At 50.8% G+C, this 57,671-nt stretch carries 51 protein-coding genes, 2 rRNA genes, 1 pseudogene and 1 riboswitch (1 of these 55 only partly in view); of the genes and pseudogenes, 10 read left to right on the top strand and 44 right to left on the bottom strand.

Going from position 1 to position 57,671, the window contains the following annotated elements; translation table 11 throughout:
• Positions 1–82 precede the first annotated feature (82 nt).
• Together NST99_RS03385 and NST99_RS03380 are read left to right on the top strand one after the other, a co-directional pair.
• Positions 83–769: an ABC transporter ATP-binding protein gene (locus tag NST99_RS03385; RefSeq protein ID WP_341089719.1), complete on the top strand. Its 687-nt coding sequence runs from the start codon at positions 83–85 to the stop codon at positions 767–769.
• A gap of 89 nt (positions 770–858) precedes the next feature.
• A complete protein-coding gene (locus NST99_RS03380; RefSeq protein WP_341089717.1) occupies positions 859–3,351 on the top strand; it encodes an ABC transporter permease in 2,493 nt (830 codons plus the stop codon).
• A 100-nt stretch (positions 3,352–3,451) separates the two neighbouring features.
• Here the strand turns inward: NST99_RS03380 and NST99_RS03375 are convergent.
• Both NST99_RS03375 and NST99_RS03370 read right to left on the bottom strand, forming a co-directional pair.
• Positions 3,452–3,556: pseudogene (locus tag NST99_RS03375) on the bottom strand (IS3 family transposase); the annotation flags it as partial.
• 383 nt (positions 3,557–3,939) lie between these two features.
• A complete protein-coding gene (locus NST99_RS03370) occupies positions 3,940–4,719 on the bottom strand; it encodes a hypothetical protein (protein WP_341089716.1) in 780 nt (259 codons plus the stop codon).
• 558 nt (positions 4,720–5,277) lie between these two features.
• Here NST99_RS03370 and NST99_RS03365 point away from each other — a divergent pair.
• Positions 5,278–6,255: a phosphotransferase enzyme family protein gene (locus NST99_RS03365; RefSeq protein ID WP_341089715.1), complete on the top strand. Its 978-nt coding sequence runs from the start codon at positions 5,278–5,280 to the stop codon at positions 6,253–6,255.
• Between the two features lie 94 nt (positions 6,256–6,349).
• A complete protein-coding gene (locus NST99_RS33625) occupies positions 6,350–6,607 on the top strand; it encodes a hypothetical protein (RefSeq protein ID WP_445744943.1) in 258 nt (85 codons plus the stop codon).
• A 368-nt stretch (positions 6,608–6,975) separates the two neighbouring features.
• On the opposite strand, the gene NST99_RS03355 is transcribed toward NST99_RS33625, so the two are convergent.
• Positions 6,976–7,566, bottom strand: coding sequence for a TetR/AcrR family transcriptional regulator (locus NST99_RS03355; RefSeq protein WP_038585744.1), 591 nt, complete (start codon positions 7,564–7,566; stop codon positions 6,976–6,978).
• A 149-nt stretch (positions 7,567–7,715) separates the two neighbouring features.
• On the opposite strand from NST99_RS03355, the gene NST99_RS03350 reads away from it, so the two are divergent.
• Complete coding sequence (locus tag NST99_RS03350; protein ID WP_341089711.1) at positions 7,716–8,660, top strand: ketopantoate reductase family protein; 945 nt, start codon at positions 7,716–7,718, stop codon at positions 8,658–8,660.
• Between the two features lie 49 nt (positions 8,661–8,709).
• Here the strand turns inward: NST99_RS03350 and NST99_RS03345 are convergent, their stop codons facing one another.
• The 5 genes from NST99_RS03345 to NST99_RS03325 all read right to left on the bottom strand — a co-directional run bounded on the left by NST99_RS03345 (position 8,710) and on the right by NST99_RS03325 (position 12,945).
• Positions 8,710–9,042, bottom strand: coding sequence for a hypothetical protein (locus tag NST99_RS03345; RefSeq protein WP_341089710.1), 333 nt, complete (start codon positions 9,040–9,042; stop codon positions 8,710–8,712).
• Between the two features lie 24 nt (positions 9,043–9,066).
• A complete protein-coding gene (gene rlmD, locus NST99_RS03340) occupies positions 9,067–10,668 on the bottom strand; it encodes a 23S rRNA (uracil(1939)-C(5))-methyltransferase RlmD (protein WP_341089708.1) in 1,602 nt (533 codons plus the stop codon).
• A gap of 93 nt (positions 10,669–10,761) precedes the next feature.
• Complete coding sequence (locus tag NST99_RS03335) at positions 10,762–11,655, bottom strand: diacylglycerol kinase (protein WP_038585736.1); 894 nt, start codon at positions 11,653–11,655, stop codon at positions 10,762–10,764.
• Between the two features lie 222 nt (positions 11,656–11,877).
• Positions 11,878–12,654: a sirohydrochlorin chelatase gene (locus tag NST99_RS03330; protein WP_341089707.1), complete on the bottom strand. Its 777-nt coding sequence runs from the start codon at positions 12,652–12,654 to the stop codon at positions 11,878–11,880.
• Positions 12,655–12,945, bottom strand: a complete 291-nt coding sequence (locus tag NST99_RS03325) for a YerC/YecD family TrpR-related protein (RefSeq protein WP_019913624.1) — start codon at positions 12,943–12,945, stop codon at positions 12,655–12,657. It lies immediately after the preceding gene.
• A 426-nt stretch (positions 12,946–13,371) separates the two neighbouring features.
• On the opposite strand from NST99_RS03325, the gene NST99_RS03320 reads away from it, so the two are divergent.
• Positions 13,372–13,920, top strand: a complete 549-nt coding sequence (locus NST99_RS03320; RefSeq protein WP_341089706.1) for a tyrosine protein kinase — start codon at positions 13,372–13,374, stop codon at positions 13,918–13,920.
• Positions 13,921–13,942: 22 nt separating this feature from the next.
• Here NST99_RS03320 and corA read toward each other — a convergent pair whose 3' ends face one another.
• The 13 genes from corA to NST99_RS03255 all read right to left on the bottom strand — a co-directional run bounded on the left by corA (position 13,943) and on the right by NST99_RS03255 (position 26,827).
• Entirely contained in the window at positions 13,943–14,902 is a 960-nt protein-coding gene (gene corA / locus NST99_RS03315; RefSeq protein ID WP_341089705.1) for a magnesium/cobalt transporter CorA, read from the bottom strand.
• Between the two features lie 190 nt (positions 14,903–15,092).
• Positions 15,093–15,995 (bottom strand): response regulator, encoded by a 903-nt coding sequence (locus NST99_RS03310; RefSeq protein ID WP_341089704.1) that lies wholly within the window; start codon positions 15,993–15,995, stop codon positions 15,093–15,095.
• Positions 15,996–15,998: 3 nt separating this feature from the next.
• Positions 15,999–17,294, bottom strand: a complete 1,296-nt coding sequence (locus NST99_RS03305; RefSeq protein WP_341089703.1) for an ATP-binding protein — start codon at positions 17,292–17,294, stop codon at positions 15,999–16,001.
• Positions 17,295–17,381: 87 nt separating this feature from the next.
• Positions 17,382–18,032: an amino acid ABC transporter permease gene (locus NST99_RS03300; protein ID WP_341089702.1), complete on the bottom strand. Its 651-nt coding sequence runs from the start codon at positions 18,030–18,032 to the stop codon at positions 17,382–17,384.
• 782 nt (positions 18,033–18,814) lie between these two features.
• On the bottom strand, positions 18,815–19,465 hold the full coding sequence (locus NST99_RS03295; RefSeq protein WP_341089700.1) for an amino acid ABC transporter permease: 651 nt from the start codon (positions 19,463–19,465) through the stop codon (positions 18,815–18,817).
• Between the two features lie 166 nt (positions 19,466–19,631).
• The gene (locus NST99_RS03290) at positions 19,632–20,501 is read right to left on the bottom strand and encodes a glutamate ABC transporter substrate-binding protein (RefSeq protein WP_341089699.1); all 870 of its coding nucleotides are present in this window, start codon (positions 20,499–20,501) and stop codon (positions 19,632–19,634) included.
• A gap of 32 nt (positions 20,502–20,533) precedes the next feature.
• Positions 20,534–21,262, bottom strand: coding sequence for an amino acid ABC transporter ATP-binding protein (locus NST99_RS03285; RefSeq protein ID WP_038585714.1), 729 nt, complete (start codon positions 21,260–21,262; stop codon positions 20,534–20,536).
• A 362-nt stretch (positions 21,263–21,624) separates the two neighbouring features.
• Positions 21,625–22,614 (bottom strand): inorganic phosphate transporter, encoded by a 990-nt coding sequence (locus tag NST99_RS03280; protein WP_038585711.1) that lies wholly within the window; start codon positions 22,612–22,614, stop codon positions 21,625–21,627.
• 13 nt (positions 22,615–22,627) lie between these two features.
• Positions 22,628–23,245 (bottom strand): DUF47 domain-containing protein, encoded by a 618-nt coding sequence (locus NST99_RS03275; protein ID WP_038585709.1) that lies wholly within the window; start codon positions 23,243–23,245, stop codon positions 22,628–22,630.
• A gap of 205 nt (positions 23,246–23,450) precedes the next feature.
• Positions 23,451–24,551: a DUF3048 domain-containing protein gene (locus NST99_RS03270; RefSeq protein WP_341089698.1), complete on the bottom strand. Its 1,101-nt coding sequence runs from the start codon at positions 24,549–24,551 to the stop codon at positions 23,451–23,453.
• A gap of 193 nt (positions 24,552–24,744) precedes the next feature.
• Positions 24,745–25,521, bottom strand: a complete 777-nt coding sequence (locus NST99_RS03265; protein WP_341089697.1) for a DODA-type extradiol aromatic ring-opening family dioxygenase — start codon at positions 25,519–25,521, stop codon at positions 24,745–24,747.
• 85 nt (positions 25,522–25,606) lie between these two features.
• Positions 25,607–26,437 carry an alpha/beta hydrolase family protein gene (locus tag NST99_RS03260; protein WP_341089696.1) on the bottom strand — a complete coding sequence of 277 codons (831 nt, stop codon included), beginning with the start codon at positions 26,435–26,437 and terminating at the stop codon, positions 25,607–25,609.
• Positions 26,438–26,626: 189 nt separating this feature from the next.
• Positions 26,627–26,827 (bottom strand): hypothetical protein, encoded by a 201-nt coding sequence (locus NST99_RS03255; protein WP_341089694.1) that lies wholly within the window; start codon positions 26,825–26,827, stop codon positions 26,627–26,629.
• 191 nt (positions 26,828–27,018) lie between these two features.
• Between NST99_RS03255 and NST99_RS03250 the strand changes: the two genes are divergently transcribed.
• Positions 27,019–27,681, top strand: a complete 663-nt coding sequence (locus NST99_RS03250) for a DUF1129 family protein (RefSeq protein ID WP_341089692.1) — start codon at positions 27,019–27,021, stop codon at positions 27,679–27,681.
• A 39-nt stretch (positions 27,682–27,720) separates the two neighbouring features.
• The gene (locus NST99_RS03245) at positions 27,721–28,665 is read left to right on the top strand and encodes a hypothetical protein (RefSeq protein WP_341089691.1); all 945 of its coding nucleotides are present in this window, start codon (positions 27,721–27,723) and stop codon (positions 28,663–28,665) included.
• A 79-nt stretch (positions 28,666–28,744) separates the two neighbouring features.
• On the opposite strand, the gene ilvA is transcribed toward NST99_RS03245, so the two are convergent.
• From ilvA to NST99_RS03145, 20 genes are all read right to left on the bottom strand, one after another.
• The gene (ilvA, locus tag NST99_RS03240) at positions 28,745–30,007 is read right to left on the bottom strand and encodes a threonine ammonia-lyase IlvA (RefSeq protein WP_341089689.1); all 1,263 of its coding nucleotides are present in this window, start codon (positions 30,005–30,007) and stop codon (positions 28,745–28,747) included.
• A 666-nt stretch (positions 30,008–30,673) separates the two neighbouring features.
• On the bottom strand, positions 30,674–30,919 hold the full coding sequence (locus NST99_RS03235; protein WP_341089688.1) for an aspartyl-phosphate phosphatase Spo0E family protein: 246 nt from the start codon (positions 30,917–30,919) through the stop codon (positions 30,674–30,676).
• A gap of 132 nt (positions 30,920–31,051) precedes the next feature.
• The gene (locus tag NST99_RS03230) at positions 31,052–32,365 is read right to left on the bottom strand and encodes an SEC-C metal-binding domain-containing protein (protein ID WP_341089686.1); all 1,314 of its coding nucleotides are present in this window, start codon (positions 32,363–32,365) and stop codon (positions 31,052–31,054) included.
• Positions 32,366–32,653: 288 nt separating this feature from the next.
• Entirely contained in the window at positions 32,654–33,919 is a 1,266-nt protein-coding gene (gene purD, locus NST99_RS03225) for a phosphoribosylamine--glycine ligase (protein ID WP_341089684.1), read from the bottom strand.
• Between the two features lie 24 nt (positions 33,920–33,943).
• Positions 33,944–35,491 (bottom strand): bifunctional phosphoribosylaminoimidazolecarboxamide formyltransferase/IMP cyclohydrolase, encoded by a 1,548-nt coding sequence (gene purH, locus NST99_RS03220; RefSeq protein WP_341089681.1) that lies wholly within the window; start codon positions 35,489–35,491, stop codon positions 33,944–33,946.
• 386 nt (positions 35,492–35,877) lie between these two features.
• Positions 35,878–36,492, bottom strand: a complete 615-nt coding sequence (gene purN / locus NST99_RS03215; RefSeq protein WP_341097537.1) for a phosphoribosylglycinamide formyltransferase — start codon at positions 36,490–36,492, stop codon at positions 35,878–35,880.
• Positions 36,492–37,532 carry a phosphoribosylformylglycinamidine cyclo-ligase gene (purM, locus tag NST99_RS03210; RefSeq protein WP_341089679.1) on the bottom strand — a complete coding sequence of 347 codons (1,041 nt, stop codon included), beginning with the start codon at positions 37,530–37,532 and terminating at the stop codon, positions 36,492–36,494. The genes purN and purM overlap by 1 nt, the downstream gene beginning before the upstream one ends.
• 204 nt (positions 37,533–37,736) lie before the next feature.
• On the bottom strand, positions 37,737–37,913 hold the full coding sequence (locus NST99_RS03205) for a hypothetical protein (protein ID WP_341089677.1): 177 nt from the start codon (positions 37,911–37,913) through the stop codon (positions 37,737–37,739).
• A gap of 583 nt (positions 37,914–38,496) precedes the next feature.
• Positions 38,497–39,993 carry an amidophosphoribosyltransferase gene (gene purF / locus NST99_RS03200; protein WP_341089675.1) on the bottom strand — a complete coding sequence of 499 codons (1,497 nt, stop codon included), beginning with the start codon at positions 39,991–39,993 and terminating at the stop codon, positions 38,497–38,499.
• Positions 39,978–42,224 carry a phosphoribosylformylglycinamidine synthase subunit PurL gene (purL, locus tag NST99_RS03195; RefSeq protein WP_341089674.1) on the bottom strand — a complete coding sequence of 749 codons (2,247 nt, stop codon included), beginning with the start codon at positions 42,222–42,224 and terminating at the stop codon, positions 39,978–39,980. The genes purF and purL overlap by 16 nt, the downstream gene beginning before the upstream one ends.
• Entirely contained in the window at positions 42,202–42,891 is a 690-nt protein-coding gene (purQ, locus tag NST99_RS03190) for a phosphoribosylformylglycinamidine synthase subunit PurQ (protein ID WP_341089673.1), read from the bottom strand. The genes purL and purQ overlap by 23 nt, the downstream gene beginning before the upstream one ends.
• 5 nt (positions 42,892–42,896) lie before the next feature.
• Positions 42,897–43,142 (bottom strand): phosphoribosylformylglycinamidine synthase subunit PurS, encoded by a 246-nt coding sequence (gene purS / locus NST99_RS03185; RefSeq protein ID WP_019913657.1) that lies wholly within the window; start codon positions 43,140–43,142, stop codon positions 42,897–42,899.
• Positions 43,143–43,452: 310 nt separating this feature from the next.
• Positions 43,453–44,343, bottom strand: a complete 891-nt coding sequence (locus NST99_RS03180) for a phosphoribosylaminoimidazolesuccinocarboxamide synthase (protein WP_341089672.1) — start codon at positions 44,341–44,343, stop codon at positions 43,453–43,455.
• A gap of 36 nt (positions 44,344–44,379) precedes the next feature.
• Positions 44,380–45,675, bottom strand: coding sequence for an adenylosuccinate lyase (purB, locus tag NST99_RS03175; RefSeq protein ID WP_038585664.1), 1,296 nt, complete (start codon positions 45,673–45,675; stop codon positions 44,380–44,382).
• Positions 45,676–45,681: 6 nt separating this feature from the next.
• Positions 45,682–46,848: a 5-(carboxyamino)imidazole ribonucleotide synthase gene (gene purK, locus NST99_RS03170; protein ID WP_445745014.1), complete on the bottom strand. Its 1,167-nt coding sequence runs from the start codon at positions 46,846–46,848 to the stop codon at positions 45,682–45,684.
• Between the two features lie 368 nt (positions 46,849–47,216).
• Positions 47,217–47,702: a 5-(carboxyamino)imidazole ribonucleotide mutase gene (gene purE / locus NST99_RS03165; protein WP_341089667.1), complete on the bottom strand. Its 486-nt coding sequence runs from the start codon at positions 47,700–47,702 to the stop codon at positions 47,217–47,219.
• A gap of 245 nt (positions 47,703–47,947) precedes the next feature.
• Positions 47,948–48,049, bottom strand: a riboswitch (purine riboswitch).
• A 165-nt stretch (positions 48,050–48,214) separates the two neighbouring features.
• Positions 48,215–48,649 (bottom strand): universal stress protein, encoded by a 435-nt coding sequence (locus tag NST99_RS03160; protein WP_038585655.1) that lies wholly within the window; start codon positions 48,647–48,649, stop codon positions 48,215–48,217.
• 52 nt (positions 48,650–48,701) lie between these two features.
• Complete coding sequence (locus NST99_RS03155; protein WP_038585652.1) at positions 48,702–48,965, bottom strand: DUF1294 domain-containing protein; 264 nt, start codon at positions 48,963–48,965, stop codon at positions 48,702–48,704.
• 80 nt (positions 48,966–49,045) lie between these two features.
• Positions 49,046–50,290, bottom strand: a complete 1,245-nt coding sequence (locus tag NST99_RS03150; RefSeq protein ID WP_341089666.1) for an MFS transporter — start codon at positions 50,288–50,290, stop codon at positions 49,046–49,048.
• Between the two features lie 259 nt (positions 50,291–50,549).
• Entirely contained in the window at positions 50,550–52,688 is a 2,139-nt protein-coding gene (locus NST99_RS03145) for a DNA topoisomerase III (RefSeq protein WP_340894976.1), read from the bottom strand.
• A gap of 128 nt (positions 52,689–52,816) precedes the next feature.
• Here NST99_RS03145 and tsaA point away from each other — a divergent pair, with 128 nt between their 5' ends.
• Both tsaA and NST99_RS03135 read left to right on the top strand, forming a co-directional pair.
• Complete coding sequence (gene tsaA / locus NST99_RS03140) at positions 52,817–53,260, top strand: tRNA (N6-threonylcarbamoyladenosine(37)-N6)-methyltransferase TrmO (protein ID WP_341089665.1); 444 nt, start codon at positions 52,817–52,819, stop codon at positions 53,258–53,260.
• Between the two features lie 66 nt (positions 53,261–53,326).
• Positions 53,327–54,262, top strand: coding sequence for an AraC family transcriptional regulator (locus tag NST99_RS03135; protein WP_341089664.1), 936 nt, complete (start codon positions 53,327–53,329; stop codon positions 54,260–54,262).
• 100 nt (positions 54,263–54,362) lie between these two features.
• On the opposite strand, the gene NST99_RS03130 is transcribed toward NST99_RS03135, so the two are convergent.
• From NST99_RS03130 to NST99_RS03120, 3 genes are all read right to left on the bottom strand, one after another.
• Positions 54,363–55,118 carry an acyl-[acyl-carrier-protein] thioesterase gene (locus NST99_RS03130; protein WP_341089663.1) on the bottom strand — a complete coding sequence of 252 codons (756 nt, stop codon included), beginning with the start codon at positions 55,116–55,118 and terminating at the stop codon, positions 54,363–54,365.
• 262 nt (positions 55,119–55,380) lie between these two features.
• Positions 55,381–55,497: ribosomal RNA gene (gene rrf, locus NST99_RS03125) — 5S ribosomal RNA — on the bottom strand.
• Between the two features lie 78 nt (positions 55,498–55,575).
• Positions 55,576–57,671: ribosomal RNA gene (locus tag NST99_RS03120) — 23S ribosomal RNA — on the bottom strand; it runs 831 nt beyond the window's last position.

Here is a 57,671-nt window from a genome sequence, read left to right as displayed (position 1 = left end):
CGAATCTCTCACCTGAAAGTCACAGTGATGTAAGTTGAAGCTGCTACTATATGGGTAAACCATGAGATAGGAGACTTACATAATGGAGTTTTTAAAAATCGAAAATTTATGCAAGGTCTACGGCAAGGGCGAAAACCAAGTTACTGCGCTTGACCATGTTTCACTTACCATTGAAAAGAGGGAGTTTACCGCAATTATCGGCTCCTCCGGCTCCGGCAAATCCACATTGCTTCACATCATCGGCGGCGTGGATGTGCCGACAGGCGGAAAGGTGTATTTGGACGGGCAGGATGTATATGCCAAAAACAATGAAAAACTCGCCATCTTCCGCAGGCGGCAGGTCGGACTGATTTACCAGTTTCACAACCTCATTCCCACCCTGAATGTGGTGGAAAACATCACCTTGCCTATCCTGATGGACAAGCGCAAGGTCAACGAGGAACGGCTGAATGACCTACTCGAAATGCTTGGGCTAAAAGACCGCAAAACGCATTTACCCAATCAGCTTTCGGGCGGTCAGCAACAGCGTGTTTCCATAGGACGCGCTTTGATGAACGCCCCGGCGGTCATGCTTGCTGACGAACCCACGGGCAGTCTGGACAGCCGAAATGGACATGAAATCATCAAACTGCTGAAAGAAAGCAATAAAAAATATGGACAGACCCTGCTCCTCGTCACCCATGACGAAAATATCGCCCTGCAAGCAGACCGCATTATCGGCATATCAGACGGCAAAGTAACGCGGGATGAGAGAATGGTGCGGCCATGAATATTTTTAACAAAGTCACCCTGCAAAGCATGAAAAAAAGCCGGACCCGAACGATTGTCACGATTATCGGAGTTGTTCTGTCCGCTGCTATGATCACGGGCGTACTCACCTTTGGCATTTCCCTGCTGAACTATATGACAAACGGCGCGGCCCAGAAATACGGCGATTGGCACGTTGAGTTCTTGGACGTTGATTCTTCTTTCGTACAGGAACGAACCCACGACAAGGGGGTCGCTAACACCGCTGCATTTGAAAATATCGGCTACGCAGCACTTAAGGACGGGCAAAGCCCCAACAAGCCGTATCTTTTTATAGCCGGATTTAGCAAGAGAACCTTTGATACCTTGCCCATCAACCTGATGTCCGGCAGGCTGCCTGAAAACAGCGGAGAGATTCTTGTTCCGATGAGCGTCGAAGTAAAGGGCGGCGTTAAATTTGCGGTGGGTGACAAGCTTTCACTTGGTGTTGGAAGCCGCATGAATGGCGACAAGAAACTCGGTCAACACACCCCTTACATTTCGGGGCAAGAAACTCTTGTGCCAAAAGCCAAGAGAACTTACACGGTTGTCGGTATCTACCAAAAAGCCTACTTTGAGGAATCTTCCGCGCCGGGCTATACCTTGATAACGAAAGCAGATGCTGGAGATAAAGCGGACAGTTTCAGCCTATTTGTCACGCTTAAAAACCCGCGTGGTGTTCACGCTTACTCAAGCAGCACAGCCGGAAGCCAAGCTTACGTCTTTAACGATAATGTGTTGCGCTTCATGGGTCTTTCAGACGATAATATTTTCAACACGCTTCTGTACGCGGTTGGCGGCATTGTGGTCGCCATCATCATGATCGGCTCGATTTTTCTGATTTATAACGCATTCACCATCTCGCTGAACGAACGCACACATCAATTCGGGATTCTCTCGTCGGTGGGAGCCACAGCAAAGCAGCTGCGAAATTCGGTGCTGTTTGAGGGGCTTTGTATCGGTGCGGCCGGTATACCCATTGGCGTTATCGTTGGCATAGGCAGCATCGGGCTTGTGATTTCCGTTGTAGCCAAGAATTTTGAAAGCATTATCTACAGCAACGTCCCTTTTACCTTAACGGTGTCCATCCCCGCCATTGTCGTTGCGGCGGCGGTCAGCATGGTTACGATTCTGATTTCGGCCTATATCCCGGCCAGGAAGGCCGCAAACACTCCCGTAATGGAGAGTATTCGCCAGTCAAACGAGGTCAAAGTTGAATCCAAAGCCGTGAAAACATCAAAACAGGCTCAGCGTATTTACGGTTTGGAGGGAACCCTTGCCCTAAAGAATTTTAAAAGAAACAAGAAACGCTATCGCAGCATTGTGCTATCACTTGTTCTAAGCGTAGTACTGTTTATATCGGCCAGTGCTTTTGTAACGGATCTGAAGCAGGCGTCAGAGCGGGCAGTAGTGGCTACTGACATTGACATCAGTTTGGCCACGCAGGACATGGACGATAGAGAAATCTTGTCGCTTTACGACAAACTAAAAACCGCCGACGGGGTTTACGAAAGCTCTTATCAAGCGCTCATGAAGTATTCAGGCGTTGCCAAAGCAAGCGATCTTTCAGACGCTTACTGGGAGGACGCGGGTTCACATTCGCCAGATGAAACGGTTAATCTGCCAATGGAAGTTCAGTTTCTTGATGACAGCGCCTATCTGAACATTATCAAAGGCTTGGGCTTGCCCGAAGAGGAATATACCGGGCAAAATGCGAAAATCATCGCCGTTGCCAAACTGACAAACCACATGAAAGCCAATCGGGAGCATGAGCTTGACGAGTTTATAGATATGTTCAAGAGTTCTTCCATGAATTTTACCATCGCTCCCGAAACCAATGGCAAGCCGAAGATGGAACAGGGGCGAAACGTAAGTATTAAGTTTGTCAATACCGTGCCGCCTGATGGCCCCCCGATCCCAGGAAACTCCGGGTCGAAGAATCCGTTCATTTTTAAGGTGATGGCCCCCTATTCGCTCAAAGAGAAGTTTGAAACCTCCGATACCCATCTGGCTATTAAGGGCTTGACCTTTCGGTCAAAGCATCCCACACAGTCGATGGCTGAAATGAAAACGATGATTCAGGATGTGGGGATTACATCCAGTTACACCCTGATCAATTTCTCTGAAATGCTTGATCAGAACCGCAATATGATATTCATTGCCAACGTGTTCGCTTATACTTTTATCATTATGATTTCGCTGATTGCGGTTGCCAATGTGTTCAACACGATTTCCACGAATATCAAGCTGCGCCGGCGGGAGCTTGCCATGCTCCGCTCTGTGGGGATGTCTGAACGCGGTTTCCAGAAGATGATGAATTTCGAGTGTGCCTTTTATGGCATGAGGGCGCTAATCTTCGGGCTTCCCATAGGCGCAATCTCTTCTTGGCTGATTTACAAAGGGATGGGCGGCGGGGCGGACAATATCGATTTTGTGTTCCCGTGGGGCAGTATCGGAATCAGCGTGTTCAGTGTGTTCTTTGTGGTGTTCATTACAATGCTGTATGCCATTAGCAAGATCAAAAAGGAAAATATTATTGATGCGCTTCGGGATGATATGACTTGATAGAAAACAGATGTTAAAGTAAAAAGGCTGTTCAAAAAGTAGTGCAAGCCTACTTTGAACTGCACCCCGTCAAATAGACAGCGTAAATAATAAAAGATCCTTAAGCGGCCTTAGTCCTGAATTCATTGGGACTGAGGCCGTTTAGTTTTGCCTGTAACCGTTCGTAATTGTAAAAATGTATGTAATTATCAATGTCTTTTTGGAGCTAGACGGGTATGACAAGCCTTAACATCGGCTCAGAAGCAATAATTTGTTCATCAGGCACTGGGTGGGGGATACTACAAAGGACGACTATCAATAGCCGCCCCAACTAAACTTATGGACAAAAAAAGAAGCGGGATTTCTCCCGCTGCGTTGCTGTATACGCCAATACATCTCAACTATTCGTCTTTCCTGACCAACAGTGAACAGCACTCCACATGTGACGAGTAGACAGGGAGTACAGGCTTTTAATACTAATGGAATGGCATTTACCCACAACTTCTAGGCGCCCTAATACGGCGTCTTTTCTTTTGCGCGGGAGAATACACGAAACGCTATACTGCCAAATTCGGCGTCTGACGGCAAAAAATATATCACGTAATATCTCTATCTTGTTTTTGACGTCACTGTTGATATATTCTCTTGAGAAAATTCATACCACGTTACATCCCTTTTAGCTTCTTCTTCTTTAACAAAAGCATTATATGAATCTATAGTAACTAGTTTATTATTGATGTAGTATGCTATGGCGAATGTGGTGGATGATTCATCAGTAGCACTTGATTCATGATAAGCTAAATCGTCAATTTCACAGAAATTGGTTTGGAATCTTAATTTTCCATATCCGTTGTAAGTTAACCCGCCGCTTAACCATCTAAATGTCCCGTCAGTTTTAAGAAAACGTATCTGGTCGTTTCCAAAAAAGTAGCCATAGACTTCACCGTTCATATAATGCAGGACTTCAACAAAATTTGGATTCTCATCTACTGTTAATCCAAGAACAACTTCAGGTATTCTGTCACCATCCATATCAAGCACGGCAAAGTGATTTATTTTAATTTTAGATGTAGTTCCATAAATCTCGTTATTAGTTAAAAAATCATTCAAATATACCTTTTTCTTAGTTTCTGTGCTGTAAAATTCAATCTTATTTTGCAATACTATCTTATATGCTTCCATTGCTAAACTCTTATTGTTCTCAGGTTTACTTTCAGAAGGAGTAATATGTGCAGAAGAAGTAATTGTTGGAACACTGGTGTCAGAAATTTTATTACTACTTGAGCTACTGTCATTATTCAGGTTTGAGCTGCTTTTATTGGTGGAACACGCAGTTATTGAAATACTTAACAGAAACATAAGAAGCACACACTTAATTTGTGATTTCATTTAATCTCTCCTCAACTATTCGCTTCTAGAATGTTCAAGTCTTCTTTTCCGAAATGTTAAGTAACAAGTATATTCTTCCGAAAGGTTATTTCAGTATAGCGGGAAATGGGCAATATTGGAACCTGACATTTCGGGAAAAGAAAAGACGCCGATCAACTGGAACGTATCAAGCTTGGTGCGGGGTGCACTTCAAACCCGACAGGCGTAATGGGGCGTATATTTGCGGCGGTTACGTTAAGCATACGTCCGCTTTCTGTTCGTCCCACATTATCGAACAGCAGAAGCTTGGTGAAAGGATTAAGATTCACTATAACCTTTCCAATCCTTACGCTACCAACTAAGGTACAGTCTATTCGGCTGCTATCCTTTGTTTTAAGTCTTACTGTAACCTCCACATGGGATGAGTGCTGACGGTAGAATAAACTATGATGTGGCTGTTTTCACCTTTTTAACAAGAAGGAGGTAGTCAAAAACAAATATAATTAACCATTACATTTTTTCCAAAAAATAGATGTGCTATTGTAATTTTATACAATGATAACGAGGAGAGATCTGCGATTGGATAAAAACTTAAGTATAGCAAAGAAAGCATTAAGTAACTACTCCATAACATGTAAATCGATTGATTTCATTGCACAAAGCGGAAATACGATCTACAAAATCACTGACCTGGATAACAACAGTTATAGCCTCCGATTGCATATATCCAAAGGTGACGCTCTTGAAAGTTTTTGGAGTAAGCAGGAAGTGCTCCACTCCGAAATGGTCTGGCTTCACGCCTTAGCCTTAGATACAGATTTAACCCTGCCTTCACCTTACAAGAATACCCGCGGAGAATTCATTACGACCGTAAACAATACAAACTGCACTTTACTACAATGGGTGGAAGGTGAGCAGAAACCTTTTATCCTTACAATAGATGACGCTAAATATATAGGTGAAATGACCGGTAAATTACATAGGCAAGCCTCTAACTGGCAAATCCCAAGTTTATTTGAACGTCCTGCCTTTGATAGTTCCCGTATATTACAATCACTGGGCAAGCTTAAGGAGCGGGCTAATGCAGGTCTGCTTAATACAAGTGATACCGAACTTCTTCAGATTGCAGGTGGGCAGGTAATTACAATGATGAACTCTATTGAGAGAACGTCCGGTAATTGGGGAATGATTCATGCCGATTTGATTCCAAGTAATATTGTGTTTCATGAAAAAGAGGCGCGGCCCATCGATTTTGGCGCTTGCGGGTTTGGTTACTATTTGGTTGATCTGGGCTGGACGTTCTCATATATACATCCTTCATTCAGAGAACAGTTACTGAAATCATATTCTAAGTATCATTCATTACCGGATAACTATATTGAGCTATTGGAAGGTTTTTTCGTTGCAGCACAGCTTGAGACCATGAATTTCTGGCTGGGTCTGCCCGACTCGCAGGAGTGGTTACCAGACCATATCAGTAAATTAGCCAGTAGAGAAATTAATGCCTATGTAAACAATGAATCGTTTCTCTTCACAGGTGTTCCGTATTGGGAATAACAATTTATACCGTCATAAGCAAGAGAAGAAAGGTATATCCTTAAAGGCGTATCCTCGTATAACATTCTCTTTATCACTAGTAGGAGTTGTTGAGATGAACTACAGAATGGAGCATACACCGGATGAAACATTCGAGCAAATCGCCGATGGGCAATATTTGAAATACCCGGCCCCTCTGCCTGCAGCAATGGCAGAGATATGGAGACGGATTTTACCGATTGGTTTCCAGCATCCGGTAATAAACACGCAGAAGCACCAGAAGTGGAGTGGTACTCAAACGGTGACCAGAGCTCGTCTGACTATAGAAGCGAAATATGGATCCCCGTTATTAAGAAATAATGTTCTTTCTTGAATACCAAAGTTGAAATGTTCTCAAACGAAAGCATTAGCATACACAATATCTTTCAACCCTGATGTCAAAAAGGAGCCTAACCGGCTCCTTTTTGACATCAGTTTTTTTGAGTCATCCACGCTACCGACTCCACATGTGCGGGTTTCGTAATTTATTTATTTATTTTGCCGTTTGATTGATAAAATCAACTTCTTACTGCCGCTCACCGTATTTTTTTCATTGTCAGTAATATAGGAGTGTTGTTCGATCATGTGTTCAGTTAAAATCAAGGCCGCATTGCCCTGTATATCAAGAATGCGCCAATGATACCCGCCAAATGGTAAGATGAGCCGATATTAAAGTCCCTCATTCTCTTTCTCCTAGTCCCCTTACTTTTTATTCGAATCAGGGCGCCGCGGATTGACCGTGCCAAAGATATGATATGGTGTTATCCCATTTGCAAATAGGCTATCTACCAACTTGACCAATTCTTCCGACGATAGATCTTTGCCGTTGCGTATCCAAAGGCGAAACATAGATATTAATGTTGATATGTAAAACTCAATTATGTATGGTGCTAAAACATCATTTGTTGGAAAGTCCACAATCAATCTCTCAAAGGGAATTTCTCTTTTCAGGCGTTCAACAAAATGAACAGAACCATAGTCGCCCAAGAGGGCTTTAAGAACTGAAATTTCCTCTGCATTTTCCAAGCATTGAAGTGCATCTTGGAAAGTATGTGTAGAAAACTCTCTGCTTGCCATTTCCTCGTTAATGGATTTAAAGACACGCTCTTCAACGCAGTCCAACAACTCATAGATATCCGTAAAGTATTGATAAAATGTACTGCGATTATATCCTGATTGGTTAGCAATCTCTTGAATGGATATTTTTTCAATTGGTTTTTGGCTATATAAATCACAGAATACATTTATAAATGTTTGCCTAGTTTTGTCAGTAATTTCAGGTTGCTTATTCATTATTTGCCTCCATTTTCTGTTCAATCGATTATACAACAGATATTAAAAATCTGATGGTTGATGACCGTATAGTGAATCTATACAATAACATTATACAACACGTTGTTTGATCATCAACAAGGATTAATATATATTTTCAGGAGGCTAATATGAGAATTTTATTCTTCGGTAGAGGTGTAATATCGACCCAATATGCTTGGGCTTTTGAAAAGGCAGGGCATACAGTTGAGTTTTATGTTAGAAAAGGGAGAAAAGAAACCTTCGGAAGCAACATAGAGCTTGAAATGTGGGACGCACGAAGAGGGAAACAGTTAATAAAAGAAAGCTGGAATGTCAAACTGCATGAGGAGATGAGCCCAAATTATGATCTCATTATTGTGAGTGTCAACACGGAACAACTTCCAGAAGCAGCACAATTACTATCGACTGCTGCTGGAAACACCCCTGTCCTAATATTCAATAACGTTTGGCAAGATTTGAAATCATCGATCTCACCATTGTCTATGAACAATGTTGTCTTTGGGTTCCCAGGAGGAGGCGGCGGCATCGCGGACAATAGGCTTAGAGGTGGCTTTTTAAAAATGCTATTTCTGGAAAAACCACGGGTAGGCACTGAACATATTAACAACAAGGTCAAAGAACTATTTGAAAGTGCCCATTTTAAAATTAGTTGGATAAAGGATATGCAAAACTGGCTATGGAATCACTTTGCCATGAATGCGGCTATAGAGACCGAGGTGTTAAAACTGGGAAGTTTTCCAGCACTCATGAATCATAGTGACTCATTTGCAAATGTTGGTAAGAATATGAGGGGAATTATCCCTGTACTTAAAGCAAGAGGTGCAAAGATTGATACGATTTCTCTACTGTTAACTAAGATTCCACCGGCACTTCTCGGCACGCTTTTTAACAAGGTTATTTTTGCAAAGGGCAGCTTACCACGACTTTTCATCGAATACAACAATAGTAAAGCAGGTTTTGCGGTACTTGAAGTTGTGAGAGAAGCAAAAAAGTTAGGTATACCTTTACCACGTCTTACTTTGGTATTTGAAAACACTGAACAACACAAAGCTATTGAAAATTCCATATCATAAAAATTTCCAGGATTCTCTGTCATCATGCGGATAATTTTGGCCTTAGATTCTATTTTGTTCCAATCCTTTCCTTCATTGAGCTTAGCTTTTGATTATCGTGGTAAGCACCCGCCCGTATCACAGCGTTAATACCATAAAGATTTTGTACTCTTTCTATGGGGCTGGCGTCCAGAAGGACCAAATCGGCGTTTTTGCCGATATCCACGGTCCCCATATCATTCATCCGGTCCAGAAATCCAGCCCCGTTCAGGGTTTCATCTGAAGAACATGAAGCGGCGGGATACCGGCCTTCTCCAACTCGTCTTCGATATCTTAATTTATTTGTAGAATCCGATTGTTCTTCTAAAGCGTAAGCCAAAATTAGTGATACATTAGGACTCATTCAGGTAAATGTGGCTCCAAATCACTACTCCCTCACCAACAACACACAGCATTCCACATGCACCGTATGCGGGAACATATCCACCGGAGTTACCTCCACTGTTCTGTACCCGCCATCCTCCAGCACCCGCAAATCCCTCGCCAGTGTCGATGGATTACAAGACACATACACCACCCGCTCCGGCTTCATCGCCAGAATCGTATCCAACAGGCGCGGGTCGCAGCCCTTCCGCGGCGGATCAACGACGATGACGTCCGGCGTGACACCTTGCTCTTTCCAGTTCGGGATCACGTCCTCGGAGGCACCTACCTCGAACACTACGTTGTTCATATTGTTAAGCCGTGCGTTCGCACGCGCGTCCTCAATAGCTTCAGGCACAATCTCTACGCCGTACACCTTAGACGCGTGCTGCGCCAGAAACAACGAGATTGTCCCGATGCCGCAATAGGCATCAATTACAGTCTCCTTGCCTGTCAGACCGGCATATTCTACGGTTTTACTGTACAGCACCTCAGTCTGCGCCGGATTCACCTGATAGAACGAACGGGCGGAGATGGCGAACTGCACATCGCCGATGTAATCGTAGATGACGTCGGTGCCCCATAAGACACGGGTCTCATCTCCGAAAATGACATTTGTCTTCTGCGTATTGATGTTCTGGCAGATGCTTGCCACAGCCGGCAGCTGTTCGCGGATGCTGCCGAGCCAGGCGTCCAGATGCGGGATGTCACGGCCGTTCGTGACCAGTACCAGCATCATCTGCCCGGTGCGGAAGGCTTTCTTCACAACGACGTGGCGCAGCAGGCCGCGTCCGGTCTCTTCGTTGTAGGCGGAGATGCCCAGCTCTCTGCCTATGCGTTTCACTGCGGCAACGACGTCGTCGTTATGCTCATGCTGGATCAGACAGGTCTCCATGTCTACGATCCGGTGGCTGCCGCGGGCATAGAACCCGCCGACAAGGCCGCCTTCGGTGACGCCGATCGGCACCTGGGCCTTGTTGCGGTAACGCCAAGGCTCGTCCATGCCCAGGGTAGGCCGGACGATTATGCCGTCAGCTTGGGCCCCCACAGCACTTGCATTTGCATTTGCGTTTACACTTGCACTCGCAACGCCATCGCCCTGGCCCTCAGTCGCCCCGCTTTCTGCCCCGGCAGTCAGGTCCGCCGGTTCAACGGCTTCCTTTGCACCAGCGCTCCCAGCACCTGCGCCTCTGCCCTGCGCACCCGCCACCTGCAGCTTCCCGATCCGCTGCAGGTTGTCCACCACCAGCTGGCGTTTCCACGCCAGCTGTGCAGTATAGTCCATATGCTGCAGCTGACAGCCGCCGCATTGGTCATAGATGGCACAGGGCGGCGCGATGCGGTCGCTGCTGGCCTGCACGAGCTCCAGAAGCTTGGCGTAGCCATACTGCTTCTTCGTCTTAAGCACCTTCGCCCGGACCTTCTCACCGGGAAGGGCGCCCTGCACAAATAGGGTAAAGCCTTCTACGCGGCCTACCCCTTCGCCTTCATGGGTCATGCCGATGATATCGAGCATAACCTCGTCATTCTTATTCACTGGCAGTCCGGCGACAGGCGCCGTGCCTTCCCGACGGCTTGCGCTGCGTCCACTGCGGTGTTTACTCATATCTATAGGTTCACTTCTTTCATTATCTTCGCTTTTGCAATAAAAGTGCAGGCTAGCCTTACAGCCACCTGCACTTCCTTTCATCTAACTGTCTCAAGGCTTCTGCGCAAAAATCCGCAAATGCTGCGGCAGGATCTGGAATTTACCTGGCAAAGTGCCGCCGAGTTCACCATCCAGATTGAGCTGGACATATCCCGGGGAAGTGACTTCCATGGCATCAGTACGGAAATAAACGACCTTTTTATCCTGCAAATGCTCGCCACGGATTGCCAAAGTCACGAGACGGATGAACTCTGCAAGGTTGCATTTCTTAACAGCAATGACGTCGAACAGTCCATCGTCAATGCTTGCATCCGGGGCAAGCTTCTCAAAGCCGCCTACCGAATTGGTGTTGGCGATCAGGAACAGCATGAATTCGTCATGAATCAGCTCCTGGCCATTGGCACGGATGTAGAGCTCCTGCGGAGAGAGACTGGCCATTTTCTCAATACCCTTCAGGTAATAAGCAAGCTGGCCCATCATCGTCTTAAGTCTGCTTGGAACCTCGTATGTCAGCTCGGTCAGGCTGCCGCCACCGGCTATATTAATGAAGTATCGGTCATTGGCTTTGCCGAGGTCAATCAGGCGCGACTCCTGGCGAAGAATCAGATCACAGGAATCCTCCCAGTTCTTCGGAATACCCATAGCCCGGGCAAAATCATTGGTTGTACCCAGCGGCAGTACACCAAGCGGGGGAAGATTCGGTCTCTCCGCCATGCCGTTGATTACCTCATTTAATGTGCCGTCACCGCCGGCCGCTATGATCAGATCATAAGTTCCGCGTTCGACCGCATCAATTGTGGCTGCCGTAGCATCGCCCTCACCGGTTGTTGCATGACATGAGGTTTCGATGCCGCCAATATCCAGCCGGTCCAAAATGTCGGCGAGCCGCTTTTTCATTTCTTCCCGTCCAGAAGTGGGATTATAAATCAGTCTCGCAGTTTTCATTACCGGAACGCCACCTGTTTTTATAATAGATAACCTTACTGATTATACCCAATTCTGCACCCCACAAGCAATGCCAGAGCCTAGTAATGTATATATTTTACTTATTGCGATGACATCAAATTAGCAGCAGCAGCAGAAAAGTATAAATATATGTATGCGGCAGCCACCGAAAAAAACACAATGGAAACGCGATCTTTTCAAAGTTGGGAGCTTCACCGGACCTTAGTCAGCTTGCGCCCGCAGCTTCACCAGCATCGTATTTACCTGCTCTTCGATCCAGTGCGGCAGCAGCGGATGAGGTAGCAGTGTCCGTCCCGAATAAGCATACTTTAATCCCTGAAGCCTCTCCGGAATGACTACCTTGGTGAAATAGCCTTCACTTAAAAAGAGCGGAGCCACCAGTACATCATAGCCCTGCTCCTGCCAATATTCCGTCCGGCTTCTGATACTGTCCGGGTTCAACAGGCCGTAATCGGCCGCCGCCACTCCGCTCACAGTGCGCACACGTTCCGCCAGTGAGGAAATGCCCTGCTCCCAGCGCTGGCGGAAGCCGTCATGCTTGCTGCCGTGTCCCACGAGCAGAATCGTCTCCCGCTGCGGATTAGCGGACAGCTCACGGACCTTGTCCCAGATCATGACCGCAATATCCGGATCATCATCGACGGGGTAGCCGAAATGGATACGCGCATTAACCGCAAAACGTTCAAGATCCGTTTCACGTTCAGGGGCAGCTTTGGCGCCGAGCGCATACTCTATTTCATCAATATGCGTACTTCCCGAAGACACAAACAAGGGGATCACAATAATATCTGTGACCCCTGCATGTTCCAATTCATTTATACCATCCTGTATCAGACAGCCCTCTACCAGCTCCAAAAAAGAAACCGTCACAGGCAGCTCCTTCTCCAGTGATAAATGGCCGACGGCTTCTTCAACAATAGAAACCCATATCTTGTCCCGTGAGCCGTGACTAATAATGAGTACGCCCGGCTTCATCAATTATCGTCCCAGACGTTCCAGTGTAAGCTTATACCCGTCATTGCCGTAATTCAGGCAGCGTTTCACACGTGAAATGGTCGCCGTACTTGCGCCAGTCTCTGCTTCAATCTGATTATAAGTAGAGCCTTTGCCCAGCATCCGCGCAACTTCCAGACGCTGTGAGAGCGATTGGATTTCGTTTACTGTGCAAAGATCATCAAAGAAAACATAACATTCTTCCATATTTTTCAATGTTAAAATAGCCTCAAATAATTGGTCAATACTTTTATCGTTTAGCTTCTTAAGCTGCATCGTAGATCATCCCCTAAAAGTTTGGTCAGCATTAGCATCATTGAATAAGCATCGTACAAAACTGACATTAAATACATAATTTAATATGACATCTTGCCTCTACTATATTGTACTGGAGCAGTTTTTTCAAGCATTAACGGTTTCACGCTGTAAAGAACGAAAATCATGGACAAACGTCCACCCCAGACGCACACAATTTATGTATTCGACAGTCTTCCTTCAAAATCCTTAGAGGATTACCGCCATAATTATAGTACTACATAAGCACCGAAAATCAAGCATAGACACGGTTTCTTCACTTCCCGTCCCTCCTTGTAGGCATTCGCCCTTTTCCGCTACTATCCCGGTAACCCGGGCATTCGTCTATACCTTATGTTCGCCCATGACATACAGTATAGCAAACCACTAACGAAGGAATGTGATGTTATGCCTCATCATTACTATAATCATTCCCGCCGGGATGGGCGTTCGCTGGCCGGGCCGTACACGTCTTCCCCCTATCCCGGTATCACTTCATATGCGCCGCCTGTTCCCGTGGAAACCGGATTGCTTCCTGCCCTTGGAGCGGAAGCTGCCGAAACAGCGCTTGCCCTGCCTGCCGCAGAAGCCGCCGCCCCCAAAGCAGGCGGATTGCTGGGCAATCTCGGCGGACTCGGCAATCTCGCGAATATGGAGCAGATCAAAGGTATCGTCGACCGGCTGGGCGGAATTGACGGCATCGTAAACTCCATGGGCAAGGTGCAGAAGGTGATGCAGGGTTTTCAGCAGATGGCCCCTATGGTTAAGCTCGTAATGGGAAGCTTCGGAAAAGGCAAAAAAAGCGGGGCAGGTGCGCTCGCAGCGGAAGAGGATGCCGCTCTGTATAGCCCCAAACGGCGTAAAAAAAGACGCCCCGCGACGCAGCGACGCCATTCCTCACCCAAGAAGAACTGTAAAAAAACGGCTCCCGCCTCCAGTAAACGCCGCCGCACTTAGGCGGTGGCGTTTACGCTTTCCTTTACTTAAACCAGCCGCTCCGCCGGAACCATCTGAACATCCCCACTCCGAGTACCAGCATGAGCAGCAGCACCAAGGGGTACCCGTAGGTCCAGTTGAGCTCCGGCATTACCTGGAAGTTCATCCCGTATATCCCGGCAATCAGGGTCAGCGGCATGAATACGGTAGTGATTACCGTGAGGGTCTTCATGATGGAATTCATCCGGTTGGAGTTAAGCGAAATATAGCTGTCGCGCAGATCAGCGGTCATTTCCCGGTCCACCTCGATCATATCGGTCAGCTTCAACAGATGATCATAGATATCGCCAAAATAAATCCGTTCCTCTCCATTGCTCTGCACATGCTGCGAATTGACGATCCGGTACATCAGGTCCCGCATCGGCACAATCGTCCGGCGCAGCTTAAGCAGCCGTCCGCGCACATTGAAGACCTGGCTCATAAGCTCTTCCACTGACTCGCTGCCGCCGCTGCTTTCCAGATCGGCCAGTTCATCTTCAAGGCTGTACAGGCTAGGAAAATACTTATCGACCAGCTTGTCCATTACGGTGTAAGCTGCCGCAATTGGACCGCCCGACCAACCCTTGCGGCTGTGAATCTCCGATTGCACCGAAGCCCAGGCCTCATCCATCTCCGACTTCTCCTGATGGTGATAGGATACGAGAAAGTTTTTGCTCAGAAACAGGTCGACCTCTTCCGCCGCCAGCGTGCGCTCATTGAGCGCATGCAGTACAAAAAACTGCACATCCTCGTAATAATCCAGCTTCGGCCGCTGCAAGATATGCATACAATCCTCAATGGCCAAGGGATGAAAATGAAAATAGGTGTCCAGCAGCAGGGACTCCGCCGCCGTAGGCATAGCAAAATCCGCCCAAATCCAGGCATAATCAGCGATCACTATATTTTGCAGTGCCAGCCCAGTCAGCACTTCACCCTGATGTGTTATTACTAATGTACGTATCATAATGAATCCTCCGTTTGTTCCTACTTACGCCTTGCAGCAACTTCATGTTACCATTGTACCGCATGAAGCATCTCCACCCCAAATATTGGTGTGAAGCCTACCTCACTTACATATCCGCGAAAAAAATAACCGCCAGCCTGCTGTACAGCAGTTCCGGAGGTCCTATTATCCCTACATCTATAGTTGCACCTTAGCGGCCCATGCCGTCCAGCAGTTCCAGATGCAGCACTTGCAGAAATTTCTTGATGTTCACCTTAACCTTGCCGGAATCCCGGCCCTGCTCGATCTCCCTCATCTTCAGCCGCACCTCCTCAAAATCAAAATAAAGCGGCGCGTAATATTCGAACTTGGGGTTCCCGTAATCCGTCAGTCCAATGGAGGCCAGATTCGTCAGTCCGGCAGACAACGCGCGGCGCAATCGCTGTTCAATTGCTTTAACCTCTTTCGCTGCTTCGGCGGGAACGGTTTTATAGCTGGCTGCAGCCATTTCGTAGAGTTCCTTAAGCGGTGGCAGGCTTCCGCGGTTACTGTGCGTTGCGGCCAGCTCCATCATCGTGATAATATCGCGGCTTCCGCTTTCCGACACCATGCCCATATTCATCAAAATCGGCTGAATGATCTCCCGTACGGAACGTTTGCTGACCTGCACCGGCGGCAGTCCGAGCTGCAGTCCCTCCAGCTTGCCAAGGCTAGATTTGATCTCATCCAGATAGCGGCTAATCGCATAACGCTCGTTCACCTTATACAGCACGGCCTCCACTTCGATCTTATTGATCGGTTTACGGATGAAGAACTCGATTCCGCTGCGGTAAGCGCGGCCTACCATGTCACTGTTTTCAATCTGCGAGATCATCACGAATTTGGAGCGGCAGCCTTGGGCTTGCAGCGAGATGATCGTCTCGATCCCATCCTGATCCGGCATGAGCAGATCCATGAGCACGATGTCCGGACATTCACTTAAGATCAGCCGCACCCCGTCCTGCCCGCATTCCGCCGTACCCGCCACTTCGCCAAGCCCGCTATCCTCAATGATATGCTGCAGCATTCTTCTGGCGGCCGCATCGTCATCCACTATACAGAAAGAAAGCGGCATCCTTTATTCCTCCTTCCGCAGCTTTGCCGTCGGCAAAATAATCTGAAACATCGCCCCTCCGGTATGGGAGGCCTTATGAACCGTAATCTCGCCCTCAAATGCATCAACAATATCCCGCACATGCGAAAGTCCGATTCCCGTAGCAGCAATGCCCTCTTCATCAAATTTCGTTGTGAACCCGGGCTCGAACAGCAGCTCACGATCACGTTCCATAATTCCGCCGCCGCTGTCAGTTACGGTGAGGATCGTAGACCCGGCTTTCTCATAGATATCTAGGGATACGCTACCTCTTCCTTTTATAACCTCAACCGCATTGGCGGTGAGATTGTTCAGCAGGGTAAGCAGTGGAATGTAGCTTGCGGTGGTATAATCGGAGTCCTGGGAAATATGGGTACTGAAACTGATACTCTTACCCAGCATTTCGGCGTATTTGGCATTGCTCTTCACGGTAAAACTCAGGATGCCGGATAGACGCATGTCCCCGGTAACCTCGCGCTCCACCAGCTTCACCAGACCGGCCAGAATCCGCTGGGCATCCTTCTTCACCTCATGAATCTGCTGGGTAATATCCAGCACCTGGCGGCTGTATAACTGATGCTCCTCACCGGCCTTAAGATTCCGATATAGGTCATAACTGCTCAAGGTAACACTCTCCAGTGTTCCGATCGACTTTTTCAGATAAAACACTTCACCGTAGAGGCCCGAACCGAATCCGAGCATTTGCTCAATCCTCTGCTTCTGTTCTCTTTGCGCGATTCGCAGCTGGCTGACGGAAATGCTGCTGTACACTCCGGTCGTAAAATACGTGCGAATGACAGCAATAACCATCAGATAAGTCCATTCATTCAGCCGGAAAGAGGACGAGTCCAGCACAAGCAGCCGGGTCAGCAGTTCCATTTCATTCGATACCAGATCAATAAGCGACGCAACACCGCCGAGCACAAGCGGATGGAAGGTATCCAGCCGGCTCTTAAGCAAATGCATCAATATTGCGAAGACGATATAATAGACCATTGCCGAGAAATGGCTGGTTACACTCTGCACAAAGCTCAGCTCAGCGCCTCCCGCAGCATCCAATCCGGTACGAAACAGCAGCACCACAATGCCTGTGGCAATACCTGTACTAATGTAAGGCAGCCGCCTCATTAAAAGCAAAAACAGCAGAAACGCACTGCTGCCCATTGCAATCCGGAAGATGTCGCCATCAAACGGATTTATTTTGAATTCACCGGCCAGTGCCGTCCCGGCGGCTACTATGATAATCTGCGCATATTTGGATTTCAGTATGAAATGTCCCATCGCCCACTGCTCCTGCCAAAGATGTTGACATTTATACTACCATAACCGCCCCTGCTTTCCTACGCTAAAGTACACGATTCCTGTCCGTCAGACCACTTTATTCTCCAATCTTCGCGAGAGGATCGACAGCAGGAAATTGACTACAAAATAAATCAGTGCTACGAGCAGCAACGTAGGAATTGCATAGCTGTAACCGTGCCCGATGACAATCCCGGCGTTATGCATCAGCTCCGGCAAAGAGATCACAACTGCGAGCGAGGTATCTTTTAGCAGTGAGATGAATTGGCTTACCAGAGGCGGAACCATGCGCCGCAATCCTTGAGGCAGCACTATATGCCACAAGGTCTGGAAGTTGCTGAGACCGGAGGAGCGCGCCGCTTCAATTTGCCCCTTGTCAATCGAGGTTAATCCGCCGCGCACAATTTCTGCAATCATTGCAGCTTCAAATATCGTTAATGCGGCAATAGCTGCCGTGATCAATCCCAGCTTAATCCCCACCTCCGGCAGCGCAAAGCGGATGAAGAAAATAATCAGCAGCAGCGGCAGATTACGGATCAGCTCCACCAGTATGAACATTACCGGCGACAATACCGGTATTTCCGAATAACGGATCACTCCCATAATACAGCCAATGACAAAGCTCAGGATGATCGATACAAAAGCTACGATGAGCGTAATATACAGCCCATCCAGCAGAAACTTTAAATTATCAATGGAGTATGCGCCGGTAAAATCCAAAATAGTAACCCTCCTTAGGTGCTTTGCATGGGAAGTGTTGAAATGTTGATATACGGACGGATGATTGTCCGTAGGGTTTGGAGCAGGGAACGTGATGCGGTAGCTGGCTGGAGGCTGGGGCTATGCTGGATACATGGATTCTAAAGATGCGGGCTTGGTTCGAGCCGGTGACGGGTAACTGCGGTGAATGTTTGGACCTCCGGCCGCTGTTATGTTTGGATTTCCTGATTTGAACCGCTGGCTGCGGTAGAAATCCAAACATAAAGGCGGACGCTAACGCTCCTCCAGTTCCAAAATTCCCCTCCGTTACTTTCACCTTCTCTATGGCCTGCTTATCTTCATCATTATTTATCCGGTATAGCTTAGGCTTCCAGGCGGGCGCTATCGCTTCCGCCCCCTCAGCGCCAAACCCTCTCTCCATTCATTCCTGCTGATCAACTGGAATTCAAAGCTTCCCCAAGCAAAGCTAAGATCGCGAGCTATTGATCGAAGACCTGTTGTCCCGGCCTTCTCTCATCCTTACGAACCTTAAACTTAAAACCGCAAACCTTACAGCCCCTTCACGGACTGCAAAACCTTAACCCTAAACCGCAAACCTTACAGCCCCTTCACGGACTGTAAAACCTTAACCCTAAACCGCAAACCTTACAGCCCCTTCACGGACTGTAAAACCTTAACCCTAAACCGCAAACCTTACAGCCGCTTCACGGACTGTAAAACCTTAACCCTAAACCGCAAACCTTACAGCCGCTTCGCGGACTGTTAATAACTAACATCCTATTCTAGTAATTGCGCTGCAGACGGCGCTCCCATACCCGCACGCCATAGCTGAGCGGAAGAGTCAATACGAGATAGAACAGCGCTACGAAGATGTAGGTATCGAATGTGCGGTATGTTTCAGTTGAGATGCTATCCGCAAAATACATCAAATCAAGACCGGCGACGATGGTCAGCACCGAGGAGTTCTTAATCAGGTTAATAAACTGGTTGCCAAGCGGCGGGATGACCAGCTTAATCGCCTGCGGGAGAATGACATGCATCATAGTCTGTATGTAGCTGAGTCCGGACGAACGTGCGGCCTCCATTTGTCCTTTGGGAACAGCCATGATTCCCGCGCGGATCGCCTCGGCGATAAAGGCTGAGGTGTATACGGCCAGGCCGATGGTTCCTGCCTTGAAGCCATCAAGTGTGAATCCCAGTGCAGAAGGACCGTAATAGAAAATATACACCACGAGCAATAGCGGGATATTACGGATAAACTCGACGTAGCCCGTTCCGAACCAGCGCAGCCCCTTCACCGATGTAATGCGGAAGACGGCGATTACTGTCCCCACCAGAAAGCTGCCGAGGAGAGCGAGTACGCTGGAGAGTAAAGTGCCCTTGAAGCCCTCCATATACTGGCCGAAATAATCGGTTAATATCGTAAAATCCATGGATCTCACCTACCCTTGCCTAAAGATACTTGCTCACTTGCCCCGTTCGTCATCCATTTGATCTTACAAGCAGAAACGGCAGAGCCGCCCTTTAAAGGACGGCTACCGTTCATGCAAGGACCAAGGGTGAATGTAGAGCATGATGTTAATAATGCCCTGGCCAGTCTTATCTTGTCGGAGCTTTACCGATCCACTTCGTATAGATGGCAGCATAGTCACCGCTTGCTTTCAGTCCGTCCAAGGTATCATTAATGGCTTGAACTACATCGGTGTTGCCCTTCTGTACAGCAATGCCGTAAGGTTCGTCGGTGAACGGTTCGCCTACAACCTCGAAGCCCGGGTCCTGCGAAGCCATGCCATACAGGATAGCATCATCTGTTGTTAGCGCGTCCCCTTGACCGGCCTTTAGGGCACTGAACGCATCCTGGTAGTTATCAAATTCCAGTACAGTTACACCCGGAACCTTCTCTTTAATGTTTTTGATCGAGGTTGCACCCTTGGAGCCGAGTATCTTGGTATCCTTCGTTACATCCTCAAGACCAGTGATCGCACTGCCCTTCTTTACTAGCAGCGATTGTCCGGCTTGGAAATAAACGTCGGAGAAGTCAACCTCCTTCTTGCGCTCTTCGGTGATGGTCATGGTAGCGACAACCATATCGATCTCACCATTGTTCAGCATTGGAATCCGTGTCTTGGAGGTTACTTCCTTCAGTTCAATTGCGTTCTCGTCACCGAGGATATGCTTGGCTATGGCTTTGGAAATGTCGATGTCGAAGCCCTCCACGTTGCCCGATCCCGGATCTTTCAGTCCGAAGAGTCTCGTATCGTATTTCACACCTACCAGCAGCTTGCCGCGTTCCTTAATCTTGGCAATGGCTTTGGAATCCGTAGCTCCCCCTGCAGCATTGCTGCCGCCGGCCGCATTATTACTGCTCGCATTATTACTGCCCGCATTGTTGTTGCCACAGCCGGCAATTACGAATAAGGCAGCGATCATCAGCACACTTAACCGTTTGAAGCTTTTGGACATTTTCATTTCTCTTCCTCCCCTTATGGCTGTCTATTTGGTTAATGACTTAATACACGGCTGAGAAATGTGCGTGTCCGCTCTTCCTGCGGGCTGGCGAAGAACTGCTCCGGCTCCGCTTCCTCTACGATTTGTCCCTGATCCATGAAAATAACCCGGTCCGCAACCTCGCGGGCAAACCCCATCTCATGGGTGACCACAACCATCGTCATGCCTTCACGGGCCAGCGTCCGCATCACGTCCAGCACCTCACCAACCATTTCCGGATCCAGCGCGGATGTTGGTTCGTCAAAAAGCATTATTTTCGGCTTCATCGCCAGTCCCCGGGCAATCGCCACGCGTTGCTGCTGGCCGCCTGACAACTGGGACGGATAAGCCAGAGCTTTATCGGCAATCCCTACCTTTTCCAGGTAATACATCGCTGTCTTCTCCGCTTCCGCCTTGGAAAGCCCCAGCACCTTGATCGGTGCCAGTGTAATATTGTCGATCACCTTTTTATGCGGATACAGGTTGAAATGCTGAAACACCATTCCAATTTCTTTGCGCAGCTTATTGATATCCGTCTTGCGTTCATTTACAGTTATCCCGTCCACGGTCAATCCGCCGCTCGTAATCGTCTCCAGCCGGTTAATGCAGCGCAGCATTGTGCTTTTACCGGAGCCGGAAGGACCGACCACGACAACCACTTCCCCTTCCTGAACATGCAGGTCGATTGCTTTCAGTACATGAAAATGTCCGTAATGTTTGTCTACTTGATGAAAGTCGATCAACGACAGGCCTCCTTTGCCACGTTTTTTAAGTTCTTGAACAATCTTCGAACCGTTCTCTGTCAGCTATGGTAACACTTAAAACACACCTTACTTCAAAGACTACGAAATCCTACATAATACTACGCGAATCACAAATTTTTCATGTCATTTTCTTTTTTAAACGTGATATATTTCCTTTTCTTTTACCTCTGATTAATGTATTTTATCGGGATCGCGTTACTTTTTGTGACATTCCTCTCTTGAAATATAAAAAGACACCTTTCGGTGTCTCCGCTCTGATCCTATTCCATTCATCTAACAAGACAACAAAAAAAGATGTCCGCAGCCATCCGTGGCTTCCGTGACATCTTCATACCCGTGCTCTAGAAGAAAATTGTGAAGATCACTCCCGCCAGCACTGCACTGATCGGAATTGTAATAAACCAGGTGACGATAATCCGTCCGGCAACTCCCCACTTCACAGCGGAGAAGCGTTTGGCAGAGCCTACACCAAGAATAGAGGATGTAATGGCATGCGTTGAACTTACCGGCAAATGCATCAGCGTGGCCGAGAAAATAACAGAAGCTGCGGATATATCCGCTGCAAAGCCGTTAATCGGCTCGATTTTGAAAATTTTGGTTCCCATCGTTTTAATGATCTTCCAGCCGCCAATCGACGTTCCGAGTGCCATTGATGTGGCTGCAGCAATCTTAACCCACAGCGGAACTTCCATAGTCTCCAAACGTCCTGAGGTCACGAGCGCAAAGGTGATAATCCCCATCGCCTTCTGGGCATCATTCGTGCCGTGCGTGAAGGATTGCAGCGCCGCTGTAATGATCTGCATCGAGCGGAAGCCTTTATTCACCGTGTGCGGACTGCGTTTGGCGAAGATCCATTTCAGTATCGTCATAACAATATAACCAATGACAAAGGCAATGAGCGGGGAGAAAATCAAACCTTCCACAATCTCAACAAAACCGCTCCATTTGATGTGGTCCGTACCGGCCCCTACATATACAGCACCTGCCAATGCCCCGATAAGTGCATGTGAAGAAGAAGAAGGAATCCCCAGCCACCAGGTAACCAGATTCCAGATAATCGCGGCTATCAGGGTAGCTATAACAATATCAATCCCGTTATCTAGCAAGGTAGGGTCGGTAATGCTGCCGCCGATCTTCTTGGCTACTCCTGTAAACATCAGAGCCCCTACAAAGTTCATCGACGCCGCCATAATGATAGCGGTACGCGGCTTTAGCGCACGTGTGGAGACGGAGGTGGCGATTGCGTTGGCTGTATCATGGAAGCCATTGATGAAATCGAACGCAAGCGCGAGAAATATAACAAAACCTAGCATAAATAATGATGTTTCCATATTTCAGAGCCCCTTATGAGTTACGCATGATGATCGATTCCAGCATGTTGGCTACGTCTTCACATTTATCCGTGGTCGTCTCCAACCGCTCATACAGTTCTTTGCGCTTGATCAGCTCAATCGGGTCTTTTACGGTCTCGAATAAGGCTTTGGTGCAAATGCGAAGCACTTCATCCCCTTGATTCTCCAGATCATTCAGGCGAATGGTATACTCACGAATCGCCAGGAGTTTCTTCTGGGACAGCAAATGAACGGCTTTTTGGATTTCATAGGCAGATTGGCGCAGAATTTCCGCGAATTGAACGATATATTCATCAGGGTCCAGCAGGTTATACATATAGAAACGCGAGGCCGAAGCTTCCAGGCCGTCAATGACATCGTCCATACTGGTAATTAAGTCCATAATGTCGTCGCGTTCCAGCGGCGTGATGAACGTCTTGTTCAACTCTTTAATGACGGTGTGCGTGTAAGTATCGCATTGGGATTCGTACTTCTTCATCACCGCAGCGAAGTTTTCGACATTCTCCTGGAGAGTTGTAATATTCTGAGCGAAGTAGTCTGCAGCCTGGACAATGGTGTCAGCCATATTTTCCAGCGTCTCAAAGAAAATGTCCTTCTTTTTAAACTTCATTAGTTTAAACCCCTTTACATAAAATTGCCGTGAAAACTTGAAGCCACTCATATGTAAACAGCATGAAAATGAATGACAACCCTTGTTATCTTATCATATCAATAGAAGGGATAGAAGTAAAAAGAACGAACTTTTTTACACTATATTAACAATTCCCAGTAATAACAGAAATAATTCTCTGAACAGCCATTTTTCAGGTTTGGAATCACGTTGTACTTGGAACCGCTGTATAGTTCACATGGCTGCTGAAGGCTGGCGCATTAGGGACGATCAGAATATGTGTGACGCCTGGATACATCAGCGCTTCTGTCCCGTCACTCTTCACAAACCGGATCACATCGTCCGGCTTGCGTGACCATTTGCCTTTGATCACCTGCCCGCGCTGAAACAGCAGCGCTTCGCCGCCCAGCTCCACATCAATCTGCAGTCTGCCGACATCATCCAGCACCTTATGGTCCGATCCTATCACCATGACATTCGCCGCTTCCACAGGACTGGCATTATTCAGATCCAAATGCGGCTTCCCGTTCACCCAGCGCAGGTAGGTCCGCGTCTCGGGATTATATTTATAACCTACGTTATAACTCGTCAGCAGAAAGTTAACATTCAACTCCACAGCAGCCTCACCTTCAGTCGGCAAGAAATCCGGATCAGTGAAGGGATACCCGGGAACCTGCGCTTTCTCGGCATACCCCAGCTTTCCGGCACCCTCCCGCAGCTTGGCTGCATTGCTGTAGAGGTTATGCGGAGCTTTGCGCTCCTTGTCCCGCCAGAAATAGGCACCGGCCCGGCCGATCTCATCCATATCCTCCTTCTTCTGACCTTGAAGAATCGCATAAGCAGCAGGACTGCCGCCGGCATGTACCGTGACCGCCCCATAACTCTCACCGATATCGATCAGATAAGGGCGGATACTGCGGATAGGTCCGATTTTGACGACTCCGGTATGACTCTGGAAGATCCCGATCAGCCGGGTAATTCCGCCTTCGGCCAACACTTCGTACAGCATGTCCGCTTCGCTGATACCGGACTGCGGCCGGGCAGCGGGTGCATTATTGATCATTACAGCCAAGGGCCTCAGCAGCTCCCCTTGCACCGGAAGCCCGGTCAATCCGGACAACTGCCCGGTGTTAGCCGGGTCGGTTGTCGGCGACGGCTCTATGGAAGCTGTTGGCACCGGAGACAGTGTAGGCGACGGGGACGGGGCAGGCAGATTCTCCGCGCTTGGTGTTCCGCAGGCGGAGAGCAGTAGTGCAGTAAGCATAAGACCGGATATGAGACGGGAAGAATAGCGGTTCATGGTCATAAACTTGTTGTTCCTCCTAAAAGTTTTGTGAGCTTTACTTCTTTGAAATCACTTCGTACAAAACCCGCTTCGCGTTTCCTCCATTTAATCATAGGCTAGCAGATTTGTCTTGCACACTGCCTTCTTCACCTGCAAAATAAAAAGGATACAGCCCGTTACCAGCTGTATCCTATGTTTATTGTATGAATTTGCCCTAGTCTACCATCCAGCAGTTCAGACTGAGCGTTCCGTATTGATACGCCTGAATCATCAGTTGTGCCCGCTTGCCTTCATCTGCGGTGCCCATAATATAGAAGAGCGGAACAAAATGTTCCCTTCCATAAGACGGAACCGCTTCGCGCACATGCGGTGCCTGCTTCTCGTACGCGAACAAAGACGGCAGATCCCATGCCGCAAGTCCCTTGGCAACCCACTCATCGAAATCGAGCGCCCATTGCTCGGGTGTGTCATCCTGCTTGAGCAGCCGCAGATTGTGGACTAATCCTCCGCTTCCGATCAGCAGTATTCCCTCATCACGCAGCGGAGCCAGCATGCGCCCGATAGTATACTGCTCCTCGGGAGAGCGCAAAGAATCGACAGATAAAGCCACTACCGGAATATCGGCCTGCGGGAACATCTTCTTCAGGATCACCCATACGCCATGATCAAGGCCGCGCCCCAGAACAGGCTGATGGGCGAGATTATTCTCCTTGAAGAGCTCGGAAATACGGTTGCTGAGTGCGGGATCACCCGGGGCAGGATAGGTCAGCGAATACATTTCTTCCGGAAATCCATAGAAATCGTGCTGCGTCTCATGCTGTGCGTCCACGGTAATTAGCTGCTCAGGGCTATCCCAATGCGCGGAGAAAACTACAATACCGCGGAGCTTCCCCAGATCCTGACCAAGCCGCTCCAGGAAACGGGTGTACTCATTATCCTCCAGAGCGAGGAGCGGAGAACCGTGCGCAATAAAAAATGCCGGTAATTTCATAGGGTGCCAACCTCCATAACCCAGTATATGGTGTGCCCCTTTATTTTACCGCTAAATCACAGTTATTGCTAATGCTACATATCACCTATATCATCCAGTTCTGCCATTCCTGCTGCAGATGCTCCTGCTGGTTCATCCACTCCCGGGTCCGTTTCAGCACCTGCTCCTGCGCCGGGCCTGAGGAAAAGGTATGGTCTCCCTGAAAAATGATCTCCTTGTCGCAGCGTCCCTCCGGCCGGGTCCAGAACAGCTTCTGATAAAGGAAGGCGTAATCAACCGGAATGACATCGTCGGAGGTTCCATGAATAACGAGCACATCTCCACTGAACTTGCCGGCCTCCTGAAAAGGCTGGAAAGCAGCCAGCGAGTTGAAATATACCGGAGTAAACGTATATCCGGCGTAATCGGACGACCCGCCCTTCACCGACCGGTCATAAGCTTCCCTTCCTACAATCTTTACGATATCATTGAAAGGATAGCCGACGGCAGACCACAGGACCAGATTCTTCACCCTCCGGTCGCGGACTCCGGTCAAGAGAGCTACGGCACCGCCTAGACTGTGTCCGATAAGCGTAACGCGCTGCGGATCCACATCTGCAGAACCGATCCCGTAATCAAGCACAGCCCGGGTCTGGGCAATCATGGATTCCATATCCTCGCTGCCGTAATTCCCGGTGCTCTCTCCGCATCCCGCATAATCAAAGCGGATCACCATATATCCGTCCTGCGCCAATTCACGGGCAGCCTTGACAAAGATCCGGTCAACGCCGATCCGGCTGCCTACAAAACCATGGCAAATAACCGCCAGAGGCACACGGTCCTTGCAGCGGCCGCTGCTCCCCTTTTCACGCGATGGATAATGTATGCTTGCTGTGAGCTCCTCCTGGTTATGCCGGATAATAATGTTCCGTTCCATGGCCTTATCCTCCTCTAAAAGTAAAGCTATTCCAAAGTATAATAATTCCGATTAACTTAGTGTGATTTGTATCTTTATTATACGGTTTACGTTATTATTGTCAACAAGAAGCCAGCGGAAATCATTAATGATCGAAAAGGCCCCTTCCGCTCCCAAAGGAACAAAAGAGGCCCTGCCCGCAAAACTCACTCAATCGTAGCTGTCGTAAAACATATCATGGGTTTCCCTTCTGCCTTCCCAATCCTCCAGGCCGTTATCCTGGTCCTGCCCCGCTGCGTCCCACAGGCTGAAGCCGTCGGAATTGCCCCAATCGCCCACTTCATTAGCCTGCGCAGGCGCGAAGCCGTCACCCATGAATTTGCCTGATTCTTCTTTTTTCTCATGCGCCATAACGCTGCCCGCCTTCCTATAAGCTGTATTTGGTGAAGCAACTTCAAACTTCATTATCAGTGTTCACTCTTCCAAAAGGATTATTCACGGGACAGGCAAAATGGATGTCCTTGCACACAACAGCCGCCCAACCGTATACTCTAGGTTATAGGCGATCCCGATCAAGACTACTGGAGGTTTACATCCATACTATGAAAGTCAAAGCTATGATTAAACAAAATAACGTTCTGCGCGAGCAGATGACACCCTCTAACCGCTCTTATATGGAGGATATGATTCTGGAGCTGCGGAGCAGCCGGGTAGAAGCTGTCCGCGCGGAGGAACTGCTGCTGGAAGCAGCAAACCTTATGCTGCGGGAACAGAGTAAAGGCAAAGATGCCAAGCAAATATTCGGAGAGCATCCGGGAGATTATTTCCGGGAGATCATAGACAGCATTCCTGAACGCCCTGTGCGCAGCCAGTGGAACTATTATTTGATGATATCCTGGGCATCTCTGACGAGTCTGTTCGCTGTACTCGCGATTGCCGGGCTCATCCTGTTATGGATCACCGGGTCAGCAGGCATATTCAGCCAGATCAGCCTGTTTACGATTCTCCTCGTAGGCGCAGGGTCCGTGGTTATCATTGAACTGCTTATGAAATGGCTGTCTTCCCTGTCCGAAAGCGATGCACCCAAACCTAAACCCTTTGATCTTAAAGGGCTGGGCGTCTATGTCGTTATCGTCATCATCGCCGTATTTGCCGGGACATTCCTCGAAAAATTGTTTCCGGTCATCTCCATCTCCCCCTGGGTGAGCCTGATTCTGTGTATGGGCGGAGGGCTTGGACTAAAACTTATATTCTTCAGATCATAGATTTCTTATTCTACTTCCGACCAAACAGGAGGAACTTCCATGAAGAAGCACATCATACTAACCGCGGTTATTGCTGCAGCACTGGGAATCCAGCCGGGCTTCGCTGCACCCGTGCAGGCGGAAGGCTCTGCCGCCGCATCTGCCGGAGCCTCCAAATCGGTGGTAACTGAAGCCGCCAAGAAGCAACATGCCGAGGCGGTCTATAAAACGACCTTGTCGCTGCTGAAATCTTCCAGCACGCTTCATCAGGGGATAAGCTACCTGAACAGCAATATTTACTCGGTCACCCCCTACCAGGCGGCATTAATGACCCTGAGGCTGGAGAATCTGCAAAAATCGCTGCTGCAATCCTGGGAGAGCAAATTCAGCAGCAACGAAATCCAGCGTAAACTCGCCTCCATCTACAAAGAGGGCAGCAGCATGGCCAAGCTTGCCGAGAGTACGGAGGATGCTGCCTTGCGCAGCCTGCTGAAGAGCGCCGGAGAGAGCGGCTACAAGCTGGAGAATGCGGAAGGGACTTTTTTTCCAATCATCGATTATTCAACCTACCGCAGATATAAAATGTATGTTACGGATGACATCCGCGATTATATTACGATTATGGCCATCGAATCGGAGCTGCCTTCATCCAAGGACAACGGCCTTGTGATTTCCTGGACCGATGTTGTTGCCCGGGCGCTGTCCCAGGAAGAGTTCACCCTGTCCTACCCCAAATCGAACCGGATCGCGGCAGTTAAGACGCTGTATTCCATGTATGTTGGCGATACTTTCTATGGCCAGAACAATACGCCGCTCTTCCACTATGACAATCTGGAGATGGATCTGGAAGCCCAGAAAGCCTATAGCAGCATACTGGCCAAACACAACGGCAGCAGTCAATTTCTCCAGAAGCTGGATGGCCTTATGAAGCTGTTGAAGGAGAATGGTTATAAGCTTGATGAAGGTGTCCAGCAGTATCTGAAGACAGAAGTCCCCCTCTCCTGAGCTATGCAAAAATGCCCGCCCCCTGCTGTTTCGGGGGCGGGCATTTTCTATAGATAACCGGTATACCGTGTTTCCCTGCTTAAATCAGCATATTAAACAGATTGGGATCCTTGTTGATCTCGGTATAATCAAGACCCTTCTGCTGCATCCGTTCGATCAGCGGAGCGTAGTCATCTGTGTTCAGAAGCTCGATGCCGACCAGCGCCGGGCCGTTCTCTTTGTCATTCTTCTTCGTATACTCGAACCGTGTAATATCATCGTTAGGCCCAAGCACCTCGGCCAGGAACTCACGCAATGCACCGGCCCGCTGCGGAAAGTTGACCATAAAGTAATGCTTCAGACCTTCATAAATCAATGACCGTTCTTTAATTTCCTGCATCCGGTCAATGTCATTATTGCCGCCGCTCACGATGCAGACCACCGTCTTGCCGCGGATTTGATCACGGTACTGATCAAGTGCAGCCATGGGCAGTGAGCCTGCCGGTTCAACGACAATAGCATTTTCGTTGTACAGCTCCAGAATCGTCGTGCATGCCTTGCCCTCCGGCACCTTAATAACGTCATCCAGATGCCGGGAGCAGATATCATAGGTAAGTCCGCCGACACGCTTCACGGCTGCGCCGTCCACAAACTTATTGATTTCTTCAAGGGTCACTACAGCCCCGTTGTTCATGGCTTCACTCATGGAAGCCGCACCAGTCGGCTCTACACCAATCACCTTGGTATTCGGGCTTACAGTCTTCACGTAGGTGGCTACACCCGCAGCCAGACCGCCCCCGCCAATGGTAACGAACATGAAGTCCGCCGGCTTGTCCAGACTTTCCATAATCTCCATGGCAACCGTCCCGTTGCCGGCGATAATACGTGGTTCATCGAAGGGATGGATCAGTGTCATCCCGTGATCAATACAAGCCTGCAAGGCTTCGTCATACGCATCATCGAAGGTATCCCCCTTTAGGATAACCTCAACATATTCACCGCCGAACTTCCGGACCTGTTTGATCTTCTGGTTGGGGGTGGTGGTTGGCATATAGATCTTGCCCTTAATGCCTAGTGCTTTGCAGGAATACGCCACGCCCTGCGCATGGTTTCCCGCGCTGGCACAGACGATTCCCTTGCTTCTATCCTCCGCAGACAAGCTGCGAATCATATTGTACGCGCCGCGAATCTTGAAAGAACGGACAATCTGCAAGTCCTCACGTTTCAAATACACATTGCAGCCGTATTTGGCCGACAACACCGCATCCAACTGCAGCGGTGTACGGACGATAACCTCCCGCAGCACATGGTGTGCCCGCACAATATCTTCCATTCCTACGATCCGGTTTTCGCCTTCTCTCATCAATTCCTCGCCTCACTGTCTCTATCTAATCTATTTGCTTCTTGTAACATACTCTTCCAAGGACATTTTATCAAGCATTGTCCTCTGTGGGCAACACATGAATACCTAGGTTCTTGTTGTTGTCCTTAATCGGGTTAAGTGTACGGATTTCACTATAGCCGTTTGTCGTCTTAAGTGTAGAACCTTAAGCTCAGGCGGCTGCCCGTTCTTGATCTTCTCTTCCTTATTTTTTCTTAGTTCCACAGGACTCCCCGCCTTCCATAAAATAGGGCCGACAATACTCTCTCTATGAATGTTCCCTTGTTTTCGACCTATTTCTAAAAATCCCTTTGTCCCTTTAACGTTTTACTACAGTTGTGAAAAAACTGTGTACATGTCACCGTATTTTCACAAAACAGCATAATAAAAACCACATTTTTATGTAAAAATGCGTAATTCGACCCTATTTATGCTGATATCATAGATATAATTGGTTTTTATGTCAGGATTTATATCAGTAAGAGATTAAATAGTGAGTGAAGAGGGAGGTGATCCGATAATATTCTTAAAGCTTAGCGCTGGGAGAGGATTGCAGTTGCGGCACCAGATGATACTTCGAAGATTGTGCAAACGATTTGCCGCAACCACGCAAGTTTGTATAACTTTTAACTATCAATCCTTCTGTGTTCAGACAAACCGGAGACGCAGGGAGTGGGTCGGCCAAAGCTCCTCGTTTACAGGTTCATTGTTGCTATGGAACGATTTCATGGCTGAACGCGTGTCAGAACTCCTGTTGTATTCATTTATAAGTTCGTCGAGCACCATTGATTGATGGAGCACGGCGGGATGGCCCAGAGTATATTGATTTTCCAACTTATTCAGCTTATACCGGGCTTGTTCAATGCGTTGTTTCAAACATTCCGCTTCCTTCACTCTTATCCCTCCTCATTTAAGTATTTTAGAAGAGTATTTCTTTTTCCAGTGAAAATTTTTTTCAGAGAATTCCCATAGAAACTAAAAAAACACAGCCTGAGCGGCTGTGTCCGGTATACATCATATGATGAACTATTGTTTCAGCATCCACTTGAGCAGGTCCGGCATGCTGGCCCATAAACGGGAGTGCATGATGACATATTCAATCGCTTCATTAGAATCTCCCAAGCCTACAAAATCCGGCAGGTTATGCGGCAGCCGCTTCACGCCCAGTAAATAATCCGGAACATGCTTGTTCACGCCACGCGCCACACGGTACAGCATCTTGAGCTGGGAAGTAATTCCGTTCTTCTTGTATTCAAGGACAATCCGGTCATAAGCAAACGCGGCCGCTGCATCGTCCTTGCCATATTTCTTCAGCACACGTTCTGCATCATTCAACCGGTTGGTGTACAAGTACGCAGCGGCCAGCAAATACCGCGCACCGGTATTGTCTTCCGGATTAAGCTCCATGATGCGTTCCAGCATCTGCGCCGCTTCTTCCGCGTTGCCACTGAACCAGCAAGACTCGGCATAGCTCTTGCAGACGCGGATGTATGGACGGGTTTCATGCAGGCCCCAGAAGTATCCTTTATTTTGGCTAAAATACAGCTCACCCAGCTCACGCTCACCCGCAGCAATTCCTGCTTTGAGGTAGGCACGCGCCTCCTGCTCATTCTCCGATTCCTCAGCCAGAATAAGATAAGCGTCGGAATTGTCCGGATACAATTCAAGTGCAGCTTCAGCCAGTTGAATCCGCCGTTTAGTAGAAGTGGCTGAAGCTGCCTGATACAGAAGAGCCTGTGCTTTCTCCTTAGGAGTACCCGGACCGTTCAGTACTAGCAGCTCGTCAGACTCGCCGCCCATACCGTATTCCTCCACGTAGTTAAGCATTTCCTTAACCTTGCGGGAAATCGTAGCCGCAGTAACCTCATATTTGGTTGCAAGTTCCGCCTGCGAAATCATAAAGCCGTACTCCTCGGACAGCAAATACTCGATCGCGGCACAGAAGGAGCCCATTTTCTTCACAGCAGGTTTAGTCTGGCGGGAGAAGCCGTTCCAAAGCACTAATGCTTCAAAAATCAGCTCCCGCTCGTACTGGTTCCTCATGCTTTCGATAAGCTGCATCGCCAGCTGCTCGTGGGCCGGATGCTCCCATTTCAGCTCGCGTGTTACCATCTTTTTCAGCTTGGTCAGGGTTAGCTTGCTCTCTGGGCGAAGGACAGGCTCCAAAGCCTCAGGGCTGATGACAGATTCAGTTACTGCAGCCTCACGTGCTGCCGCCTCCTCCGTTGTTACGAGCCGAAGTATGGATTCAACCGCTGAGGTTTCTTTACCAAGGCAGCATCTTTTATATTTTTTCCCGCTTCCACATGGGCACAAGTCATTTCTTCCAACCTTACTCAAAAATAATTCCCCCTTAAATCTGTGACTAGCCATACACATAAGCGCATCGCTACTTTTGCACTATAAGTATCATTTCCCGGCAAGACGTATTCTATATTACGGGAACTTCACGGGCACTCCAAAAACCTAATTTAAAAAAGGCCTTTCCATGAAAGGAAAGACCCTTTATCTGTATATATCCGCACATTTTCCCCCGTACGAATTGTATTATAGCACTTCTTCTATAACTTGTCAGTCCTTTTTTGGGACTAATAGCGTAAAAATTTGCTAGGCTGCAGTCCTTTATCCTCAGATGAGCGCCTTCATGGCGATGTCACTGCGGCTCTGCTTTCCCTGGAAAGATATTGTTTCTGCACTGGCATATGCGGCCGCACGGGCATCCGCAATACTCGCGCCCCTGCCGACAACACCAAGCACCCGTCCGCCATTCGTAACCCAGCTTCCATCTTCACCGCGTGCCGTTCCGGCATGGAAGATCAGCGCGTCCTGGCTGCTCTCCAGACCGGAGATAGGCACATCTTTAGGATAAGGACCCGGATAACCCTCCGAAGCCAGCACTACGCATACAGCCGCTTCATCGCTCCACTGAATCTCAATATCCGCCAGCCTGCCCTCAGTGACAGCCAGAAAAATCTCCAGCAGATCACTCTTCAGCCTAGGCAGTACGACCTGCGTCTCGGGATCGCCGAAGCGGGCATTGAACTCAATCGTTTTCAGCTTGCCATCCGGTGAAATCATCAGCCCGGCAAACAGTACGCCGCTAAAAGGGCGGCCTTCGGCCACCATGGCTTTGGCTGTTGGCTCGATGATTGTCTCCACCGCCTCGCGGATAATATCCTCAGCGATGTGCGGCAGAGGTGAATACGTGCCCATTCCGCCGGTGTTCGGTCCTTTGTCGCCGTCGAATATCGGCTTGTGATCCTGCGCCGCCGCCATTGGCCGCACTGTTTTACCGTCAACAAACGCAAGAATCGACATTTCCTGCCCGGCGAGAAATTCTTCGATGACTACCTGCGCACCGGCTTCCCCAAATACCTTGTCCACCATAATATCACGCAGCGCCTGCTCGGCTTCTTCACGCGAATAAGCTACGGTAACGCCTTTGCCCGCAGCCAGGCCGTCGGCCTTGATGACGATCGGCAGCTCCTGTCCGTGCAAATAAGCAAGCGCCGCTTCATAACCGCTGAACTTCTCATAAGCTGCTGTCGGAATGCTGTATTTGTGCAGCAGGTCCTTCATGAACGTTTTGCTGCCTTCGATTTCAGCTGCATTCTTGCGCGGGCCGAACACAGGAATATTCTGCGCTTCAAAGACATCAACGATACCTGCCGCGAGCGGATCATCCGGTCCGATAACTACAAGACCAACCTCACGCTCTTTGGCAAAAGCAGTCAGCCTGTCGAATTCGAACACGCCGATCGGCACACATTCGGCAAGCTGCGCGATCCCGGCATTGCCGGGTGCACAGTAGATTTTACCGGCCTTGGGGCTTTGGGATAGACTCCAGATGATCGCATGCTCCCGGCCCCCGCCGCCAACCACTAAAATATCCATATATACGAAATCCTCCCCGGGCTTCTAGTGTTTGAAATGGCGGACGCCGGTGAAGACCATGGCAATTCCATATTCATTCGCAACCTTGATGGATTCCTCATCCTTGATCGAGCCGCCCGGTTGAATGACTGCGGTAATTCCAGCCTTCGCAGCCATTTCCAGCGTATCGCCCATCGGGAAAAAGGCATCCGAAGCCAGTACAGCGCCCTTGGACTTCTCTCCGGCCTGTTCAATGGCAATTTTGGCCGCTCCGACACGGTTCATTTGTCCGGCACCTACACCAACAGTCATATCATCGGCCGCCAGTACAATCGCATTGGACTTCACATGCTTAACCACTTTCCAGCCGAACAGCAGCTGCTTGAGCTCTTCTTCGGTTGGCTTGCGGGTAGTGACCACTTGAAGCTCTTCCGGATTCACGGAGTGCACATCGCTCTCCTGCACCACCATACCGCCTTCAATGGAGGTAACGACAAAGTTGCTCTTGCGTGCAGAGGCCGTGCTTAAGCTGCCGATTTTGAGCAGGCGGATGTTCTTCTTCTTCGTAAGGATCTCCAGCGCTTCTTCTGTGAAGCCCGGTGCCAGTACGATCTCCAGGAAAATATCCTTCAGCAGGTTAGCGGTATCCGCATCAATAATACGGTTCGCAGCCACAATCCCGCCGAAAATGGAGGTTGGATCAGCATTGTAGGCTTTTTGGTAAGCCTCGTATACACTTGCGCCTACGCCCACGCCGCATGGATTCATATGCTTAACGGCCACAACCGCCGGCTCTTCGAATTCTTTGACGATTTGCAGCGCCGCATTGGCATCGTTAATGTTGTTGTAGGACAGCTCTTTGCCGTGCAGCTGCTCAGCAGCCGTCAGCGTATCCTGCGCAGCGAGCGGCTTGCGGTAGAACGCCGCCTTCTGATGCGGGTTCTCCCCGTAACGCAGATCCTGAATCTTCTCGTAAGTCACCGTATAGCGCTCCGGCAGCGGTTCACCGGTCACATTAGCCAAATAATCGGCAATCAGGGCATCGTAAGCCGCCGTATGGCGGAACACTTTTGCCGCAAGACGTTTGCGGGTCTCAAGGGTCGTATCTCCGCCTGCGCGTACCTCATCAAGCACACCTGCATAATCGGCCGCGTCCACCACCACACTGACAAAAGCATGGTTCTTCGCCGCCGAACGCAGCATCGTCGGTCCGCCGATATCGATGTTCTCGATAGCTTCCTCGTACGATACATCCGGCTTGGCGATCGTCTCCGCGAACGGATACAGGTTCACCACGACCAGATCAATGTAGTCCAGCCCAAGCTCGGTCATCTGACGCGTATGCTCCTCGTTGTCACGAACAGCCAGCAGGCCGCTGTGTACGGCGGGATGCAGCGTTTTGACGCGTCCGTCCATAATTTCCGGGAACCCAGTGACATCGGAAATACCGATGACTGGTACACCTTCTTTAGCCAAAAGTGTGCTAGTGCCGCCTGTGGAGATGATTTCTACGCCCAATGCAGACAACTCGCGGCAAAAATCCACGATGCCCTGTTTATCCGATACGCTGACCAGCGCTCTTTTGATACTCACTTTGAATAGTCCTCCTCCGGATGATGCTCGATTAGTTGTGTTTGAATGGTTAACGAATAAACCAGCCTTGCCAAATCACTGAAATTTCAGCAGCTTACAGCATTCTTCCTAAGGTATAAATCAGGCATTCCATCACTCTCCGACACCCTTTGCCCGCTTGTGCAATATTTCCCGAGAAATATCGGAAGTGACCGCAGAGATTAACCTTTGTCGATAAAAAGCTCAGCGCACCGCGCAATCCGCCAGTATTTAACGCTATAGACGTTGCTACACAATGCTGTTCTAAAAATTTCTGCGGAATCGCAGCTCATGTCCATAGTATGCGACACAGGATGACTTCATTTATGGCAAGCTCCCTGTCCTTAGCAGCAATCGTGCCTATACTTCTATTTGGAAATTGTAGCTTTTCTTCCGTCCAGTCCAATTTTCCCGGCGGCAAAAGCAGATACTACCTCAGGGTAAAGCTCATACTCTACCTGATGAATTCGTCCGGCAAGGGTTTCCACTGTATCTTCGGCCTCTACGGCAACGCCGCGCTGGGCAATAACCGGTCCGGTGTCCATGCCCCCATCGACAAAATGCACCGTAACCCCCGTCAGCTTCACACCGTAGTCCAATGCCTGGCCGATGGCATCCTTGCCGGCAAAGGCTGGCAGCAGTGAAGGATGAATGTTGATAATCCGCCCGGCGTAAGGTGTAAGCAACACCGGAGTAATCAGCCGCATATATCCCGCCAGCACTACAAGCCCGATATCCCGGCGCTGCAGCTCGGCAACAATCTCCGCTTCATACAGCTCCCGGCTTGCGAATTCCTTCGGCCGCAGCAGGAGGGCAGGAATCCCCGCTTCCTCCGCACGCTGTGCCACTAGCGCTTCCGGCCTGTCAGATACCAGCAGCTCAATGCGGCCTCCGCCAAGCTTCCCTGCGTTCTGAGCCTGAACCAGCGCGGCAAAATTGCTGCCCTGCCCGGAGGCAAACACAGCGATCCGGCTGTACTGCATCACACTTCAGCTCCCGTAAAGGTAACCTTGCGTTCCCCTTCCGTTACCGTGCCGATCAGATAAGCCTCTTCTCCGCCTGCTTTCAGCAGTTCCAGCGCTTTTTCTCCGTCTTCTGCAGACACTACCAGCACCAGGCCTACGCCCATGTTGAAGGTAGTGAACATATCGCGGTTACTTACATTGCCTTTGCTCTGCAGCAAGCCGAAAATCGGCAAAATCGGCCAGGAGCCATAATTAATCTCCACATTCACATGATCCGGCAGTACGCGCGGAATGTTCTCGATGAACCCGCCTCCGGTAATATGCGCCATGCCTTTGACCGGCAGCTGTTCCAGCAGCGCGAGCAGCGGCTTCACATAAATCTTCGTCGGAGCCAGCAGCACATCCACCAGCGGAGCTCCAAGCTCAGGGACCACATCGTTCAGCGCATAGCCGTCTTCCTCAAGCAGAAGCTTGCGTACCAGTGAGAAGCCGTTGCTGTGCACACCGCTGGACGCGAGACCGATCACCGTATCTCCCGGTGCGATGTTCGCGCCCGTAACCAGCTTCGCTTTGTCGGCTACGCCAACTGTAAAGCCGGCGATATCATATTCGCCCGCCGAATACATCCCCGGCATCTCAGCCGTTTCGCCGCCGATGAGCGCGCAGCCTGCCTGGTGGCAGCCTTCCGCGATGCCGGCAACAATAGCCTCGATCTTCTCCGGCACAACCTTGTCGCAGGCGAGATAATCGAGGAAGAACAGCGGCTCTGCGCCCTGCACTACAATATCATTCACACACATGGCTACGGCATCGATGCCAATCGTGTCGTGGCGGCCGGCCGCGAAAGCGATTTTGAGCTTTGTACCCACGCCGTCAGTTCCCGATACGAGCACCGGTTCTTCATACTTGTCCTTATTGAGACCAAACAGCGCGCCGAATCCGCCCAGCTCCGTCATAACCTCCGGACGGTACGTGCGCTTTACATGCTTCTTCATGCGTTCAACGGCTTCATTGCCAGCCGCAATATCCACTCCGGCGTTTTTATAAGCTTCCGACACTTTTGGACACCTCATTATTAGTTAGTTTAGAGCGCGTTTCGGGGCGGCAGGGATTGGGTGTGTGGTTCTTGGACGCCATTGCGATGAATGTTTGGACTTCCGGTCGCTGTTATATATGGATTTCCTGATTTAAACCGCTCTTCGCGGTAGAAACCCAAATATATAAGCATCTGCTTTCGACGCGAGCTTTCCTGCGGAAAGCTTTCAGGCGAACGCTAACGCTCCTACAGTTCCAAAATTCCTCTCCATGGCTTCCGAACCACTCCGGGGCAAACCCAGCCGCAAGCCGCTGTACGCGCCTTGCACAGCAGCAGCAAGACCTCGGCGCTTGGCAAAGACAAGCGCCTCCTCAGCGAGAGAACCACCGATTTTGCGCAGCAAACAGGATGGGTTCTTGAGTACTTGATCTTGGCGCGCGGGGCAAAGCCGGGCGCGCCTTGAGCGAGAGAACCCCCGATTTTGCGCAGCAAACAGGATGGGTTCTTGAGCACTTGATCTTGGCGCGCGGGGCAAAGCCGGGCGCACCTTGAGCTCAAGAACCCCCGATTTTGCGCAGCAAACAGGGCGGGTTCTTGAGCCTTTGATCTTGGCGCCCGGGACAAAGCCGGGCGCGCCTTGAGCGAGAGAACCACCGATTTTGCGCAGCAAACAGGATGGGTTCTTGAGCCTTTGATCTTGGCGCGCGGGACAAAGCCGGGCGCGCCTTGAGCGAGAGAACCCCCGATTTTGCGCAGCAAACAGGATGGGTTCTTGAGCCCTTGGCCCGGCGAGGCAGCATGCCGCCAGGACGCGGAGCGCCGTAGAGCGTGTCCCGGCCGTGCGAGCACACAGGGACAAAGCGGGCACCCGCACCCCAGCCTTCTTAGCAAGTTAAAAGCAAACTCCTACCGCCAAACTTTCGGGTGGCCGGAGGGCAGAGCCCTTCGGAATCCCCCTTCGCAAGGGGGACTTAGGGGGATGGGCGTCAGCAACTGCACCCGTCCTTCTCTTCCCCGCCGAAATCCACCTGCGTCGGGTAATCGTTATCGAAGCAGGACAGGCATAAACCGCCTTTGTAATCATCGCTATTATAGCCGCCGATGGATTGGATCAGCCCTTCCGGTGAAAGGAAGGCCAGGGAATCGGCGTTGATCTCCTCGCACATTTCCTGAATACTCTTATAGGAGGCGATGAGTTCACGCCGGTCAGGTGTATCAATGCCGTAGAAGCAAGGGTTCTTAAATGGCGGCGAGGTAATCCGCACATGCACTTCAAGCGCCCCGGCCTCGCGCAGCAGGTTCACGATCCGGCGCGAGGTGGTGCCGCGTACGATGGAATCGTCGATCATGACGACGCGCTGTCCTTCAACGACCCGGCGCACCGCGCTCAGCTTCATCTTCACGCCTTGCTCACGAAGCTCCTGGCTCGGCTGGATGAACGTCCGGCCTGTGTATTTGTTCTTGATCAGTCCCAGCTCATAAGGGATACCTGTTTGCTCGGCAAAGCCGATGGCTGCGGAGATACTGGAATCCGGTACGCCGGTTACAATGTCCGCATCCACAAAAGCTTCAAGCGCCATCCGGCTGCCCATCCGCTTGCGGGCGGAGTGCAGGTTCGATCCGTTCAGGTCGCTGTCCGGCCGGGCAAAATAGATATATTCCATGGCACAAAGCGCCTTGCGCTTCGGCTCAGCGAAGCGGTCTTCCCGTAAGCCGTCCTTATCAAGCACGAGCAATTCACCCGGCTCAATATCACGCACCAGCTTGGCACCGATAACTTCCAGCGCACAGGACTCTGAAGCGAAGACATAGGCTTCACCGAGCTGGCCCATGACGAGCGGACGAAGTCCGTGCGGATCAGAAGCAACGATCAGCTTGTCGTTGGTCATCAGCAGGAAGGCGAAACCGCCGACCAGCTGCTGCAGGGCATCTTTGGTGGCTTCGACAAAATCCTTCTGCGAACGTGCGATCAGATGCGCCAGTACCTCGGTATCGCTTGTAGTCTGGAAAATAGAGCCGCCTTGCTCCAGCTGCTTGCGGATCAGCGGTTCGTTGACAATATTGCCGTTGGTGGCAATAGCCAGATCGCCATCACGGTATTTGAAGACAAGCGGCTGCGCATTGGTCAGCCGGCTGTCGCCGCTGGTGGAATAACGCACATGGCCGATGGACATGCCACCAACCAGTGAAGCAATTTTATCTTTATCGAATACTTCCTTGACGAGGCCCATGCCGCGGTGATAGTTGAAGTCGCGTCCGTTTGCCACGCAGATGCCCGCGCTTTCCTCTCCCCGGTGCTGCAGCGCATGCAGTCCATAATAAGACATGGAGGCGGCTTCCGGGTGTCCGAAGACCCCGAATACGCCGCATTCTTCTTTTAAAGTGTCAAAAATATCTCCCGATCCCGATCCTTCGTTGTAAAAATCGCCGGTCCACAGGATAGGAGCCGCCTGCTCTTTCCCGGTCTTTATTTCATAAGACATGGAATAGCATCCTCCCAAATGGTTTTTAGTTCCGTTACAGCTTCATCCAATGCAGCCGTACCGTCTAGGGCCAGGCGCAGTCTGTCCCCGCCGACGGTTCCGATGACTTCCACCGGCACGCCGTAAGCGGCAACTGCTGCTTTCAGCTCTTCCGCACGATCAGGAGCAGCGGTCAGTACGATACGGGATTGGCTCTCGCTGAACAAGGCCACGTCAGGACGCAGCCCGTTCGCGGACAACTCTACGTTAGCGCCAATACCGCCGCTGATGCAGCTCTCTGCCAGTGCAGCCGCAAGGCCGCCTTCGGAAAGGTCATGCGCCGAGCGGACCAGACCGCCGCGGATCGTGCCAAGCACAGCATCCAGCAGCTTTTGTTCAGTAGCCAAATCCAGTGCCGGCGGACGGCCTTCCGTCAGGCCATGTACAGCATATTGGAACTCACTGCCGCCAAGCTCAGCCTTGGTCACCCCAAGCAGCAGAATGGCGTCACCCTCTTGCTTAAAGGCTTGAGTGGTAATGTGATCGGTATCCTCCACGAGACCCACCATGCCGACAACCGGTGTCGGATAGATCGCTCCGGAGGCATTTTCGTTGTACAGGCTGACATTTCCGCCGATAACCGGCGTATCCAGCACACGGCAGGCTTCCGCCATGCCGTCTACCGCACGTTCCATCTGCCAGAAAATCTCCGGCTTCTCGGGACTGCCAAAGTTCAGGTTATCAGTAATCGCCAGCGGTTTAGCCCCGGAGCAGACAATGTTGCGGGCCGCTTCGCTGACGGCAATCCGGCCACCGACTTCAGGGTCCAGATAGACATAACGGCCATTGCAGTCCGTAGTCATTGCCAGGCCTTTGCGTGTGCCGTGGATCGTAACCACTGCCGCATCGGAACCGGGACGAACCGCTGTGCTGGTGCGAACCATATAGTCATATTGGTTGTATACCCATGCTTTGCTTGCTACGGTAGGGGAAGCGAGTACCGTGCGCAGCGCGCCGCCCAGATCGGTAACCTCGGCATAACGCAGAGTATCGACCGATGCATTCTCTTCATAATAAGCAGGAACTGCTGACGGTTTGTTGTAGATTGGACACTCATCTACTAGAGCCGTTACCGGCATATCGCCGACAACCTCACCGTGATGGAACAGCTTCAGGCGGCCGTCATCGGTTACCTTGCCCACTTTGCGGCAAATGACGCCCCAGCGGTCAAAAATCTCCTGTGCCTGCGCCTCATCCTTAGGCTCCACCACAAACAGCATCCGTTCCTGTGATTCCGACAGCATCATCTCGTAAGGTGTCATGCCTTCTTCACGCTGCGGTACCTGATCCAGATACAGCTCCAGGCCATTGCCCGCTTTGCTGGCCATTTCTGCGCTGGAGCAGGTCAGGCCTGCCGCGCCCATATCCTGAATGCCAAGCACGATGCCGCTGTCGATCAGCTCCAGGCAGGATTCCATCACCAGCTTCTCCATAAACGGATCCCCAACCTGCACCGCTGTCTTCTTGGCTTCCGACTCCTCGCTCAGCTCCACGGAGGCAAACGTCGCCCCGTGAATACCATCACGCCCTGTAGGCGGACCTACGTAGAATACGGGGTTGCCTACACCTTTGGCGACACCGCGCTGGATTTTATCGTGGTCGATCAACCCGACACACATCGCATTGACCAGCGGATTGCCGTCATAGCTGTTGTCGAACATGATTTCGCCGCCCACAGTCGGAATACCAATACAATTGCCGTAACCTGCGATACCGGATACGACATGCTCGAACAAATATTTTACCCGGTCGCTCTCTAGCTTCCCGAAACGCAGGGAGTTGAGCAGTGCTACCGGTCTAGCACCCATGGAAAAAATATCGCGGATAATCCCGCCCACACCTGTAGCCGCACCTTGATAGGGCTCTACCGCCGACGGATGGTTGTGGCTTTCGATTTTGAATACAACCGCCTGGTTGTCACCGATATCGACAATGCCGGCGCCTTCGCCCGGTCCCATCAGGACACGCGGCCCGCTTGTCGGGAACCGGCTAAGCAGCGGCTTTGAATTTTTGTAGGCGCAGTGCTCGGACCACATCACGCTGAACACACCGATTTCCGTATAGTTAGGCTTGCGGCCCATGAAGGATGTGATCAGTTCATATTCGCTGTCCGACACGCCGAATTGACTGTAGATTTTCTGCTCCGCGATTTGCTCTGCGGTCGGCTCCTTAGCGGATACTTGCTGCTTCATAACGATCCCTCCAGCTTTTGAGTATAGATGTAAACATCCGTTTGCCGTCTTCCGAGCCCAGCAGACTGTTCGCTGCACGTTCCGGGTGAGGCATCATGCCCACCACATTGCCCGCTACGTTGCTGACGCCTGCAATATGGGATACCGAACCGTTCGGATTGTCGCTATATGTGAATACGATCTGATTGTTTGCTTTGAGCGACGCCAAAGTCTCTTCATCACAGTAATAATTGCCTTCGCCATGCGCGATCGGGATGACAATCTCTTCATCCTTCGCATAATCAACAGTAAACGGGGTTGTGTTATTAACGACCTTAAGCACGGTATCATGACAGCGGAATTTCATCGACATGTTGCGGCGCAGCGCACCCGGCAGAAGTCCAGCTTCGGTCAGAATCTGGAACCCGTTGCAGATGCCAAGCACGAATTTTCCCTGCTCCGCAGCTTTGGCCACTTCAGCCATCACCGGAGCAAACCGGGAAATCGCGCCGCAGCGCAGATAGTCACCATAAGAGAAGCCGCCTGGTACTAGAATGCAGTCATACGCCGACAGGTCTGTCGCAGTATGCCACACATAATCCACGGGTTCGCCAAGGCTGTCTTCTACCGCCTTATAGCAGTCAATGTCGCAATTCGAGCCTGGAAAGACGAGTACAGCAAATTTCATGACTTTTAGTCCTCCAATTCGTATCGGTAATCCTCGATCACCGTGTTGGCCAGCAGCTTTTCGCACATTTCCTTGAGGCGTCCTTCCGCTTCGGCGCGGTTATCTGTATCGAGAGTAAGCTCCATATATTTGCCGATACGCAGACTTTCAACTTCCTGGAACCCTACCGAATGCAATGCTCCTTGCACGGCTACACCTTGGGGGTCGAGCACGCTTTTCTTGATGGTGACATAGACTGTCGCTTTTAACATACGCTTGTAGTTCCTCCTAAAATTTTATAGGCCTCAATGGGCAATCAACAAGAATTAACAAGAACTCGGTTGTACCTGTACTTACTATTGAGATAACTGCATTCTATACAGCTAAATTCCTTTTATTTCGGGCAAAATCCACTTTAGTTGCATTCCATACAGCTATATTTTGAAATAACCGCCGTTCCAGGCTTGTTCGCCTGATTTAGTTGTACCGGATACATTTAAAAGGCAGCCCGCGGCGATTTTGCTCAAAATAACTGCAGAGAGTGCAACTAGCGGATACATTACAGCAGGCCAAGTTAATAAACTATAAAGACTTGCCGGTTAGGCGATGATAGATGTCCAGATAACGGCGGCTCGTCTCTTCCACGACTTCAAGCGGCAGCGGGTCCGGCGTGCTGTTCTTGTCCCAGGAGGATGCGGCAAGATATGTCCGGACAGGCTCTTTGTCCATGCTGTCAATCTCAATATCCAGACTGTATTTATTTTTGGCCCAGAAGCGGGATGCATCAGGGGTGAAAATCTCGTCGATCAGAATCACTTTGCCGTCCAGCAGACCGAACTCAAACTTGCAGTCCGCAAGGATGATACCGTGCTCTTCACAGTACTCTTTGGCAAAAGCGAACAGCTTCAGGCTTTTCTCCTTCAGCTCAAGCGCCAGGTCGGCACCGATCAGCTCCTGCATCTGCTCAAAAGAGATATCCTCATCATGGCCTACATCATTTTTGGCCGCAGGGGTGAAGATCGGCTGGGCCAGTACAGCGTTTTTGCGCAGGCCTTTGGGCAGTTCGATTCCGTTAACTTTGCCGGTCTCCTGGTACTGCCGCCAGCCCCCCCCGGTGATGCAGCCGCGCACGACACATTCAATATCAATGCGCTCTGCTTTGCGGACAACCATGATCCGGTTCTTGAGCGCCTCTCTGTCGCGTGCGATATCTCCTAGCTGGTCCACATCAATATGCACGACATGGTTCTCCATCAGGTCCTTCGTCAAGCCAAACCAGAAAGCGCTGAGCCGGTTCAGCACATTGCCCTTCTCCGGCACCGCCGGATCAAGCACATAATCGAATGCAGAGATCCGGTCCGTAACGACAATCAGGGTCTGTTCACCCAAGTCATACAATTCGCGAACCTTTCCTTTATAGAGCAGCGGTGCATTTACGAGATCCACAGCCGTGGATACGGCAGGGTGTGTCATGACCTTTCCTCCCTTGTACAAATGATCTTGCATATATTAGATAAGCTCCAGCTTACGGAAGATAGTGTCGACATGCTTAAGGTGCCATGTAGGGTTGAACGCATCTTCAATCTCTTCCGGGCTAAGTACAGCGGTGATTTCAGGTGTGGCTTCGACGATGTCGCGGAACTGGGTTTGCTCTTCCCAAGCCTGCATCGCACGAGGCTGAACGGTATCGTAAGCCTGCTCGCGGCTGAAGCCCTTGTCGATCAGCTTGGTCAGGATACGGCCGGAGAACGGCACGCCGAAGGTCCGGTTCATATTGCGCTTCATATTTTCCGGGAACACGGTCAGGTTCTTCACGATGTTGCCGAAACGGTTCAGCATATAGTTGAGCAGCATGGTCGCATCCGGCAGGATAATCCGTTCCACCGAAGAGTGCGAGATGTCGCGTTCATGCCACAGCGGTACATTCTCATAAGCAGTAACCATATGACCGCGAATGACACGTGACAGGCCGGAAATATTCTCGCAGCCGATCGGATTGCGTTTATGCGGCATGGCGGAGGAGCCTTTTTGACCTTTGGCAAAAGCCTCTTCCACCTCGCGGATTTCACTCTTTTGCAGCGCGCGGATCTCGGTGGCGAACTTGTCCAGTGAAGTGGCGACCAGCGCCAGCGCAGCCATATATTCGGCATGGCGGTCACGCTGCAGGGTCTGCGTGGAGATCGGTGCCGGGCTGGTGCCCAGCTTGCGGCAGACGAACTCTTCCACGAACGGGTCGATGTTGGCATAAGTGCCGACCGCGCCGGAGATTTTACCGAACTGCACGCCGTTCGCGGCATGGCGGAAGCGCTCCAGGTTGCGTTTCATTTCCTCGTACCACAGCGCCATCTTGAGTCCAAAGGTCGTCGGCTCGGCGTGAACGCCATGTGTGCGTCCCATCATCGGCGTATCCTTGTAAGCTACCGCTTTATCCTTAAGAATTTCAATGAAGTTAATGATGTCCTGCTCCAGAATTTCGTTCGCCTGGCGCAGCAGGTAACCCAGCGCCGTATCGACAACATCCGTGGAGGTTAATCCGTAATGCACCCATTTGCGCTCCGCGCCAAGGCTTTCGGATACCGCACGGGTAAAGGCGATCACGTCATGGCGGGTTTCAAGCTCAATCTCGTTGATGCGTTCAATATCAAACTTGGCGTCCTTGCGCAGCTTAGCGGCGTCTTCCTGCGGAATAACTCCCAGCTCCGCCCAGGCTTCACACGCACATATTTCCACTTCGAGCCATGCATTGAATTTATTTTCTTCGGTCCAAATGGCCCGCATCTCAGGTCTGCTGTATCGTTCGATCATATCTTGTCAGTTCCTCCAAAGGTTAGTTTGCTCCACCCAGGACAGACCGTCTCCGGTGTCCTTGCAGAGCAGGTTGATATGGCCCATCTTGCGGCCGGTCTTGCTCTCAGTCTTGCCATATATATGAAGCTTGGGTGAAATCCCCAGCCGGTTTGCTGCTTCGTCCATCCCACTAATCTGCTCCATTGCCCCGTCCAGATGCTGCCCAAGCACATTCACCATGACTACAGGAGTCAAAAGCGAGGTATCTCCAAGCGGCAAGTTGCAGATCGCCCGGACATGCTGCTCGAACTGCGAGGTGACGCAGGCGTCCATCGTGTAATGCCCTGAATTATGCGGGCGCGGAGCCAGTTCATTGACGAACAATTCTCCGTCGTCTGTAACAAACATCTCTACCGCCAGCAGTCCGACGGCATTCAGTCCGGACACCAACTGCTCGGCAAGCTCGCAGGCTCTCCGCTGAATCTCTTCCGGCACACGGGCAGGCACAATCGACAGATGCAGGATGTTGTTCACATGAATATTCTCGGCAGGCGGAAAGCTCTTGACCTCACCGGATGCGCTGCGGGCAGCAATGACAGAGATTTCGCAGCTAAAAGCAACGAATTTCTCCAGCACCAGCTCCGGCATAACGTTTCCGGCTGAGGCTGCGGAATGGGTGGAGCTGTCTGTTCCGCCAGCTTGGGGCGCCTCCTGCGCTCCGCCAGCTTCCGGGGCGACCTGCCGGAAGGCTGCTTCCAGCTCTTCCGGCCGGCGGATGACGGCTTGTCCCTTGCCGTCATACCCCCCTGTGGCTGTCTTCAGCACACAGGGCAGGCCCAGGTCGGCGGCCGCGGCGTTCAGCTCCTCCAGGCTGCCGACCTTGCGGTACGGGGCAACGGGCACGCCTGCCGCCTCGATGGCCGCTTTCTCGCGCAGCCGGTGCTGCGTGGTGTACAGCAGCGCGCTGCCCTGGGGCACGTACGACTCTGCCGTCAGCAGCGCGGCCACGCCCGCATCGACGTTCTCGAACTCGTACGTGATCACGTCCGAGCGGTGCGCCAGCTCCCGCGCCGCTTCACGGTCGTTGTACGCCGCGTGTATCTGCGGCGTCACCTGCCCGCAGGGCGCATCCGGCGCCGGGTCCAGCGCCACGAAGCGGTAGCCCATGGCGCTGCCGGCCAGCGCCATCATCCGCCCGAGCTGGCCGCCGCCCAGCACGCCGATGGTTGCACCGGGGCGCAGCGTCCGGGGCCTGTCTCCACCCGGTGCGGCGAGTCCGTAGGACACCGCTGCCTCCTGGCCTTGAGCTTTCAGGTCATTCTCTTCGCCCCGCTGTCCAGCCTGTCCCTGCTGTGCCAGGACTTCCAGGCCATTCTCTTTGCCCCGCTGTCCAGCCTGTCCCTGCTGTGCCAGGACTTCCAGCCCATTCTCTCCGCCCCGCTGTCCAGCCTGTCCCTGCTGTGCCAGGACTTCCAGGCCATCCGCTGCTTCGCCCCGCGATTGTCTCCCATCCCGCATCGTGCTCACTTCCAAACCGTCCGGCTTCAGTTCTTCCGGTTTCATAAGGTGTCGCTGCTTTCCAGCACTTCGCGCTCTGTAGCTTCGCGCCGCTGCTGCACCCGGCTCTGTACCTCTGGCTCGAAAGCGCCGATGATCTGCGCCGCGAGCAGCCCTGCATTGACGGCCCCGGCCCGGCCAATGGCTACTGTCGCCACCGGAATGCCGCCCGGCATCTGCACAATGGAGAGCAGCGAGTCCAGGCCGTTAAGCGCCTTGGACTGCACCGGAACACCGATAACGGGCAATACCGTCTTCGCTGCCACCATTCCCGGCAGATGCGCCGCGCCGCCTGCTCCGGCGATAATAACGCGAAGTCCGCGGCCCGCCGCTTCCTCCGCATAACGGAACATCAGATCCGGTGTGCGGTGTGCGGAAATCACTTTTTTCTCATAAGGCACACTCAGCTCTTCCAGCACCGCACAGGTATGCTCCATCGTTTCCCAGTCGGATTTGCTGCCCATAATAACCCCAACTTGCACAGACATGACTCAACCTACCTTCCGTTCCCGATATAGATACTCTTATCTGCTTTAAGTTTGTCCCATTTCCCGCAAGTTTCCCATAATTCCGAAAAAAAAAGCCCGGATTCCAAACGCATTCTGCTGCGGGTGGACCCAGACTACTGCAGGAATCAGGAGGGACTACCCCATCTGTCTCCGCCTCGGCAGAGCATACAGGGACAAGCACATAGTGCACTGCCCAAATACCCCGGGGCGCTCTGATGGCCATTCTAGTCATCCTATTTCCTCGTAGTCCGGGAATTTACGGTTGCCGGGTAGAAACTTCCGGGCCTTATCCCCGGTTTTATACGAGCTCTTCATAGGTTCAGTTTAACAATGGCCTACACTTCATGTCAACTTAAACACGAACATTGTAAAATTTACACGTTAAATCGTTCGCTTTTTGCCAATTTCTAATTCCTGTTCTTGGCTAATTGGGCAGGGAAACTAAAGAAAAAGGGGGGAACACCTTTGTGCTCCTCCCAGAATAAAATCTATTATTTTACGACCAGTACCGGAATACGGGCGCTCTGCACCACATTATGGCTTACGCTGCCCAGAACAAATTCACGTATTCCGCCAAGACCGCGGCTGCCGATTACAATAACATCCACATCATGCTCCTTGGAATAATTCAAGATCACTTCTGCAGGAGATCCTTGCAGCAGCTCCACCGTAGCATTCAGTCCTTCCGCTTCAAGCCGGCTCTTCACTTCTTCTGTGGTCTGCACCGCCAGATCATAGTAATCTTTGTTTACAGAAGCTGGTAGAGGTGCAAGAGCTTCCCCAATAAAAAAGCGCGGGAATTCAAATGCGTGTACAACGTAAAGAGATGAACCCGGAGTTACCTTAGCCAGCTCGATCGCACGCTCCAATGCCTGATTGGATGCCTTGGAACCGTCATAGGCGAGCAAAATTTTTGAGAATAACATGTACGCCACCTCTTTTTCTGTTTTGTGTAGCCATAACGTAATTCAAAAAAGCTTACCTTAAAAAGTACCCATACAGCAGGATATTAAGCAGCAACAGCAGCGGAATTCCGATCCTGAAAGAAGTATGCCGCGTCTTGTGGCGCTTGCGGTACATGGCAGTCAGCACACCCAGCGCACCGCCCATAAATGCCAGCAGAAAAAGCGTCTTCTCAGGTACGCGTTCCCGCCTTGTTCGGGCCTTGTTCTTGTCCTCGGACATTACCACATACCCGATAATATTAATTAGTGCAAACCACAGCAACACACCCTTGACCATTCCTTCCGGCTCTCCTCCCTCTTATCCTATCTACTTCATATTATAGTACCCTTTCCGGCAAAAAACCAATAATCCTCACATTACCTGCCACGCATGCGCCCTTGTTTTCCTGTTATTTCGCGGGACCCGCCAGCATCCGTAATCCATACCCAGGATAATACGGCAGCAAGGGCTGCCGCGATCCCTCCCAGCCAGAATCCGCCGCTTAAGCCATAAGCAGAGCTCATCCACCCCGCCACAAATGGCCCTCCTGACATGCCAATCGCATACACCGCCTGATAGAAGCCCATCGCAGTTGCCCGTTTAAAGGGCGCCACTCCCGATACCGATTTGCCAAGCAGCAGCGGAAAAATAAGTCCCTGCATAAAGCCGTTCCCGATTTGTGTCGCACACAAGGCGGCAAGCGTCGGCATTGAAGGAATCAGCAGCGTGAACAGCGCGCTTCCGGCAAAACCCAGCAGCAGAGTCCCCCGGTCGCCAAGCAGCCTGCCAAATAGACGGGAACCATAGAGTGTCGCAATGGCATGGGGCAGCATAAATGCCAAAGTCAGCCAGCCTAAGCTCTCCTTGCTTGCACCGATGTCCAGCGCCTGGTTCGGAGTATAGCCGAACATTGTAATAAAGAGCACACAGTGCGCCAGCACGGATAACAGCGAGACTTTGACCAGCAGCGGCTCTTTAATTACCGCAGCAAGGTCTTTAAGCTGGATCGCATTCTCCCGCTTCTCCTGCTGCTGTTCCGGCAGACGCAGGGCGAGTACCAGAGCCGCTATCGCCACAAGCCCCCCGATAACAAACGGGGCATTCCAGCCCCAGTGCTCCACCATGTAGCCGCTGATCATCATGCTCATCAACTGGGCGATGACCGTAGTGAACTGCAGCATACCCATCGCTTTTCCCGCTTCCTCTTTCGGAAAATAGCCGGCAAACATCACCGAGTACACTACCCAGGCGGAGGCTGCTATTCCGGATACGGCACGAGCCGCCAGTGCCCAGCCCGGATGCGCTCCCGCCATAAACAGCAGGCAGCTTGCGCCGCTGGCGATCAGCCCCAGATAAATGAACGGCCGCCGCCGGTTCAAATAATCCGAGCCGATTCCGATCGGCAGCCGGAACAGAATCTGCATCAGACCGTATATCCCCAGAACTGAGCCGACCATAACATACGAAGCCCCGAGATGCTCCACATAGGGAGAGAGCACCGGAACATAAATATATGAAGAGAACCAGAACATAAAGACGATGACCAGGAAGTAGAAATGGCTGCTTTCCTTAGTCTTTGAACCTTCTACCGACTGGGCCCCGTTTTCTTTTGGCTTAGGCACTGTCACTTTACCACCCGCTTATTCTTTTTTTAGAGTTGCTCCTGCTCTTTTGCCGATCTTCTTAGTAAAACATATCTGTCTTTTGTTTGACAGCCCTAAAACGGAAAGTGATTTGGAACCTGTATCTCTCCAAGACTTCGGTGCATGCAGCACCCCAGTCGCCCTTCTTAACCTAAATAAGCCTGCCGGGGATTCCGGCAGACTTATTTAGGTTTCTTAATCTATAGTTTAAAAGTCCGCTCCACAGAGGTTATTACGGTTAATCCCCCTTCTGCTTGGCCTCCATTGCCGCTTTGAGCAGCTCACCCAGATTCGAGCCTACGCTTTCAGGTTTGCTGTACTGCTGCACCAGCTTCTGCTGCTCACGTTTATTGATATGCTTGTGGTCCTTGTCCATCGTCTCTGTTATTCCGCAGCCCAGACACTGCACATAGAGACCCGCCTTGCCTTCCTTAAGCTCCATTTTCTTATGGCACTGCGGACACCGGCGGTTCGAAAGCCGTTTCTCTCCGGCACGGGTATAGCCGCAGTCATCAGCAGGGCAGACCAGCAGCTTGCCCTTTTTGGTCTTCTTCTCCAGCATTCTTGTCCCGCATTCAGGACAATGGCTGCTGGAGACATTATGCGGCTTGTATTCTGCGCCGCTGCTCTTGACGCCGGATACGAGCTCCTGCGCCATACTGCGGATGCCTTGCAGAAAAGGCTCGGGCCGCCCTTGTCCGCGGGCAATCTTCTCCAGCTCGGCCTCCCAGCGCGCCGTCAGCTCCGGCGTGCGCAGCTGTGCCGAGACTAGTTCAATCAACTGCTTCCCTTTGCCTGTCGGGTGAAGAGAATTGCCTTGCCGCTCGATAGTATCCGAGCTGACCAGCTTCTCAATGATATCGGCCCGGGTTGCGGGTGTTCCGAGGCCATGCTTCTCCATCTGAGTCAGCAGCGAAGCCTCGTTATACCGTTTGGGCGGCTGTGTCCGCCCTGGACGGATCACACAGCGCAGTACCTTAACGGCCTCACCTTCACGCAGCTCCGGCAGCTTCACACTGCTTGCCGCAGGCTCATCGGCTGTATTGTCTTCTTCGTCGTCATTGCTCATATCACCGCCGTATACCTCACGCCAGCCTGCGTCCTTTACCGTGGTGCCTTTCACATGAAAGCTCTCGCCTTCCACGCTTACCGTGACGGCCACCGCGTCATAACGGGCCGGCGGATAGAACAGGCTGATAAAACGCCGCACGATCAGATCATAGAGCTTACGTTCTTCCGCACTAAGCAGATTTAAGAGCACTGTCTGCTCCGTAGGAATAATGGCATGGTGATCGCTCACCTTGCTGTCATCTACTATCCGCTTTGTAATGGGCAGCGGTTTACGCAGCAGCGGCCGTGCCAATGCCGCATAGGGTCCGACAGCGATGCTGTCCAGCCGCTCCTTTAACGTTCCCGTCATATCCGAGGTTAGATAACGGCTGTCCGTACGCGGATAAGTGACCAGCTTATGCTGCTCGTACAGACGCTGCAGCACACTGGATGTTTGTTTTGCCGAGAAGCCGAACTTGCGGTTGGCATCCCTCTGCAGCTCGGTGAGATCATACGCCAGTGGATGCGGCTCGCTTTTCTCGCTTTTTTGCACCTTGGCGATACGCCCGCTGCGGCCGGTAAGCTTGTCATTGAGCTTCGCTGTCTTCTCCTTGTCAAAAATCCGGCCATCCCCGCCCGGAGCACGCCAACCCGCCTGGAAATTCCCGAAATCTGCGGTCAACATCTCATACTCCTGGGAACGGAAGCCTGTAATTTCGTTCTCCCGGTCCATGATCATGCCGAGCGTGGGTGTCTGCACACGGCCTGCCGACAGCGGAGCACCGAACTTGCAGGTTAAAGCACGCGTAACGTTAAGACCAATCATCCAATCCGCCTCTGCGCGGCAGCGCGCCGATTCATACAGACGGTCAAAATCCCGGCCCGGACGCAGTGACGCAAATCCCTCTTTGATCGCCTTATCCGTCTGCGAAGAAATCCATAGACGCCGGAACGGCTTTTTCCAGCCGGCCATATTCATAATCCAGCGGGCCAGAAGCTCCCCTTCCCGCGCTGCATCCGTTGCAACGATCAGTTCGTCGATATCCTGGCGTTTCATCAGCTGCTGCACAGCCTTATACTGCTGGCTTGTCTCACGCAGCACCTTCAGTTTGGCCTTCTCCGGCAGAATCGGCAAATCCTCCAATGCCCAAGAAGCAAATTTATTGTTATAGTCTTCAGGCTCTGCCAGACCGACCAAATGCCCCAAAGCCCAGGTAACTACATATTTCGGACCTTCAATATAGCTCTTCTGTTTATTCCCGCAACCCAGCACCCGTGCAATCTCACGCGCAACCGACGGCTTTTCCGCCAATACCAATACCTTCATAATTCTCTCCCTTCCTTGCCAACAACTTATTATACCATGATACAAAAGACCGCAAATATCGTCAGGCTGAATTCTATCTCCACATTATACAATAGGCTGTATCCGTTATCCGAAAGGAGTCACAGCAAATGTCCAAGCAAGAAGTGTATAATGTCATACCAGTAGGTGTGGTTGCCGGGCAGCCTGATAATCTGCGTCTTGAGCTTAAACCTGAATTTCGCCCTGCCTTGAAAGGCCTGCAAAATTTCAGCCATTGCCAGATCCTTTGGTGGATTCATGAGTTTGCAGATGACCACTTCCGGCAAACCACACAGGTTCAGCCTCCATATGAGGCACCTGTAAGTGGAGTTTTTGCTTCCCGCTCTCCTGTCCGCCCCAATCCTTTAGGCCTTAGCGTAGCTGCCATAGTGTCTGTCGATATGGAATCGGGCATTGTGGAGGTTGCCGGACTGGATGCTTACCCTGGTACGCCAATTCTCGATATCAAGGCTTACTTTCCCAGTACGGACCGCGTCAAAGATGTCTCTGTCCCTGAATGGGCCGACGGCTGGGGAGACTGGGTAGCTGATTAATTATTGAGATAGCTGCTCAGCTTCAGTATTTTGCATTTTATTCCATTAATTCCTGAGGGGGTAGACATGAACAATTACCAGCTCATCGTCCAGGCTTTGGACCATATTGAAGCTGAACTGAAATCTCCATTGTCTGTCACTGCCCTCTCCAGGAGAACCGGCTATTCTCTGTATCATTTCATTCGTTTATTCCAGGCTATTACGGGGATAACACCAGGGGATTATATAGCCAGACGCAAAATTACCGAGGCTGCCAAGGATCTTAAACGATGGCCGGAGCGTTCTTTCCAGGACATTGCACTGGATTATCATTTTAACGACTACGAGACCTTCACCAGGGCCTTTAAAAGGTTGCTGCATACCACACCGACGCAGGTCCGCAATAAACGAAATAATCCTCTGCTTCCACTGCTGCACCGGCTTCACGAACAGGATCTGCTTCATTTGCCTGTAGTTCAAGGAACGCCTCCGCAGATCGTAAAGCTAGATGAAATTACTCTCAAGGGACCTATTGTGAACGTTATCGCTGACTATTCTGTAATCTCCGAAGCCTGGTCCCAGCTGTTCACCAGAGTGCCCAGCCTGCACGGCCGCAGGCTTCCCGAACGGTATTATCAAGTGGGCTACTGGGCTGACGATTTTGAAAACAGCGGGGCTTCCTATATATGTGCTTGCGAGCTTTACCCTCAGCCAGAGATATCGGGCCGTCATCAATATGCCGTAACTCAAACCGCTTATCGCCATTCCGCCTCTGAACAAGCGCAACTATCGGCAGATTTTCCTGTTTATACCTTGCCTGCAGCCACCTATTTAAAGTTCATACATAAAGGGTTGTCGAAGGATGTCTCTTATACCTACAAATATATTTATGAGACTTGGCTTCCAAAAAGTGAATACCGGCTTTCCCTGCCTTACGAATTCGAATATTATGGCGAGCAATATCTGGGCCCGGATGACAAAGATTCAATAAGCGAGATTTATGTTCCCTTGGAACTGCTATAACACAAATGTCCGTATCTGCTAAGCAGACACGGACATTTGTATAGGGGGGTCTAAGTATCGGATAGTTCCCCCTCATGTATAATTCCTATATGTATTTCCGTTAATGTACTTCTTCACCAAGTTCCAGACAAGCTGCAAATGATATGACCTGCTCCAGCTTTCCCTGAACAAATGCACCTTCACTTGTTAGCAGTGACCGCACAATCATCAGTTCATCCCCATACTTTGCCTCCTGTACATAAGTAATCCGGAACCGCTTCAGTTCCTTCAAACCCCATTCTTCCAGAGACAAAACATCGCAGCATAAATCACCATAACGTGCATTGTTCAAATGATTATTGCTGTCCAGACCACTATATCTGACCTGATACCGGTAAGCTTGTTCCATGGAGATGTCCTGAGGAATGGTTACCTTATCTGGAATACTGCCGACCGAATCACCTTCATAATGCAGTACTGATATGGGAAGAGCAGATGGCCGCAGCAGCTTACGCTTCTCCGTATCCACAAGCGCCCAGATTGAACGCGCCACAGCTACCTCTGTATGATCCTTATCATAAATACGGTAGTCACGCTGCCACATGGCTCCCTTGGTCCCTTTACTCCATGTGTGCACTGTCAACTCATCATTCAGCCGGGGGATGCGTTGAAACTCCAGATCAAGAGTGATCATCATCCAGCCCATCCCTGCCTCCAGCATCTGTTCAAGACTGAGGCCAAGTGCACTTACCGCTGAGTCAGCCGTACGCTGCATCATCTCCAGAATAAAAGACAGCTTAGCCTGGGAACGGTAATCCGTATCGCTGGCTTGAACTACAAATCTTTCTATCCACACAAGATTGTCTGTATTATCCACTGGAATATCCCCTTTGCTTGCAAAGCTCCTTATTATCAACATTAAAAGTCACATATATCCACAAATACTCAATACTATCCACATTAATTGGGGAGTACTTTTGATTCGCTGTATGTTTCATGATTCTTATCCACATGTGGACAAGTTTTTCTTCTGTTCACTTTATCCCCTATCCTATCCACATTCAATAGCCAGCAGTTAAATCTTAACGCAAAAGGCAACAAAAAAGCCACTGTTGAGAAACTCAACAATGGCTTTGTGTGCTTGGCGGCGTCCTACTCTCCCAGGACCCTTCGGTCCAAGTACCATCGGCGCTGGAGGGCTTAACGGTCGTGTTCGGGATGGGTACGCGTGGAACCCCTCCGCTATCGCCACCAAACGGGCATTTACAGCGTAAATGCTTCAGGAACCTTAATTCCTGAAAACTGAATCCGAAACGAATCTGCGTCTTAATTTGTTGGATAAGCCCTCGACCGATTAGTATTGGTCAGCTCCATGCATTGCTGCACTTCCACCTCCAACCTATCTACCTCGTCGTCTTCAAGGGGTCTTACTAATTGGGAAATCTCATCTTGAGGGGGGCTTCACGCTTAGATGCTTTCAGCGCTTATCCCGTCCGTACGTAGCTACTCAGCCATGCTCCTGGCGGAACAACTGATGCACCAGCGGTACGTCCATCCCGGTCCTCTCGTACTAAGGACAGCTCCTCTCAAATTTCCTGCGCCCACGACAGATAGGGACCGAACTGTCTCACGACGTTCTGAACCCAGCTCGCGTACCGCTTTAATGGGCGAACAGCCCAACCCTTGGGACCTACTTCAGCCCCAGGATGCGATGAGCCGACATCGAGGTGCCAAACCTCCCCGTCGATGTGGACTCTTGGGGGAGATAAGCCTGTTATCCCCAGGGTAGCTTTTATCCGTTGAGCGATGGCCCTTCCATGCGGTACCACCGGATCACTAAGTCCGACTTTCGTCCCTGCTCGACTTGTAGGTCTCGCAGTCAAGCTCCCTTATGCCTTTGCACTCTTCGAATGATTTCCAACCATTCTGAGGGAACCTTTGAACGCCTCCGTTACTCTTTAGGAGGCGACCGCCCCAGTCAAACTGCCCGCCTGACACGGTCCCCGTACCCGATTAGGGCACCAGGTTAGAACCTAGATACGATCAGGGTGGTATCCCAACGGCGCCTCCGCAGAAGCTTGCGCTCCTGCCTCTACGGCTCCCACCTATCCTGTACAGATCGTACCCAAATTCAATATCAAGCTGCAGTAAAGCTCCATGGGGTCTTTCCGTCTTGTCGCGGGTAACCTGCATCTTCACAGGTATTAAAATTTCACCGGATCTCTCGTTGAGACAGCGCCCAAGTCGTTACGCCATTCGTGCGGGTCAGAATTTACCTGACAAGGAATTTCGCTACCTTAGGACCGTTATAGTTACGGCCGCCGTTTACTGGGGCTTCGGTTCACAGCTTCGGATTACTCCTAACCGCTCCCCTTAACCTTCCAGCACCGGGCAGGCGTCAGCCCGTATACTTCGCCTTGCGGCTTCGCACAGACCTGTGTTTTTGCTAAACAGTCGCTTGGGCCTTTTCACTGCGGCCCCCTCGGGCTATTCACCCTACCGAGGCACCCCTTCTCCCGAAGTTACGGGGTCATTTTGCCGAGTTCCTTAACGAGAGTTCTTCCGCGCGCCTTAGAATTCTCTTCTCGCCTACCTGTGTCGGTTTGCGGTACGGGCACCTTCTCCTGGCTAGAGGCTTTTCTTGGCAGTGTGAGATCATGACCTTCGCTACTGTAATTTTCGCTCCCCATCACAGCCCAGCCTTAACGATGTGCGGATTTGCCTACACACCAGCCTCACTGCTTAGACGGACATCCATCAGTCCGCGTCACTACCCTCCTGCGTCACCCCATCGCTCATAGCGGATTACGGTGGTACAGTAATTTCAAACTGTTGTCCTTCGACTACGCCTTTCGGCCTCGCCTTAGGTCCCGACTTACCCTGAGCGGACGAGCCTTCCTCAGGAAACCTTGGGCTTTCGGCGGATCAGATTCTCACTGATCTTTTCGTTACTCATACCGGCATTCTCACTTGTATGCTGTCCAGCGCTCCTTACGGTACACCTTCAACCCACATACAACGCTCCCCTACCCCAGATGCAAAGCATCTAGCCATAGCTTCGGTGGTGTGTTTAGCCCCGTTACATTTTCGGCGCAGAGTCACTCGACCAGTGAGCTATTACGCACTCTTTCAATGGTGGCTGCTTCTAAGCCAACATCCTGGTTGTCTGTGCAACTCCACATCCTTTCCCACTTAACACACACTTGGGGACCTTAGCTGATGGTCTGGGCTGTTTCCCTTTTGACAATGGATCTTAGCACTCACTGTCTGACTCCCGGCAAGAAGTTAATGGCATTCGGAGTTTGACTGAGCTTGGTAACCCTTGCGGGCCCCGCACCCAATCAGTGCTCTACCTCCACCACTCCATTCACCGAGGCTAGCCCTAAAGCTATTTCGGGGAGAACCAGCTATCTCCGAGTTCGATTGGAAT

Origin of the sequence: Paenibacillus sp. FSL L8-0470 (genome assembly GCF_038008625.1) — a bacterium.
Lineage (GTDB): Bacteria > Bacillota > Bacilli > Paenibacillales > Paenibacillaceae > Paenibacillus_AQ.
The sequence above is the reverse complement of the archived record's forward strand: the minus strand, read 5'-3'. Positions and strand labels throughout refer to the sequence as shown.

Coding starts and splice junctions, on each gene's coding strand:
- NST99_RS03345 (WP_341089710.1), bottom strand. CDS start 9,042: ATGAGTCCTAATGTATCACTAATTTTGGCTTACGCTTTAGAAGAACAA.
- NST99_RS03265 (WP_341089697.1), bottom strand. CDS start 25,521: ATGAAATTACCGGCATTTTTTATTGCGCACGGTTCTCCGCTCCTCGCT.
- corA (WP_341089705.1), bottom strand. CDS start 14,902: ATGATACGTACATTAGTAATAACACATCAGGGTGAAGTGCTGACTGGG.
- purF (WP_341089675.1), bottom strand. CDS start 39,993: ATGTCTTATGAAATAAAGACCGGGAAAGAGCAGGCGGCTCCTATCCTG.
- NST99_RS03180 (WP_341089672.1), bottom strand. CDS start 44,343: ATGACACACCCTGCCGTATCCACGGCTGTGGATCTCGTAAATGCACCG.
- rlmD (WP_341089708.1), bottom strand. CDS start 10,668: ATGAGTAAACACCGCAGTGGACGCAGCGCAAGCCGTCGGGAAGGCACG.
- purB (WP_038585664.1), bottom strand. CDS start 45,675: ATGATCGAACGATACAGCAGACCTGAGATGCGGGCCATTTGGACCGAA.
- NST99_RS03135 (WP_341089664.1), top strand. CDS start 53,327: ATGAACAATTACCAGCTCATCGTCCAGGCTTTGGACCATATTGAAGCT.
- NST99_RS33625 (WP_445744943.1), top strand. CDS start 6,350: ATGAACTACAGAATGGAGCATACACCGGATGAAACATTCGAGCAAATC.
- purS (WP_019913657.1), bottom strand. CDS start 43,142: ATGTTAAAAGCGACAGTCTATGTCACCATCAAGAAAAGCGTGCTCGAC.
- NST99_RS03370 (WP_341089716.1), bottom strand. CDS start 4,719: ATGAAATCACAAATTAAGTGTGTGCTTCTTATGTTTCTGTTAAGTATT.
- purE (WP_341089667.1), bottom strand. CDS start 47,702: ATGTCTGTGCAAGTTGGGGTTATTATGGGCAGCAAATCCGACTGGGAA.
- purN (WP_341097537.1), bottom strand. CDS start 36,492: ATGCAGTACAGCCGGATCGCTGTGTTTGCCTCCGGGCAGGGCAGCAAT.
- purK (WP_445745014.1), bottom strand. CDS start 46,848: ATGATGGCGCTGGCCGGCAGCGCCATGGGCTACCGCTTCGTGGCGCTG.
- tsaA (WP_341089665.1), top strand. CDS start 52,817: ATGTCCAAGCAAGAAGTGTATAATGTCATACCAGTAGGTGTGGTTGCC.
- NST99_RS03320 (WP_341089706.1), top strand. CDS start 13,372: ATGCCTCATCATTACTATAATCATTCCCGCCGGGATGGGCGTTCGCTG.
- NST99_RS03160 (WP_038585655.1), bottom strand. CDS start 48,649: ATGTTATTCTCAAAAATTTTGCTCGCCTATGACGGTTCCAAGGCATCC.
- NST99_RS03250 (WP_341089692.1), top strand. CDS start 27,019: ATGAAAGTCAAAGCTATGATTAAACAAAATAACGTTCTGCGCGAGCAG.
- NST99_RS03350 (WP_341089711.1), top strand. CDS start 7,716: ATGAGAATTTTATTCTTCGGTAGAGGTGTAATATCGACCCAATATGCT.
- purQ (WP_341089673.1), bottom strand. CDS start 42,891: ATGAAATTTGCTGTACTCGTCTTTCCAGGCTCGAATTGCGACATTGAC.
- NST99_RS03305 (WP_341089703.1), bottom strand. CDS start 17,294: ATGGGACATTTCATACTGAAATCCAAATATGCGCAGATTATCATAGTA.
- NST99_RS03335 (WP_038585736.1), bottom strand. CDS start 11,655: ATGAAAACTGCGAGACTGATTTATAATCCCACTTCTGGACGGGAAGAA.
- NST99_RS03260 (WP_341089696.1), bottom strand. CDS start 26,437: ATGGAACGGAACATTATTATCCGGCATAACCAGGAGGAGCTCACAGCA.
- NST99_RS03255 (WP_341089694.1), bottom strand. CDS start 26,827: ATGGCGCATGAGAAAAAAGAAGAATCAGGCAAATTCATGGGTGACGGC.
- NST99_RS03155 (WP_038585652.1), bottom strand. CDS start 48,965: ATGGTCAAGGGTGTGTTGCTGTGGTTTGCACTAATTAATATTATCGGG.
- purD (WP_341089684.1), bottom strand. CDS start 33,919: ATGGATATTTTAGTGGTTGGCGGCGGGGGCCGGGAGCATGCGATCATC.
- NST99_RS03280 (WP_038585711.1), bottom strand. CDS start 22,614: ATGGAAACATCATTATTTATGCTAGGTTTTGTTATATTTCTCGCGCTT.
- purL (WP_341089674.1), bottom strand. CDS start 42,224: ATGAAGCAGCAAGTATCCGCTAAGGAGCCGACCGCAGAGCAAATCGCG.
- NST99_RS03380 (WP_341089717.1), top strand. CDS start 859: ATGATCACGGGCGTACTCACCTTTGGCATTTCCCTGCTGAACTATATG.
- NST99_RS03355 (WP_038585744.1), bottom strand. CDS start 7,566: ATGAATAAGCAACCTGAAATTACTGACAAAACTAGGCAAACATTTATA.
- NST99_RS03275 (WP_038585709.1), bottom strand. CDS start 23,245: ATGAAGTTTAAAAAGAAGGACATTTTCTTTGAGACGCTGGAAAATATG.
- NST99_RS03290 (WP_341089699.1), bottom strand. CDS start 20,501: ATGAAAATGTCCAAAAGCTTCAAACGGTTAAGTGTGCTGATGATCGCT.
- NST99_RS03295 (WP_341089700.1), bottom strand. CDS start 19,465: ATGGATTTTACGATATTAACCGATTATTTCGGCCAGTATATGGAGGGC.
- NST99_RS03385 (WP_341089719.1), top strand. CDS start 83: ATGGAGTTTTTAAAAATCGAAAATTTATGCAAGGTCTACGGCAAGGGC.
- NST99_RS03245 (WP_341089691.1), top strand. CDS start 27,721: ATGAAGAAGCACATCATACTAACCGCGGTTATTGCTGCAGCACTGGGA.
- NST99_RS03270 (WP_341089698.1), bottom strand. CDS start 24,551: ATGACCATGAACCGCTATTCTTCCCGTCTCATATCCGGTCTTATGCTT.
- NST99_RS03310 (WP_341089704.1), bottom strand. CDS start 15,995: ATGCCGCTTTCTTTCTGTATAGTGGATGACGATGCGGCCGCCAGAAGA.
- NST99_RS03325 (WP_019913624.1), bottom strand. CDS start 12,945: ATGCAGCTTAAGAAGCTAAACGATAAAAGTATTGACCAATTATTTGAG.
- NST99_RS03145 (WP_340894976.1), bottom strand. CDS start 52,688: ATGAAGGTATTGGTATTGGCGGAAAAGCCGTCGGTTGCGCGTGAGATT.
- ilvA (WP_341089689.1), bottom strand. CDS start 30,007: ATGAGAGAAGGCGAAAACCGGATCGTAGGAATGGAAGATATTGTGCGG.